This window comes from Streptomyces sp. NPDC017676, from assembly GCF_044329325.1.
GTDB lineage: Bacteria > Actinomycetota > Actinomycetes > Streptomycetales > Streptomycetaceae > Streptomyces.
In genome coordinates, this window is the sequence record NZ_JBIRJA010000001.1 from 810,229 (window position 1) to 864,576 (window position 54,348).

At 73.1% G+C, this 54,348-nt stretch carries 56 protein-coding genes, 1 other RNA gene and 2 pseudogenes (2 of these 59 cut by a window edge); 34 read left to right on the top strand and 25 right to left on the bottom strand.

Translation table 11 applies throughout. From position 1 onward, the window contains the following. On the top strand, positions 1–612 hold the 3' portion of the coding sequence (locus ACH4LD_RS03600; RefSeq protein WP_398053472.1) for an MAB_1171c family putative transporter. Its footprint begins 597 nt before the window's first position; 612 of the gene's 1,209 nt are visible here — the last part of the coding sequence; its start codon lies off the left edge, out of view; the stop codon is at positions 610–612. After that, positions 605–2,002: an FAD-dependent oxidoreductase gene (locus tag ACH4LD_RS03605; protein ID WP_398053473.1), complete on the top strand. Its 1,398-nt coding sequence runs from the start codon at positions 605–607 to the stop codon at positions 2,000–2,002. Before ACH4LD_RS03600 ends, ACH4LD_RS03605 begins: the two co-directional genes overlap by 8 nt. 181 nt (positions 2,003–2,183) lie before the next feature. Here the strand turns inward: ACH4LD_RS03605 and ACH4LD_RS03610 are convergent, their stop codons facing one another. Together ACH4LD_RS03610 and ACH4LD_RS03615 are read right to left on the bottom strand one after the other, a co-directional pair. Then, positions 2,184–2,633, bottom strand: coding sequence for a hypothetical protein (locus ACH4LD_RS03610; protein ID WP_398053474.1), 450 nt, complete (start codon positions 2,631–2,633; stop codon positions 2,184–2,186). Positions 2,634–2,643: 10 nt separating this feature from the next. Further along, on the bottom strand, positions 2,644–3,051 hold the full coding sequence (locus ACH4LD_RS03615; RefSeq protein WP_398053475.1) for a DUF4279 domain-containing protein: 408 nt from the start codon (positions 3,049–3,051) through the stop codon (positions 2,644–2,646). A gap of 169 nt (positions 3,052–3,220) precedes the next feature. On the opposite strand from ACH4LD_RS03615, the gene ACH4LD_RS03620 reads away from it, so the two are divergent. Next, a complete protein-coding gene (locus ACH4LD_RS03620) occupies positions 3,221–4,084 on the top strand; it encodes a tetratricopeptide repeat protein (protein ID WP_398053476.1) in 864 nt (287 codons plus the stop codon). A 271-nt stretch (positions 4,085–4,355) separates the two neighbouring features. Here ACH4LD_RS03620 and ACH4LD_RS03625 read toward each other — a convergent pair whose 3' ends face one another. Next, complete coding sequence (locus ACH4LD_RS03625; RefSeq protein WP_132783702.1) at positions 4,356–4,973, bottom strand: TetR family transcriptional regulator; 618 nt, start codon at positions 4,971–4,973, stop codon at positions 4,356–4,358. Positions 4,974–5,192: 219 nt separating this feature from the next. Here ACH4LD_RS03625 and ACH4LD_RS03630 point away from each other — a divergent pair, with 219 nt between their 5' ends. From ACH4LD_RS03630 to ACH4LD_RS03640, 3 genes are read left to right on the top strand one after another with little or no spacing between them, the layout of a single operon-like run. Continuing rightward, the gene (locus ACH4LD_RS03630; protein ID WP_103810960.1) at positions 5,193–6,593 is read left to right on the top strand and encodes a glycosyltransferase family 4 protein; all 1,401 of its coding nucleotides are present in this window, start codon (positions 5,193–5,195) and stop codon (positions 6,591–6,593) included. Further along, positions 6,587–7,339: a class I SAM-dependent methyltransferase gene (locus ACH4LD_RS03635; protein ID WP_398053477.1), complete on the top strand. Its 753-nt coding sequence runs from the start codon at positions 6,587–6,589 to the stop codon at positions 7,337–7,339. The genes ACH4LD_RS03630 and ACH4LD_RS03635 overlap by 7 nt, the downstream gene beginning before the upstream one ends. Continuing rightward, positions 7,336–8,406 carry a prenyltransferase/squalene oxidase repeat-containing protein gene (locus ACH4LD_RS03640; protein WP_398053478.1) on the top strand — a complete coding sequence of 357 codons (1,071 nt, stop codon included), beginning with the start codon at positions 7,336–7,338 and terminating at the stop codon, positions 8,404–8,406. The genes ACH4LD_RS03635 and ACH4LD_RS03640 overlap by 4 nt, the downstream gene beginning before the upstream one ends. A 34-nt stretch (positions 8,407–8,440) precedes the next feature. On the opposite strand, the gene ACH4LD_RS03645 is transcribed toward ACH4LD_RS03640, so the two are convergent. Beyond that, positions 8,441–8,734, bottom strand: a complete 294-nt coding sequence (locus tag ACH4LD_RS03645) for a hypothetical protein (protein ID WP_014672411.1) — start codon at positions 8,732–8,734, stop codon at positions 8,441–8,443. 174 nt (positions 8,735–8,908) lie between these two features. Between ACH4LD_RS03645 and ACH4LD_RS03650 the strand changes: the two genes are divergently transcribed. Continuing rightward, positions 8,909–9,478 carry a hypothetical protein gene (locus tag ACH4LD_RS03650; protein WP_132783706.1) on the top strand — a complete coding sequence of 190 codons (570 nt, stop codon included), beginning with the start codon at positions 8,909–8,911 and terminating at the stop codon, positions 9,476–9,478. Positions 9,479–9,600: 122 nt separating this feature from the next. Here the strand turns inward: ACH4LD_RS03650 and ACH4LD_RS03655 are convergent, their stop codons facing one another. The 4 genes from ACH4LD_RS03655 to ACH4LD_RS03670 form a co-directional block, all read right to left on the bottom strand. After that, positions 9,601–10,392: a DUF5336 domain-containing protein gene (locus ACH4LD_RS03655; RefSeq protein ID WP_398053479.1), complete on the bottom strand. Its 792-nt coding sequence runs from the start codon at positions 10,390–10,392 to the stop codon at positions 9,601–9,603. 83 nt (positions 10,393–10,475) lie between these two features. Continuing rightward, positions 10,476–11,459: an N-acetylmuramoyl-L-alanine amidase gene (locus ACH4LD_RS03660; RefSeq protein ID WP_398053480.1), complete on the bottom strand. Its 984-nt coding sequence runs from the start codon at positions 11,457–11,459 to the stop codon at positions 10,476–10,478. Between the two features lie 22 nt (positions 11,460–11,481). Then, positions 11,482–12,132 (bottom strand): class I SAM-dependent methyltransferase, encoded by a 651-nt coding sequence (locus ACH4LD_RS03665; RefSeq protein ID WP_398053481.1) that lies wholly within the window; start codon positions 12,130–12,132, stop codon positions 11,482–11,484. Positions 12,133–12,249: 117 nt separating this feature from the next. Beyond that, on the bottom strand, positions 12,250–13,992 hold the full coding sequence (locus ACH4LD_RS03670; RefSeq protein WP_398053482.1) for an MFS transporter: 1,743 nt from the start codon (positions 13,990–13,992) through the stop codon (positions 12,250–12,252). Between the two features lie 204 nt (positions 13,993–14,196). On the opposite strand from ACH4LD_RS03670, the gene ACH4LD_RS03675 reads away from it, so the two are divergent. Both ACH4LD_RS03675 and ACH4LD_RS03680 read left to right on the top strand, forming a co-directional pair. Beyond that, positions 14,197–14,736, top strand: a complete 540-nt coding sequence (locus ACH4LD_RS03675; RefSeq protein WP_132783710.1) for a SigE family RNA polymerase sigma factor — start codon at positions 14,197–14,199, stop codon at positions 14,734–14,736. After that, positions 14,733–15,557, top strand: coding sequence for a hypothetical protein (locus ACH4LD_RS03680; protein WP_398053483.1), 825 nt, complete (start codon positions 14,733–14,735; stop codon positions 15,555–15,557). The genes ACH4LD_RS03675 and ACH4LD_RS03680 overlap by 4 nt, the downstream gene beginning before the upstream one ends. A gap of 117 nt (positions 15,558–15,674) precedes the next feature. Here ACH4LD_RS03680 and ACH4LD_RS03685 read toward each other — a convergent pair whose 3' ends face one another. Next, the gene (locus tag ACH4LD_RS03685; RefSeq protein ID WP_398053610.1) at positions 15,675–16,307 is read right to left on the bottom strand and encodes a response regulator; all 633 of its coding nucleotides are present in this window, start codon (positions 16,305–16,307) and stop codon (positions 15,675–15,677) included. Between the two features lie 147 nt (positions 16,308–16,454). Between ACH4LD_RS03685 and ACH4LD_RS03690 the strand changes: the two genes are divergently transcribed. Together ACH4LD_RS03690 and ACH4LD_RS03695 are read left to right on the top strand one after the other, a co-directional pair. Continuing rightward, the gene (locus ACH4LD_RS03690) at positions 16,455–17,072 is read left to right on the top strand and encodes a TOPRIM nucleotidyl transferase/hydrolase domain-containing protein (RefSeq protein WP_398053484.1); all 618 of its coding nucleotides are present in this window, start codon (positions 16,455–16,457) and stop codon (positions 17,070–17,072) included. A gap of 276 nt (positions 17,073–17,348) precedes the next feature. Next, positions 17,349–18,920 carry an alpha-L-arabinofuranosidase B gene (locus ACH4LD_RS03695; RefSeq protein ID WP_398053485.1) on the top strand — a complete coding sequence of 524 codons (1,572 nt, stop codon included), beginning with the start codon at positions 17,349–17,351 and terminating at the stop codon, positions 18,918–18,920. Here ACH4LD_RS03695 and ACH4LD_RS03700 read toward each other — a convergent pair. Continuing rightward, positions 18,898–20,172, bottom strand: a complete 1,275-nt coding sequence (locus tag ACH4LD_RS03700) for a sensor histidine kinase (protein WP_398053486.1) — start codon at positions 20,170–20,172, stop codon at positions 18,898–18,900. The two genes, ACH4LD_RS03695 and ACH4LD_RS03700, sit on opposite strands and share 23 nt — an antisense overlap. 327 nt (positions 20,173–20,499) lie before the next feature. Between ACH4LD_RS03700 and ACH4LD_RS03705 the strand changes: the two genes are divergently transcribed. Then, positions 20,500–21,357, top strand: a complete 858-nt coding sequence (locus ACH4LD_RS03705) for a MaoC/PaaZ C-terminal domain-containing protein (RefSeq protein ID WP_398053487.1) — start codon at positions 20,500–20,502, stop codon at positions 21,355–21,357. 273 nt (positions 21,358–21,630) lie between these two features. On the opposite strand, the gene ACH4LD_RS03710 is transcribed toward ACH4LD_RS03705, so the two are convergent. Continuing rightward, positions 21,631–21,789, bottom strand: coding sequence for a hypothetical protein (locus tag ACH4LD_RS03710; protein WP_398053488.1), 159 nt, complete (start codon positions 21,787–21,789; stop codon positions 21,631–21,633). Between the two features lie 96 nt (positions 21,790–21,885). Then, the gene (locus ACH4LD_RS03715) at positions 21,886–23,136 is read right to left on the bottom strand and encodes a hypothetical protein (RefSeq protein ID WP_398053489.1); all 1,251 of its coding nucleotides are present in this window, start codon (positions 23,134–23,136) and stop codon (positions 21,886–21,888) included. Between the two features lie 187 nt (positions 23,137–23,323). On the opposite strand from ACH4LD_RS03715, the gene ACH4LD_RS03720 reads away from it, so the two are divergent. Genes ACH4LD_RS03720 through ACH4LD_RS03730 form a run of 3 tightly spaced genes read left to right on the top strand, consistent with a single transcriptional unit; the run spans position 23,324 to position 26,421 of the window. Beyond that, positions 23,324–24,226, top strand: coding sequence for a Nif3-like dinuclear metal center hexameric protein (locus tag ACH4LD_RS03720; protein ID WP_398053490.1), 903 nt, complete (start codon positions 23,324–23,326; stop codon positions 24,224–24,226). Then, the gene (locus ACH4LD_RS03725; RefSeq protein WP_132784172.1) at positions 24,223–24,966 is read left to right on the top strand and encodes a C4-type zinc ribbon domain-containing protein; all 744 of its coding nucleotides are present in this window, start codon (positions 24,223–24,225) and stop codon (positions 24,964–24,966) included. Before ACH4LD_RS03720 ends, ACH4LD_RS03725 begins: the two co-directional genes overlap by 4 nt. Before the next feature lie 12 nt (positions 24,967–24,978). Next, positions 24,979–26,421 carry a bifunctional RNase H/acid phosphatase gene (locus ACH4LD_RS03730; protein WP_398053491.1) on the top strand — a complete coding sequence of 481 codons (1,443 nt, stop codon included), beginning with the start codon at positions 24,979–24,981 and terminating at the stop codon, positions 26,419–26,421. Between the two features lie 51 nt (positions 26,422–26,472). On the opposite strand, the gene eda is transcribed toward ACH4LD_RS03730, so the two are convergent. Both eda and yaaA read right to left on the bottom strand, forming a co-directional pair. Beyond that, entirely contained in the window at positions 26,473–27,147 is a 675-nt protein-coding gene (eda, locus tag ACH4LD_RS03735; protein WP_398053492.1) for a bifunctional 4-hydroxy-2-oxoglutarate aldolase/2-dehydro-3-deoxy-phosphogluconate aldolase, read from the bottom strand. Positions 27,148–27,229: 82 nt separating this feature from the next. Then, positions 27,230–28,009 (bottom strand): peroxide stress protein YaaA, encoded by a 780-nt coding sequence (gene yaaA, locus ACH4LD_RS03740; RefSeq protein ID WP_398053611.1) that lies wholly within the window; start codon positions 28,007–28,009, stop codon positions 27,230–27,232. 74 nt (positions 28,010–28,083) lie between these two features. Between yaaA and ACH4LD_RS03745 the strand changes: the two genes are divergently transcribed. The 7 genes and pseudogenes from ACH4LD_RS03745 to ACH4LD_RS03775 all read left to right on the top strand — a co-directional run bounded on the left by ACH4LD_RS03745 (position 28,084) and on the right by ACH4LD_RS03775 (position 33,116). Beyond that, positions 28,084–29,517: an RNB domain-containing ribonuclease gene (locus ACH4LD_RS03745; RefSeq protein ID WP_398053493.1), complete on the top strand. Its 1,434-nt coding sequence runs from the start codon at positions 28,084–28,086 to the stop codon at positions 29,515–29,517. 101 nt (positions 29,518–29,618) lie between these two features. Continuing rightward, positions 29,619–30,467 carry an AraC family ligand binding domain-containing protein gene (locus ACH4LD_RS03750; RefSeq protein ID WP_398053494.1) on the top strand — a complete coding sequence of 283 codons (849 nt, stop codon included), beginning with the start codon at positions 29,619–29,621 and terminating at the stop codon, positions 30,465–30,467. Further along, positions 30,464–31,291 (top strand): annotated as a pseudogene (locus tag ACH4LD_RS03755) (DMT family transporter); the annotation flags it as partial. The gene ACH4LD_RS03750 and the pseudogene ACH4LD_RS03755, both read left to right, overlap by 4 nt. A gap of 67 nt (positions 31,292–31,358) precedes the next feature. Next, positions 31,359–31,770, top strand: an RNA gene (rnpB, locus tag ACH4LD_RS03760) — RNase P RNA component class A. Positions 31,771–31,844: 74 nt separating this feature from the next. Next, a pseudogene (locus ACH4LD_RS03765) lies at positions 31,845–32,102 on the top strand (flavin reductase); the annotation flags it as partial. A gap of 41 nt (positions 32,103–32,143) precedes the next feature. Further along, on the top strand, positions 32,144–32,416 hold the full coding sequence (locus ACH4LD_RS03770; RefSeq protein WP_398053616.1) for a hypothetical protein: 273 nt from the start codon (positions 32,144–32,146) through the stop codon (positions 32,414–32,416). A 91-nt stretch (positions 32,417–32,507) separates the two neighbouring features. Next, complete coding sequence (locus ACH4LD_RS03775; RefSeq protein ID WP_398053495.1) at positions 32,508–33,116, top strand: hypothetical protein; 609 nt, start codon at positions 32,508–32,510, stop codon at positions 33,114–33,116. Positions 33,117–33,356: 240 nt separating this feature from the next. Here ACH4LD_RS03775 and ACH4LD_RS03780 read toward each other — a convergent pair whose 3' ends face one another. After that, complete coding sequence (locus ACH4LD_RS03780) at positions 33,357–33,902, bottom strand: DoxX family membrane protein (RefSeq protein WP_132783724.1); 546 nt, start codon at positions 33,900–33,902, stop codon at positions 33,357–33,359. Positions 33,903–34,029: 127 nt separating this feature from the next. On the opposite strand from ACH4LD_RS03780, the gene ACH4LD_RS03785 reads away from it, so the two are divergent. The 3 genes from ACH4LD_RS03785 to ACH4LD_RS03795 all read left to right on the top strand — a co-directional run bounded on the left by ACH4LD_RS03785 (position 34,030) and on the right by ACH4LD_RS03795 (position 36,846). Further along, positions 34,030–34,356, top strand: coding sequence for a nuclear transport factor 2 family protein (locus ACH4LD_RS03785; protein WP_398053496.1), 327 nt, complete (start codon positions 34,030–34,032; stop codon positions 34,354–34,356). Positions 34,357–34,523: 167 nt separating this feature from the next. After that, positions 34,524–35,504 carry an aldo/keto reductase gene (locus ACH4LD_RS03790; RefSeq protein WP_398053497.1) on the top strand — a complete coding sequence of 327 codons (981 nt, stop codon included), beginning with the start codon at positions 34,524–34,526 and terminating at the stop codon, positions 35,502–35,504. Between the two features lie 118 nt (positions 35,505–35,622). After that, complete coding sequence (locus ACH4LD_RS03795) at positions 35,623–36,846, top strand: D-alanyl-D-alanine carboxypeptidase family protein (protein WP_398053498.1); 1,224 nt, start codon at positions 35,623–35,625, stop codon at positions 36,844–36,846. Positions 36,847–37,161: 315 nt separating this feature from the next. Here the strand turns inward: ACH4LD_RS03795 and ACH4LD_RS03800 are convergent, their stop codons facing one another. Both ACH4LD_RS03800 and ACH4LD_RS03805 read right to left on the bottom strand, forming a co-directional pair. Beyond that, positions 37,162–37,920, bottom strand: coding sequence for an SDR family oxidoreductase (locus ACH4LD_RS03800; RefSeq protein WP_398053499.1), 759 nt, complete (start codon positions 37,918–37,920; stop codon positions 37,162–37,164). Positions 37,921–37,976: 56 nt separating this feature from the next. Next, positions 37,977–39,008: a Gfo/Idh/MocA family protein gene (locus ACH4LD_RS03805; RefSeq protein ID WP_398053500.1), complete on the bottom strand. Its 1,032-nt coding sequence runs from the start codon at positions 39,006–39,008 to the stop codon at positions 37,977–37,979. A 101-nt stretch (positions 39,009–39,109) separates the two neighbouring features. Here ACH4LD_RS03805 and ACH4LD_RS03810 point away from each other — a divergent pair, with 101 nt between their 5' ends. The 5 genes from ACH4LD_RS03810 to ACH4LD_RS03830 all read left to right on the top strand — a co-directional run bounded on the left by ACH4LD_RS03810 (position 39,110) and on the right by ACH4LD_RS03830 (position 44,235). After that, positions 39,110–40,423, top strand: a complete 1,314-nt coding sequence (locus ACH4LD_RS03810; RefSeq protein ID WP_398053501.1) for a multidrug effflux MFS transporter — start codon at positions 39,110–39,112, stop codon at positions 40,421–40,423. Beyond that, positions 40,363–41,544: a serine hydrolase domain-containing protein gene (locus tag ACH4LD_RS03815; protein WP_398053502.1), complete on the top strand. Its 1,182-nt coding sequence runs from the start codon at positions 40,363–40,365 to the stop codon at positions 41,542–41,544. The genes ACH4LD_RS03810 and ACH4LD_RS03815 overlap by 61 nt, the downstream gene beginning before the upstream one ends. Before the next feature lie 173 nt (positions 41,545–41,717). Continuing rightward, entirely contained in the window at positions 41,718–42,695 is a 978-nt protein-coding gene (locus tag ACH4LD_RS03820; protein ID WP_398053503.1) for a small ribosomal subunit Rsm22 family protein, read from the top strand. A 57-nt stretch (positions 42,696–42,752) separates the two neighbouring features. After that, on the top strand, positions 42,753–43,367 hold the full coding sequence (locus ACH4LD_RS03825) for a TetR/AcrR family transcriptional regulator (protein WP_132783731.1): 615 nt from the start codon (positions 42,753–42,755) through the stop codon (positions 43,365–43,367). Between the two features lie 127 nt (positions 43,368–43,494). Further along, a complete protein-coding gene (locus ACH4LD_RS03830) occupies positions 43,495–44,235 on the top strand; it encodes a bifunctional DNA primase/polymerase (protein ID WP_398053504.1) in 741 nt (246 codons plus the stop codon). Between the two features lie 29 nt (positions 44,236–44,264). On the opposite strand, the gene ACH4LD_RS03835 is transcribed toward ACH4LD_RS03830, so the two are convergent. From ACH4LD_RS03835 to efeO, 4 genes are read right to left on the bottom strand one after another with little or no spacing between them, the layout of a single operon-like run. Further along, positions 44,265–45,257 (bottom strand): hypothetical protein, encoded by a 993-nt coding sequence (locus ACH4LD_RS03835; protein WP_132783733.1) that lies wholly within the window; start codon positions 45,255–45,257, stop codon positions 44,265–44,267. Continuing rightward, entirely contained in the window at positions 45,217–46,089 is an 873-nt protein-coding gene (efeU, locus tag ACH4LD_RS03840) for an iron uptake transporter permease EfeU (protein WP_132783734.1), read from the bottom strand. Before efeU ends, ACH4LD_RS03835 begins: the two co-directional genes overlap by 41 nt. Positions 46,090–46,092: 3 nt before the next feature. Beyond that, the gene (gene efeB, locus ACH4LD_RS03845) at positions 46,093–47,349 is read right to left on the bottom strand and encodes an iron uptake transporter deferrochelatase/peroxidase subunit (protein ID WP_398053505.1); all 1,257 of its coding nucleotides are present in this window, start codon (positions 47,347–47,349) and stop codon (positions 46,093–46,095) included. 17 nt (positions 47,350–47,366) lie between these two features. Next, complete coding sequence (gene efeO / locus ACH4LD_RS03850) at positions 47,367–48,503, bottom strand: iron uptake system protein EfeO (protein ID WP_398053506.1); 1,137 nt, start codon at positions 48,501–48,503, stop codon at positions 47,367–47,369. Positions 48,504–48,645: 142 nt separating this feature from the next. Here efeO and ACH4LD_RS03855 point away from each other — a divergent pair, with 142 nt between their 5' ends. Together ACH4LD_RS03855 and ACH4LD_RS03860 are read left to right on the top strand one after the other, a co-directional pair. After that, a complete protein-coding gene (locus ACH4LD_RS03855; protein WP_398053507.1) occupies positions 48,646–49,290 on the top strand; it encodes a PhzF family phenazine biosynthesis protein in 645 nt (214 codons plus the stop codon). Positions 49,291–49,417: 127 nt separating this feature from the next. Next, positions 49,418–49,615, top strand: coding sequence for a hypothetical protein (locus tag ACH4LD_RS03860; RefSeq protein ID WP_398053508.1), 198 nt, complete (start codon positions 49,418–49,420; stop codon positions 49,613–49,615). A 54-nt stretch (positions 49,616–49,669) separates the two neighbouring features. Here the strand turns inward: ACH4LD_RS03860 and ACH4LD_RS03865 are convergent, their stop codons facing one another. After that, on the bottom strand, positions 49,670–50,317 hold the full coding sequence (locus tag ACH4LD_RS03865) for a heme oxygenase (biliverdin-producing) (protein WP_398053509.1): 648 nt from the start codon (positions 50,315–50,317) through the stop codon (positions 49,670–49,672). A 96-nt stretch (positions 50,318–50,413) separates the two neighbouring features. After that, positions 50,414–51,271, bottom strand: coding sequence for a type I methionyl aminopeptidase (map, locus tag ACH4LD_RS03870; protein WP_398053510.1), 858 nt, complete (start codon positions 51,269–51,271; stop codon positions 50,414–50,416). 58 nt (positions 51,272–51,329) lie between these two features. Here map and ACH4LD_RS03875 point away from each other — a divergent pair, with 58 nt between their 5' ends. Continuing rightward, the gene (locus tag ACH4LD_RS03875) at positions 51,330–51,572 is read left to right on the top strand and encodes a hypothetical protein (protein ID WP_132783740.1); all 243 of its coding nucleotides are present in this window, start codon (positions 51,330–51,332) and stop codon (positions 51,570–51,572) included. On the opposite strand, the gene ACH4LD_RS03880 is transcribed toward ACH4LD_RS03875, so the two are convergent. Continuing rightward, complete coding sequence (locus tag ACH4LD_RS03880) at positions 51,573–52,841, bottom strand: MFS transporter (RefSeq protein ID WP_398053511.1); 1,269 nt, start codon at positions 52,839–52,841, stop codon at positions 51,573–51,575. 109 nt (positions 52,842–52,950) lie between these two features. Next, positions 52,951–53,547, bottom strand: coding sequence for a hypothetical protein (locus ACH4LD_RS03885; protein WP_398053512.1), 597 nt, complete (start codon positions 53,545–53,547; stop codon positions 52,951–52,953). 106 nt (positions 53,548–53,653) lie between these two features. On the opposite strand from ACH4LD_RS03885, the gene ACH4LD_RS03890 reads away from it, so the two are divergent. Beyond that, on the top strand, positions 53,654–54,348 hold the 5' portion of the coding sequence (locus ACH4LD_RS03890) for an exo-alpha-sialidase (protein WP_398053513.1). Its footprint extends 379 nt past the window's final position; only the first 695 of its 1,074 coding nucleotides appear in the window; its start codon is at positions 53,654–53,656; the stop codon falls past the right edge of the window.

Consider the following 54,348-nt stretch of genomic DNA (forward strand, 5'->3'; position numbering starts at 1 on the left):
TTCGACGTCGCCAAGCTCGCGGCGATCGGCGCCCGGTGGAGCGGCCGGGACTGGGACTGGCTGTCGACGTACGCCGCGCCGCCGTTCGCCATCGCCGAGGCGGTCCTGGTGGCCGTCGGCTTCATCGCCGGGCAGGCCGGGCCATGGGCGGCGGAGCACCGGCGGCTGGTGCGCACCCACCGGCGGCTGAAACCGCTGTGGCAGACCATGCTGGCCGTCACCGCCCCGGCGGCACCCGCGACCGGCCGGGTCAGCGGTGCCGCCCTCCGTCTGGAGCTGCGCCGGGCCGCCATCAACGACGGGCTGCTCAAGCTCGCCGCGCACCTGTGCGCGACGCGGCGCGAGCGGACGCGGACGGCGGCGACGGCGGCGGGCTACCCGCAGCCCGTGGCGCGCGGCATCGCGGCGGCGGTGGACATCCTGGTCGCGGCGGAGGCGCTGCACGCGCCCGACGGCGGCGCCCGCCCGCCGTCCGCCGGGCGGGCCGGGGCCGCCTTCGTCCCCGACAGCGAACTGGAGTCGGCCGCGCACGCGTTGCGGAACCACGCGGCGGCCATCGAACGGTTCCGCCGGCAGGCGGTCGCCACGGAAGGTCTCACCTCACATGCCTGACATACCCACCCGCCGCCGTACCGCGCTCGTCATCGGCGGCAGCACGGCCGGCATGCTCGCCGCGTCCGTGCTCGCCAGCCGCTTCCACGAGGTGACGATCGTGGAGGCCGACCGGCTGCCCGCGGGCCCGGAGCCGCGCAAGGGCCTGCCCCAGGCCCGGCACGCCCATCTGCTGTGGTCCGGCGGGGTGGCCGCGCTGGAGGAACTGCTGCCCGGCGTCACCGGGGAGCTGACCGCCCGGGGCGCCGGGCTCATCGGGGTGATGCGGGACCTGGTCAGCAAGGCGCCCTCCGGGCAGTGGTTCCGGCGGTTCACCGACTCCCGGCACCACATGATCGTGTGCAGCCGGGACCTGCTGGACGTGGTGATCCGCGCCGACGTCCTCGCCCGGCGCCGGATCACCCTGCGCGACGGGACCCGGGTGGCGGGCCTGACCGGCGACCGGCACCGGGTGACCGGCGTCCGCCTGGCCGCCGGCGGGACGCTGCACGCCGACCTGGTGATCGACGCCGGCGGACGCGGCTCCCACGCGGCCAACTGGCTGCGGGACCTGGGGCACGCACCGGTGGAGGAGCGGGTGGTCGACGCGGGCGTCACCTACGCCAGCCGTGTCTACGCGGCCCCCGAGGCCACCGCGACCCTGCGCTACCCGGTGGTGAACGTGCAGGCCGACCCGCGCGAGGCACCCGGCCGGGGCGGGGTCGTCGTACCGATCGAGGGCGACCGCTGGCTGGTGACGCTCTCCGGCACCCGGGGCGGCGAACCCTCCGCCGACCCGGACGCGTTCGAGCGCTTCGCCCTCACCGCCCTGAAGGACCCGGTCATCGGCCGGCTCCTCGCGCGGGCGAAGCCGCTGACCGACCCGGTGACCACCCGCAGCACGGCGAACCGCCGGCGCTTCTACGAGAAGGCCGGGACCTGGCCGGAGGGCTTCGCCGTCCTCGGGGACGCCGTCGCCGGCTACAACCCGGTCTACGGCCACGGCCTGTCCGTCGCCGCGCAGAGCGCCCTCGCCCTCGGCCGGACCCTCGACCGGTACGGCCCCACCGCGCCCGGCACCGCCCGCCGGATCCAGCGCGCGGTGGCCCGGCCGGTGGGCAACGCGTGGAACCTCGCGGTCGGCCAGGACGCCTCCTACCCCGGGGCCGCGCCGCAGCCGCCGACCCGCGTCGAGCGCCTCCTCACCGCCTACGTCGACAAGGCCGTGGCCGCCGGCTCCGAGAACCCCCGCGCCCTGCGCGGCCTGCTGGACGTCATGAGCCTGCGCACCCCGGCGGCCCGCCTGTTCGCCCCCGACATGCTGTGGACCCTCTCCTTCGGCCCCCGCAAGGGCCCCCTCCCGGGCCCGCCCCTGACCCGGGCGGAACGGGAGGCGCTCGGGCTGGACTGACCTGACGCCCTCAACGGGCAGGCGCCGCCTGGGGGTGCCGGCCCCGCCGAACGGGAGGTGCCGCCGCTCGGCGAGCTGCCAGGGGGAGAGGGGCAGCGCCGGACCCTTGCCGGGGCGTCGGTGAAGGGGTGTAGTCACCGGGGGGTCGGTGACGGTCGCGTCGTCGGGGTCGGACTTCAGGTCAGCCGAGCCAGGCGAGTGGGTCCTCCTCGTCCTCCCCGGACGCCCGGACGGTCGTAAAGGTGACAGGGACTCCCAGCTCTGCGAGACCTGCGAGGACGTCCGGCGAGAGGTGAAGCCCCGATCCGGACTCGGCAACGCCCGCCACATCGACCTTCACCGATTTTCCCGCCTCCTTCAGCGCGTCGAGCGCCGACTTGCGGGACTTGAGGAATCCGATGAGGGCCGCGGCCTGTTCGTCGGCGCATTTCGAGCGTCGCTCGTCGACGGTGAGCGTGGCCCAGCCGGGGCCGGAATAGACGCCCACGCCTTCAAGTGAGGCGAACTCTTCGCTGTCGGCCAGGTGCAACTCGATGAGCAGGGACCGGGTATCCACTTCCTGACCTGATACGACCAGGGACGTGCTCAGGTCACCCCAGGGCTTCAGTCCCGCCGCAGGTTCCATTTCCATGATTGCTCTCTCAGCGTTCGCTCATGCTGGCTGCCACCTTGAGCGGGAATCCCAGGAGTGCGATTCGCCTGATTTCTTCCGGATGAAGAGCAAGAGTGGAGTCGTTTCCGGAGAAGCCGAAGAGGTTGACGGTCACCTCATATCCTCGTTCGGCCAGCTGCCTGAGCTCGGTCCGCTTCCGTTCCGCGACGGAGAGGATACTGTCCAGCTGTTCGTGGAATTCCCAGGTCATGCGCTCGTCGCAGCTGATCCTCCACTGTCCGTCGGTCTCGCCCGGACGGTCCCATTTACCGGGGCCCGGATTGCGTACCCCAGTGGGCTCGATGGCAAGGAAGGGCGTGATCTCTTCGGGGTGCAGATCCCTTCCCTTGACGACGAGCGACACCTCCGTCAGCACCCAGTAGCGCTTTGCTGTCACATACCCGCCTGTTCGGCCTGTTCGACAGCCCATCATCACCACCGCAACCGGAGGGAACAACCCGGCGCTGTACCACCCTTGGCGCAGCCGCGGCTCGGCGGGGGACGGGCGGCGGGGTACGCTCCTGCGCTTCCGGTGGGCCGCGTCGCAGTGGGCAGGGTGGGGAAGAGTGCACGAGTCCGAGGCCAAGCAGTTGATCGACCAGGCGTACGCGGCCTGGGACGCCGAGGACTGGCTGACCGCCGCCGGGCTGTTCGAGCGGGTCCTCGCGCACTACCCGGACGAGCCGAAGAGCCCGGTGTGGTGGTACGACGCCGCGCTCGCCCACAAGTTCCTGCGCAACTGGGGGAAGGCGTACGAGCTGGGCCGCGAGGCCGCCGCCCGGGCTCCGCGGGGTGAGGGGGATCCGGCGTACTGGAACCTCGGCATCGCGGCGACCATCCAGCGCGACTGGGCGACGGCGAGGGACGCCTGGGAGGGCTTCGGTATCCAGCTCCCGCCGGGGGAGGGCGAGATCAACGGGCGGTTCGGGCCGGCGTGCGTCCGGCTGGACACGGGCGGGGAGCGGGAGGTCGTCTGGATCGACCGGCTCTGTCCGACGCGCGGCCGGGTGGTGAACGTGCCGGTGACCGGCGGACGCCACTATGGCGAGATCGTCGTCCATGACGGGGAACCGAAGGGGCGACGGGTCATCGAGGGGCGCGAGTACCCGGTCTTCGAGGAGCTTCTCCTCTTCCAGGCCTCCGACCTGCCGACGTTGACCGCGACGGTGAACGCGAGCGAGGTGGCCGACGTCGACGCCCTGATCGAGCTGTTCGACCGCCACGGCTACGGTGCCGAACCGGCGAGCGGCTTCGAGGTCCTGTGCGCCTGTTGCAGCGAGGGCACGCACGAGCAGAAGCGGAAGGTCCACGCGGGTGCCCAGCAGGTGTCCTTCGCGGCGCCCGAGGAGGAGGCCCGTCGTCTGCTCGGGCAGTGGGCGGCACAGACGCCGATCGGCCGGAGCTGGAGCGGGCTGACCCTGGTCGGCTGACCTGAAGGCGACATTGGGGAGAATTGGTCGGAAATGAGGGGTTCCGTCGCGGGGTATCCGGTCTATGCTGAAAACAGCCTACGAGGCGAGTGAGGGAGTCCGACCGGAGTAGCCGACTCAGGCGGGATGCGAAGGCATCCGCCCGGGCCGACAGCGACGGTAGGGCTGAGAGGCTGGAAGGCAGCAGTCAGGCCGGACGGCGACCCCTATGACCTGATCCGGACCATACCGGCGAAGGGAACCCGTCTCGTAGGTCTTTCCGTGCCCCGCGTCATGCGTGCCCCGCCGGCTCCGTCAGGTCGATCAGCCGGCACGCCGTCTCGATGTCGATCCTCACCTGTGCGATGGACGCGCGGCCCGACAGCCAGGTGATGAGGGCCGAGTGCCAGGTGTGCTCGATGACCCGGACCGCGGAGAGCTGCTCGGGGGTGGGGTCCGACAGGCCCATCGCGTCCAGGATGATCGCCGTCGTCTGGCGGGAGACCTGGTCGACCTCGGGGGAGACGCTGCGGTCGGCGAAGGTGAGGGCGCGGACCATCGCGTCGGCCAGTTGCGGCTCGCGCTGCAGGGCACGGAAGGCCCGCATCAGGGTCTCCGCGACCCGCTCGGCGGCCGTGTCGCCCGCCGGGGGCTTCCTGCGCAGGGTCCCGTGCAGGTGCTCCAGCTGGTCCTGCATGGTGGCGACCAGCAGATGCACCTTGGACGGGAAGTAGCGGTACAGCGTGCCCAGGGCCACCTGCGACGACTCCGCGACCTCACGCATCTGCACGGCGTCGAACCCGCCCCGGCCGGCCAGCTGCGCGCTCGCGTGCAGGATCCTGCGACGGCGGGCCTCCTGCCGCTCGGTGAGGGGCGAGGCCGGACGCGAGGTGCTGGCTTCCGCGGGCATGGATCCCCGTTCCGTGACAGTCGGTGAGGCCGTCTGTTGGGCTCGTGATCGGACAGCATGGCAGGGCGCCGCGCCGTGGCGCGAATCACCCGATCCACTGCTCACAGCGCCCCTACCTGCCGGTAGATTCAGAGCCTCTTGAACGATCAAGTCTGAAACTTGTTCTAGATTAGCGTCCCGTCGTAGTCTCGCGGGAGTGCAGGCAGAAGGGGGCACGGAGTGACCGCTGAGGCCCGGGAAGCGGGTGCCGACCAGGAACCCGCTGCCGACGGCGGACGACCGCTCGACATCGCGCTCCTCACCTACAAAGGGAACCCGTTCTGCGGGGGGCAGGGTGTCTACGTACGGCACCTCTCGCGGGAGCTGGCCCGCCTCGGCCACCGCGTGGAGGTCATCGGCTCCCAGCCGTACCCCGTCCTCGACGAGGGCTACCCCGGCCTGACCCTCACCGAGCTGCCCAGCCTCGACCTCTACCGCCAGCCCGACCCCTTCCGCACCCCGAAGCGGGAGGAGTACCGGGACTGGATCGACGCCCTGGAGGTCGGGACCATGTGGACCGGCGGCTTCCCCGAGCCGCTGACCTTCTCGCTGCGCGCCCGCCGGCACCTGCGCGCCCGGCGCGGCGAGTTCGACGTCGTCCACGACAACCAGACCCTGGGCTACGGCCTGTTGGGCGACCTCGGCGCGCCCCTGGTCACCACGGTCCACCACCCCATCACCGTGGACCGGCAGCTGGAGCTGGACGCCGCCGACACCTGGCAGCGCCGCTACTCGGTGCGCCGCTGGTACGCCTTCACCCGCATGCAGAAGCGCGTCGCCCGCCGGCTGCCCTCGATCCTCACCGTCTCCGGCAGCTCGCGCCAGGAGATCGTGGACCACCTCGGCGTCCGGGACGACCGGGTCCACGTCGTCCACATCGGCGCCGACACCGACCTGTTCGCGCCGGATCCGGCCGTCGCCGAGGTGCCGGGCCGGATCGTCACCACCTCCAGCGCCGACGTGCCGCTGAAGGGGCTGGTGTTCCTCGTGGAAGCGCTCGCCAAGGTGCGCACCGAGCACCCCGCCGCCCACCTCGTCGTCGTCGGCAAGCGCCCGCAGGAGGGCCCCGTCGCGCAGGCGATCGAGCGCTACGGCCTCGAAGGCGCCGTCGACTTCGTCAAGGGCATCTCCGACGCCGAACTGGTCGACCTGATCCGTTCCGCCCAGGTGGCCTGCGTGCCGTCCCTGTACGAGGGGTTCTCGCTGCCCGCCGCCGAGGCCATGGCCACCGGCACCCCGCTGGTCGCCACCACCGGCGGCGCGATCCCCGAGGTCGCGGGGCCGGACGGCGAGACCTGCCTGGCCGTACCGCCCGGTGACGCGGGGGCGCTGGCCGCCGGGCTGAACCGGCTGCTCGGGGACCCGGAGCTGCGGGCCCGCCTCGGCCACGCGGGCCGCGGGCGGGTGCTCGACCGCTTCACCTGGGCCCGCGCCGCCGAGGGCACCGTGGCCCACTACCGCGAGGCCATCGCCCGCTCCGCGGGCCACTCCCCGAGCCGCTCCGCGGCCCCGACCCCCGGCCGCTCCGCGGCCCCGGCAAGTGTTGCAGGCGTCTCCTCCGAAAGCAGGGCCACGTGCTGACCGTCGACTTCTCCCGGTTCCCGCTCGCCCCCGGCGACCGTGTCCTGGACCTCGGCTGCGGAGCCGGCCGGCACGCCTTCGAGTGCTACCGGCGCGGCGCCCGGGTCGTGGCCCTGGACCAGAACGGCGAGGAGATCCGCGAGGTCGCCAAGTGGTTCGCGGCGATGAAGGAAGCCGGGGAGGCACCGGAGGGCGCCACCGCCACGGCGATGGAGGGCGACGCCCTCGCCCTGCCCTTTCCCGACGAGTCCTTCGACGTCGTCATCATCTCCGAGGTGATGGAGCACATCCCCGACGACAAGGGCGTGCTCGCGGAGATGGTCCGCGTGCTCAAGCCGGGCGGGCGCATCGCGATCACCGTGCCGCGCTACGGCCCCGAGAAGGTCTGCTGGGCGCTGTCCGACGCCTACCACGAGGTCGAGGGCGGCCACATCCGTATCTACAAGGCCGACGAACTGGTCGCCAAGGTCCGCGAGGCCGGGCTGAAGCCGTACGGCAGCCACCACGCGCACGCGCTGCACTCGCCGTACTGGTGGCTGAAGTGCGCGTTCGGCGTCGACAACGACAAGGCGCTGCCGGTGCGGGCGTACCACAAGCTGCTGGTCTGGGACATCATGAAGAAGCCGCTCGCCACCCGGCTCGCCGAGCAGGCGCTCAACCCGCTCATCGGCAAGAGCTTCGTGGTCTACGCGACCAAGCCGCACCTGCCCCGGCTCGCCGAGACCGACGGGGTGGCCGCCAAGTGACCACCCCCCGGACAGAACACCTCGTCCTGCCCGGGGTCCTCACCGCCGAGCAGGCCGCCGCGACCGTCGCCGGCATCCTGGCCGCGCAGCGGGAGGACGGCGCGATCCCGTGGTTCCGCGGGCACCACCTCGACCCGTGGGACCACACCGAGGCCGCGATGGCCCTGGACGCGGCCGGTGAGCACGACGCCGCCGAGCGGGCGTACGACTGGCTCGCCCGGCACCAGAACGAGGACGGGTCCTGGTACGCCGCCTACGCCGACGGCGCCCACGACGAGATCACCGACCGCGCCCGCGAGTCCAACTTCGTCGCCTACATAGCCGTCGGCGTCTGGCACCACTACCTGTCCACGGGCGACGACACGTTCCTGGACCGCATGTGGCCGACCGTGTACGCGGCCGTCGAATGGGTGCTGCGGCTCCAGCAGCCCGGCGGCCAGATCGGCTGGCGCCGGGAGGACGACGGCACTGCGACGACGGACGCGCTGCTGACGGGCAGCTCCTCCGTCCACCATGCCCTGCGGTGCGCGCTCGCCATCGCCGAGGAACGCGAGGAGCCGCAGCCGGACTGGGAGTTGGCCGCCGGGTCCCTGCGCCACGCGATCCGCCGCCACCCGGAGCGCTTCCTGGACAAGGACCGCTACTCGATGGACTGGTACTACCCGGTCCTCGGCGGCGCGCTCACCGGAGCGGAGGCCAAGGCCCGCATCGAGGCGGACTGGGACCGGTTCGTCGTCCCCGGCCTCGGGGTGCGCTGCGTGGTCCCGAACCCCTGGGTGACCGGCGGCGAGTCCAGCGAACTCGCCCTGGCGCTGTGGGCGATGGGCGAGTCCGACCGGGCCCTGGAGATCCTCCAGTCCATCCAGCACCTGCGGGACGCCGACAGCGGCCTGTACTGGACGGGCTACGTCTTCGACGACGGCGTCATCTGGCCCCGCGAGCTGACCACCTGGACGGCCGGCTCCCTGCTGCTGGCCGTGGCCGCACTGGGCGGCCACGACGCCACGTGCGCGGTGTTCGGCGGGGAACACCTGCCGGCCGGACTGGACCCGGACTGCTGCGGCTGACCCCGCGAGGGTCCGGCCCGGCCGTCCGGCGGGGTCAGTGCCGGTGCATCCGGTTGGCTATGGCATGGCCCACGAACAGGTAGACCACCGCGGCGAGTCCGTATCCGGCGACCACCCGGGCCCAGGCCTCGTCGAAGGTGAAGAGGTCGTGGGACCAGCCGGCCAGCCAGGAGGCCGCGTCATGGACGAACTGGACCAGGCTGTTCGCCCGGTTCGCGTCCAACAGGTACATCAGGATCCACAGGCCGAGGATCAACGCCATGATGTCGGCGACGACCGCGATGACCGTCCCGGCCTGGTTCGCGCCGTTGCGATATCGAGGGGACATACTCTCCGGATTGCCGGGCGATGTGCCGTGAAACCCCCCAGGGAGCCCGGAGCCGACCCGGACCCGGCCCGGACACCACCCGGACGGCGTCCCCCGGGTGGCGCACCCGGCCGCCCCGGACGAGGCTGCCGGAGGAAGCAGACCGCTCGGGGAGGACACGTCCGGAGGACTCTCGTGCCCGTACCGATACGGCGCCTCGTCCTGGCGCTCACCTTGTGCTGCGCCCTGGTGGCGGGTGCCACCGCCTGTGGAGGCAGCGAGAAGAACAGCACGAAGGACACCGCGGCGGCACAGGCCGTCCCGGCCGTCGACAGTCCCAGCCCGACCACGTCCGAGGAGAAGCGCAGGTTCGCCAAGACCCGCTTCGTGGTGGACGCGGGCCTGGCCGCCGGCGCGACCTACCACTGGATCGTCAAGCCCTGGAAGGAAGGCAAGTTCAAGAAGGGCGCCAAGGGTCGCAAGACCGCCCTGATCAAGGCCGGCCTCGCCGGCGCCTTCGCCTACAACCGGCTGAAGGCGGCCCAGAAGAACGCCAAGGCCGACCCGACCCTCTCCAAGGCCCTCGAACCCCTCAGCAGCGGCATCGAGGCCCTGAAGAACCTGCCGTCCAAGCTCCGCAAGGGCGACGAGAACGCGGTGAACTCGTTCAACGACGTCATCGGCGATGTCAAGGACGCGGGCAAGAGCGCCGGTGCCCCGGTCAAGGACCAGGTGCCCTCGGCCTCCCAGCTGACCAAGGGCTAGGAGTTCAGCCGGCCGTCTCTGATCCCGGATCATCTGACGGCACGTCAGTTACCAGTGTGGGGGCGGCTGCACGACAACGGCCCCCCGCCCGGAAGGGCGAGGGGCCGGTGCGGTGGTGCGGCTCAGCCGCGCTGGATGCCCGAGGTGTCCTGGAGCACGCCACGGCGGCCGTCCTGGGTCTGCGCGACCAGCGCGGCACCGCGCTGCTCGACGGCCAGGTACCAGGTGCCCGGCGCCAGTTCGGCGATCTGGTTCGGCGAACCGTCCTCCGAGAACAGCGGGCGGGGCACCGGCACGGCGAACCAGAACGGCGAGAAGTCCGCGGCGACCGGCTGCGGCGCCGGGGCGGTGCCCTGCGCGGTCGGCGGCTGCTGCCCGAACGGCTGACCCGGCTGCGGCTGCGCACCGTAGGGCTGCTGCGGCTGGGCGCCCGGGTAGCCGTAACCACCGGGCGGCTGGGCGCCGTAGGGCTGCGGGGCGACCGGCTTGGGGGCCGGGACCAGGGCGGCCTGGAGGGCGGGCACCAGCGGGGTGGCGATGGCGGCGGCAGCCATGACGAGAGCTGCGATGAACCCGAGGACGAGACCGGCGCCGGCGTCCACGTTGTCGAGGTCGATCAGCGTCCACAGCAGCGTCCAGGCCGCCAGGATCGCGAAGGCGGTGCCGACCGCGGCCAGGTCGAGCCCGGCCACCTTGCGCGGCTGCGGCAGACAGCGGTTGACGACGATGAGAACGGCACCGATCACCGCGCCCATGTAGATGCCCAGGCCCATGCCCAGGTTGTCCCACGCGCTCCGGCTGTACGTGTCGCCGAAGCCGGAGATGCTGTAGAAGTCGAGGAACGACGCGATGAACAGCACCACCGCTGCTCCGATCACCACGCCGTCGCCTCTAGTGAGGGAGCGGATATTCACTTCAGGTCCTTCGTAGGTCGTCTCGTCGTCGGTAGACACTATCGCCCGCAAGATCCGGCTGTCCGGCCGGTTCCGCCCGCCGGTCACGAATCGCGCAGGAAACTCACGATTCCCTCAGAGATCCCTTGCGCGGCCCGCTGGCGCCAGGTGCCGCTGGTCAGCAGTGCCGCGTCCTTGCTATCGCGCATGTTGCCGCACTCGATGAACACCTTGGGAACCGTTGACAGATTGAGACCACCCAGGTCCGTACGCGTGACGAGACCGGTACCGTCGCCGAGGTAGTTGGAGGGCGGCTCCCCCGTCTCGCGGAGGAACTTGCCCGCGATGCGCACCCCGAGATCGTGGGACGGGCCGACGATGGCACGGGTGTCGGCGGCACCCGCGTGCACGGAGCCCGGCAGGATGACGTGGAAGCCGCGGTTGCCGGGGGCGGAGCCGTCGGCATGGATGGAGATCGCCGCGTCCGCGCGCGCGGTGTTGCCGATCCGGGCCCGCTCGTCCACGCACGGACCCCACGCCGGACTGTCGCCGCCGCGCGTGAGCTTCACCGTGGCGCCCTGCCGCTCCAGCAGCTCCCGCAGCCGCTGCGCCATGTCGAACGTGAACCGCGCCTCGGTGTAACCGTCGTTGGTGGACGTACCGGTGGTGTCGCACTCCTTGCGGTTCGTCCCGATGTCCACCGGGCGGTTGATCTCCGCCGTGTGCCGGAAGTTGCCCGGGTTGTGCCCCGGGTCGACGACGACGACCTTCCCCTTGAGCGGACCGGAACCGCCCGGCCGGGCCGAGGGCGAGCCGGACACCTTGCCGTCGTCACCGCCGCCGCTGCCACCGTTGTCGCTCTTGCCGCTCTTGCCGCTCGGGGAGGGGGCCGGGGCGGAGGACACCGCGGAGCTGCGCGGGGCCGGCGCGGGGGAGGCCGTACGGTCCGCACCGCCACCGCTGGCCCCCTCGTACACCACCCAGCCGAGCAGCGCCCCGGGCACCAGGGCGGCGAGCGCCACGGTCAGCGGGCGGCGCCGGGGCCGGCGGGGCTGCGGGGGATCGAAGTCCGGACCAACGTACGACACGTCTGCGACTCTAACCGGGGCCTCAGATCCCCGCTCCCGTTCGCCGCAGGACGCGTAGCGAGCCGGTCGCCGAGACCTCCTCGAACGCCCCGGAACCAAGGGCCCGCACGTACACCCGGTACGGCGCCTGGCCGGTGAACTCGTCCTCCGGGTGGGGGAAGACGTCGTGGATGACCAGCAGGCCGCCCTCGGCCACGTGCGGCGCCCAGCCGTCGTAGTCGGCCGTGGCGTGCTCGTCCGTGTGGCCGCCGTCGACGAACACGAACCCGAGCGGGGAGTTCCAGATCGCCGCGATCTGCGGGGAGCGGCCGACGAGGGCGACCACGTGCTCCTCCAGCCCCGCCCTGAACAGCGTGCGCCGGAAGGTCGGCAGCGTGTCCATCAGGCCGACCTCGGGGTCGACCGTCTCCGGGTCGTGGTACTCCCAGCCGGGCTGCTGCTCCTCGCTGCCCCGGTGATGGTCGACGGTCAGCGCCGTGACCCCGGCCGCGCGCGCGGCGTCGGCCAGCAGGACGGTGGAGCGCCCGCAGTACGTGCCGACCTCCAGCAGCGGCAGCCCGAGCCGGCCGGCGGTGACGGCGGCGTCGTAGAGGGCGAGCCCCTCGTCGAGGGGCATGAAGCCCTTCGCCGCCTCGAACGCGGCCAGGATCTCGGGCTTGGGAGCGGCGGGCATGGGGCGCCTTTCGGTCGTACGTCGGTCCGGGCGCCCATGCTGCCGCACCCCCGGTCACGCGTGGACAGGGGGTGCGGTGCGAGGGCGTGGAGCCGGACGGCGGAACGAGGTGTCCCGTCAGGCGCTCACGGTCTCCCCGGGCAGCGAGAGATCCAGGTCGACGGCCCGCTCCGCACCGGGATGCGTCGCCGAAGAAGCCAGCGGCCCATGGCCGGAGGCCCGCGCGGCCAGCACGTACGCCCCCTCGGCCGGGACGGCGAGCGCGTAGCTGCCGTCCTCGGCGGAGACGGTCGCACCCGCCTGCCGCCCCCGGCGGTCGATCAGGGTGACCTTGGCCCGGGCCACGGGCGCGCCGCCGGCGTCCAGGACCCGCCCCCGGAACCCGCGCAGCGCCTCCTCGGCCCGCTCCAGGTTGGCTTCCTCCTCACTGCTGGCCCGCAGCTGGGTGTGCTGCGCCGGGCGGGCCGCCTTCGGCAGGAAGACCGCCAGCAGCAGGCCCACCGCGACGGCGGCGGTGGCGATCAGGAAGGACACCCGGAACCCGTGCATGGTCGGGATCGCGACGCCGTTCACGTTGTTCGCGGTGTTGGCCAGCACCATGCCGATGACGGCGCTCGACACCGACGTGCCGATGGACCGCATCAGGGTGTTCAGGCCGTTGGCCGCGCCGGTCTCGGAGGCCGGGACCGCGCCGACGATGAGCGCGGGGAGCGAGGAGTAGGCGAGGCCGATGCCCGCGCCGAGGACGACGGACGTGATGATCGTCTGCCAGGCCGCGTCCATCAGGCCGAGGCCGCCGCCGTAGCCGATCGCGATGACGACCAGGCCGGTGATCAGAGTGACCTTGGGGCCGTAGCGGGCGGACAGACGGGCGTACACCGGAGCGGTGAACATCATCGTCAGGCCCAGCGGGGCCACGCACAGGCCCGCGACGACCATGGACTGGCCGAGGCCGTAGCCGGTCGCGGTGGGCAGCTGGAGGAGCTGGGGCAGGACGAGCGAGACGACGTAGAAGCTGACGCCGACCATGATCGAGGCCAGGTTGGTGAGCAGCACCTCGCGGCGGGCGGTGGTGCGCAGGTCGACCAGCGGCGCCTGGACCCGCAGCTCGTACACGCCCCACAGCAGCAGGACGACGACGGCCGCGGCGAACAGACCGAGCGTCGTGCCCGAGGACCAGCCCCAGTCGCTGCCCTTGGTGATCGGCAGCAGGAGCAGCACCAGACCGGCCGACAGGCCGAGCGCGCCGAGCAGGTCGAAGGAGCCCTCGGCGCGCATCGGGGACTCGGGGACGACGAGGAGGGTGAGCAGGATGGCGAGCGCGCCGAGGCCGGCGGCGCCGTAGAACAGGGCGTGCCAGTCGGTGTGCTGCGCGACCAGGGCCGCGGCGGGCAGCGCGAGGCCGCCGCCGACGCCGATCGAGGAGCTCATCAGGGCCATGGCCGAGCCCAGCTTCTCGCGGGGCAGCATGTCGCGCATCAGGCCGATGCCGAGCGGGATCGCGCCCATGGCGAAGCCCTGGAGGGTACGGCCGACGATCATCGTGAGCAGCTGGTCGGTGAAGGCGCTGACCAGGGCGCCGACCACCATCACGGCGAGGCTGAGGACCAGCATGCGGCGCTTGCCGTAGAGGTCGCCGAGCCGGCCCATGATCGGGGTGGCGACGGCGCCCGACAGGAGGGTCGAGGTGAGGACCCAGGTGGCGTTGCTGGGGGCGGTGTCCAGAAGCTGCGGCAGATCCTTGATGACCGGCACGAGCAGCGTCTGCATCACCGCGACCACGATGCCCGCGAAGGCGAGCACGGGGACCACGGCGCCGCCCGCTCTCCGGGTGGGCTGGTCGGTCGTCGTCTCTGGCATGGGGTGAGGCCTTCCGCGTGTCATAAGTGCTGGGTAAACCTCGTATGCACAGGCAACTATTCCGTTGCTTCGGGCCTCTAACGAATTCTTGACCGTTCCATGGGTTACTGACGCGGTGTCATGACGGGAGGAGAAAATTCTGGTGCGGACCGGGGCAACGGTCCGGGCGGCCCATGGACTCCTTCAGACATCTAGGAGGTGCCCATGGGGGACGGGAAGCAGACTCGGAACGAGGAGTTCCAGAGCTTCGTGGTCGGCCGCTGGCCGCGGTTGATGCGTACGGCATTTCTCCTCACGGGGGAGCAGCACGCCGCCGAGGACCTGGTCCAGTCGACGCTCGAACAGGTCTATGTGGCCTGGCGCCGGGTCGGCGGCGCCGACGACCCGGAGGCGTACGTACGGCGCGTGATGATCAACGCGCACGCGCGCAGACACCGACGGAGGCTCAGGGAGTTCCTGGCGCCGAAGGACGACTCCGGCCTGGTGCGCGAGGTGGCCGACACCGGCGACCGGATCGCCCAGGCCGACGACCGCAGCGCCCTGCTCAAGGCACTCGCGCAACTGCCCGTCCGGCAGCGGGAGGCGGTCGTGCTGCGCTACTGGGAGGACCTGACGGAGACACAGACGGCGGAGGCGATGGGCTGCTCGGTCGGCACGGTGAAGAGCAACGCGGCCAAGGGGATCGCGAAGCTCCGCGCCATACCGGGACTGGCCGACATGGTGACGCACGGAGGGCGGAAGTGATGAGCGCGGACCGGGAGAACCACGACATGACGCAGACGGACATCGCCCTCCTGCTCGCGGACGCGGCGGACGAGGTCGAGATCGGCATAGCCCCCGTCCAGGCCGTCATCCGCGGCGGCCGGCGCCGCAGAGCGCGGCGCTGGGCCGTGGCGGCGGCCACCGCCCTGGTGCTGGCGGGCTCGACGGGGGCCACGCTGGCCTTCGCCGGGCTGCCCGGGGAGCGCGCCGGCCGGGGGACGCCGATGGCGCCCGGCCCGGCGACCGCCGAGGAGAGACATGTGTACGACCCCCAGCGGACGGAGCTGGCGCGGGGCACCGAGCACGGCAAGCAGTGGCGGGTCTGGGTCGAGGTGTGGGGCGCGCCACGTGACGCGCGGGAGGCGGACCGGCAGTTCGACGCCATGGGGCGGATGGGCCTGCGGCCGGCCGTGGACAAGGCCGCCGACCTGGTCGGGAAGACGTCGTACTTCTCCATGCGGTCCTACGGCGGCGGCCGTTCCCTGGTGGTCATGTTCGACACGCACCAGAGGATCGACCGCCTCTCGGGCACCGACCTCATGGCCGCCGCCGTCAGCCTGGACAAGGTCGGCCCCACGGTCCCGGAACGGCTGGTGGTCGGTCATGTGGCGAAGACCGCCCGGGAGGTCACCTGCCACTGGAAGGACGGCAGTTCCACGGTGGCCCGGCCGGCGGGCTCCACGACGGCCGCCCCTGACGGCACCGCGCTGATCCGCCCGGTCGCGGGCTACCCGGGAGGCAACTGGTTCGTGTGCCTCGCCCCGGAGGGGACGGCCTACGAGGACGCGGACGTGACGGAGTGACCCCGGGTGCGGGCGCGGGTGCACTGTGCCGGCGATTTCAGCGACGGTCGGCCCGGAGGGGGTGGCCTACGACGTCGCGGATGTGACGGAGGGACCAGGGGTGCGGGAGGGCCCTGCTCAGAGCCAGCCCTGCTGCCGGGCTTCCCGTACCGCTTCGGCCCGGTTGCGGGTGCGGGTCTTGCCGATGGCGGAGGAGAGGTAGTTGCGGACGGTCGACTCGGACAGGTGCAGCCTGCCGGCGATGTCCGCGACGGTCGCCCCGTCCACCGACGCCGTCAGCACCTCCCGCTCACGGGGCGTCAGCGGATTCGGCCCGGCGCTGAGCGCGGCGGCCGCCAGCGCCGGATCGACCACGGTCTCCCCGGTGAGCACACGCCGGATCGCCGCGGCCAGCTCCTCCACGGGCCCGTCCTTGACGAGGAAGCCGGCCGCTCCGGCCTCCATGGCCCGGCGCAGATATCCCGGCCGGCCGAAGGTGGTGAGGATCAGCACCCGGCAGTCGGGAGCCTGGTCCCGCAGCTCGGCCGCCGCGTCCAGCCCGCTCATGCCCGGCAGCTCGATGTCCAGCAGGGCCACGTCCGGCCGGTGCGTGAGCACGGCGTCCACGATGCCGTCGCCCGAGCCCAGCTGGGCCACGACCTCGATGTCCTCCTCCATGCCGAGGAGCAGGGCGAGAGCGCCACGCATCATGCCCTGGTCCTCGGCCAGCAGCACCCGGATGCGTGTGCCGGGCCGGTGGTCCCGGGGCATCTCGTCGTCCATCGCCACAGGTTACGCCGGGCGGCCCGAGCAGCCCCGCGTGAGGCCGGTGTGGCGGTCGGCCGTTGACCGTGGGGGTCGGTGCGCGCTCGCGGAAATTGCCTACCGTGGCCGTCGGAAAGGGCGGAGACTCGGCTCATGGCTGACATGGGGGCGTTCCAGGAGGCGGTCACCGCGTGGGCGGCCGGTGGGCCGGGAGGCCCCGCGCGGGAGCTGGCCGCGCGGCTGCCCGTCCGGGCGGCCGTCCTGCTCGAAGGGCCGAGCGACGCCGCGGCGGTCGGCGCGCTGGCCGTGGGCCGCGGCCGGGACCTGGCGGCCGAAGGGGTCTGCGTCCTGCCGATGGGCGGGGCGATGAACGTCGGGCGGTTCGCCGGCCTCCTCGGGCCGGCCGGACTGGGCCTGCGCCTCACCGGGCTGTGCGACGAGCGGGAGCGCCCGTACTACGCCCGCGGCTGGGAGCGGGCCGGTGCGGCACAGCACGGCTTCTTCGTCTGCGCGGCGGATCTGGAGGACGAGTTGATCCGCGCGCTGGGCGTGGCCCGGGTGACGGAACTGGTCCGGGTGGAGGGCGACCTGCGCGCGCTGCAGACCTTCCTGCGTCAGCCCGCCCAACGCGGCCGCACGGCACAGCAGCAGTTGCGGCGCTTCCTCGGCACGAAGAAGGGGCGGAAGATCCATTACGGCCGTGTCCTGGTCGAGGCCCTCGAACCCGATCACGCACCCGCCCCGCTCGACGGTCTGCTCACCAGCCTCTGAGCGGATCCCTTGACCCGAGCCGCTGACCCGAGCCTCTGACCGGAGCCCTTGCGCCCGTAAAGACTCGGCATGGTCCGGTGCGGCGGGGGTTGACGCGTCTTGACGGTGCACAAACAATCGCCCCTGCTATCACCCGTTGCAATCGCCCGCGTTGTGCTCGTGCATTTCCAGAAATCCACAGCAATTCCGTAGGTGAACGAGTTCGGTATTTCGATCGAACGACGTTCGGGATGTCGGACGACAAGCCCTCGCCCCACGACGAACCCGAGGTGCACCGTGCTGTCGAGAACCCCCCGCGCCCCCGGCGCCCAACGCGCCCCCCGCGCCCTCCTCGCACTCCTCGCCGTCTGCGCCACCCTCGCCGCGCTGTTCCTCGGCGCCGGCGCGCCCCCGGCCGCCGCCGCGAGTTCGCTGCCCTGTGACCTCTACGCCGCCGCCGGCACCCCCTGCGTCGCCGCGCACAGCCTGGCCCGGGCGCTGTACGCGTCGTACAACGGACCGCTGTACCAGGTGCAGCGCGCCAAGGACGGGGCGAAGACGAACATCGGTCTGCTGTCCCCCGGCGGGTACGCCGACGCCGCCGCCCAGGACTCCTTCTGCTCCGGCACGACCTGCGTCATCACCGAGATCTACGACCAGTCCCCGCGCCACAACGACCTCACGATCGAGGGCGCGGGCGGAGCCGGGGCCGCCGACGTGGGCGCGCCCGCGGACGCCCTGCCGGTGACCGCCGGCGGCCACCAGGTCTACGGCCTGGAGATCTCCGCCGGCATGGGCTACCGGGACAACTCCACCTCGGGCGTGGCCGTGAACGGGCAGGCCGAGGGGATGTACATGGTGACCTCGGGCACGCACGTCAACAACCGCTGCTGCTTCGACTACGGCAACGCCGAGACCAACAACATGGACACCGGCAACGGCCACATGGACGCCATCAACTTCGGCACCGAGTGCTGGTTCTCGCCCTGCTACGGGCCGGGCCCCTGGGTGCAGGCAGACCTGGAGAACGGGCTGTTCCAGTCCGACGCCGGCTACAGCAGGAACACCTCCAACACCGGGACGGGCCCGCTGCCGTTCGTGACCGCGCTGCTGAAGAACAACGGCCAGAACCATTTCGCGCTGAAATACGGAAACGCCCGATCGGGCGGGCTGACGACCACCTATTCCGGGGGTGAGCCGACCGCGGGCGGATACTCCCCCATGCACCAGGAGGGCGCGATCGTCCTCGGCACCGGCGGTGACAACAGCAACGGCTCGATCGGGTCCTTCTTCGAGGGCGTGATGACCGCCGGCATCCCGACCGACGCCGCCGACAACGCGGTCCAGGCCAACATCGTCTCCGTCGGCTACGGCGGCCCGACCGGCAGTACCGGCACACTGAGCCCCGGCTCCGAGATCTCCGTGCGGGCCACGACCTCCTGCTGCACCGGCGACTACGTCCGCCACCAGAACGACGCGGCCGTCATCTCCCCGCTGACGTCGAGCAGTTCGTCCCTCGACAAGAACGACGCCACCTGGATCGTCCGCCGCGGACTGGCCGACAGCTCCTGTGTCTCCTTCGAGTCGCGGAACTACCCCGGTGACTTCCTGCGGCACTTCGACTACCGGGTCCACCGGCAGCCGATGGACGGCACCGCCCAGTTCCGGGCCGACGCCACCTTCTGCCCGCAGACCGGCAGGAGCGGCACCGGCACCTCGTTCGCCTCGTACAACTACCCGACGCGCTACCTGCGCCACTACGACCACAGTCTCTACATAGCGAGCAACGGCGGAACCAACGCCTTCGACAGCGCCACGTCCTGGACGGCGGACGTCAGCTGGGCGGTCACAGGGCCCTGGGCGCCGTAGCCGCCGCCGGCACCGGTTCGTCACCGCCCACCGGAAGGTCGGCGGTGACCGTGAAGCCGCCGCGTGGCGCCGGGCCGGCCGTGAGGGAGCCGCCCGCCGCCGCGAGGCGTTCGGTCAGCCCCTTCAGTCCCGTACCGCCCGCGCTCGCGCCGACGGGAGTCCCGGCGCCCGTGCCGTTGTCCGTGACCGTCAGCCGGACCCGTTCGGCGGCTCCCTCGACGGTGATCTCGCAGCGGTCGGCACGGCTGTGCCGGACGACGTTGGTGACCGCCTCGCGCACCACCCAGCCGAGCAGCGCCTCGGTCTGCGGGGCCAGCGGCGCCCCGGACTGGCGGACCACCGGCTCCACGCTCGCCGCGGAGAGCGCCGACCGGGCCCGGGTCAGCTCGGTGGCCAGGCTGCCCTCGCGGTAGCCGGTCACCGCCTCCCGGATCTCGGTGAGCGCCTGCCGGCCCACCGACTCGATGTCCGAGATCTGTGCCAGCGCCGCGTCGAGGTCGCGTGGCGCCAGCCGGCGGGCCGCCTCCGACTTCACCACGACCACCGACAGGGTGTGCCCGAGCAGGTCGTGCAGATCGCGGGAGAAGCGCAGCCGCTCCTCCGCCACCGCCCGCCGGGCCAGCTCCTCCCGGGCGGCCCGCAGTTCCCGCACGGCCTCGGACAGGCTGAGGATCGCGGCGGTGACCATGCTGGACAGGAAGGTGGCGTAGGCGATGCCGGACGCGTCGTCCCAGCCGTCCCGCAGCCAGGTGGCGGCTCCCGCGTAGAGCGTGAGCAGCAGGCCCACGCGGCCCAGCCAGGGCCCGCGCAGGGTGGCGCCCGTGGCGAGGCCCAGCAGCGGGAAGAACATCAGCCAGTTGCCGCCGTATCCGAGGGCGAGGCCCGTCGTGACCAGGCCGAGCAGGCCCAGCGCCACCCGGGTGGACGTCGACTCGCGCCTGGCCCGGTCGAATGCGCGGAAGGTGACGTAGACGTAGAGGGAGTTGAAGGCGAGCAGGCCCAGACCACCGATCCACGGGTTCGGGGTCTCGCCCTGGATGACGTTGGAGAAGGAGCCCATGCCCAGCAGCAGCCAGGGCAGCAGGGTGAAGCCGGTGGGCGGCGGGCCCGGACGCTCGGCGGCCGAGAGGTCCCCGCCCTCGCGCCGGGCGGCCCGCCGTGCGGCCCGGAAGCGCCGCACGTCCGCCCGCCACACCAGCCGTTCCCGCTGCCAGGCCGCCATCTGGCAGCTCAGGCTCCGCCACCACGTCATCTCCGATTCCCCCGTCTCAGTCGTTCGAACGACCCCTCCCGCGTGAGAGCGGGAGGGCGGCACAACGTACGGATCGAACGGTACGGAACCGGGCCCGGCCCCGGGCAGACACGTGTGTACCGAATCGGGCAGGACAAATGTCACGGCCGACCGGTCTGACGCGGAGTCAGGAGCTTTCGCAATCGCGTGGGCTCGGCTATACAGCGGTGGCTCGGCTATACAGGGGGCGCCGGGCTGGAACGCGTTCTAGGTCCGCACGTGGACGACCTCGGTGCGGCCGGCGGTGCGGACGTCGGAACCGAGGTCTTGAGACCCGTCAGGAGCCCCATGCCCATCGACGCCGCCAAAGCACTCGCCGCCGAGCCCCGGTCGGGAGAGATCTCCTGGACGTGCAAGGACGTCCTGCTCTACCACCTCGGCATCGGCGCGGGCGTCCCCGCCACCGACCCCGACGAACTGCGCTACACCCTGGAGTCCCGGCTGCACGTCCTGCCCAGCTTCGCCACCGTCGCGGGCGCCGGCTCACCGGGTGTGATCAGCGGGCTGTCCATGCCCGGCGTCGACGTCGACCTCTCCCGCGTCCTGCACGGCGGCCAGACACTCACCCTGCACCGCCCCGTCCCGGCCGAGGGCACCGCCACCGCCACCGGCCGCATCGCCGCCGTGTACGACAAGGGCACGGCGGCCGTCCTCGTCATGCGTACCGAGGTCGCCGACGCCGAGGGCCCGCTGTGGACCGACGACGCGCGGATCTTCGTACGGGGAGAGGGCGGCTGGGGCGGCGACCGGGGACCGTCCGCCCGGCCCGAACCGCCCGCCGGGGAGCCGGACCGGGTCGTCGAGCGGCGCCTGCGCGAGGACCAGGCACTGCTCTACCGCCTGTCCGGCGACTGGAACCCCCTGCACGCCGACCCCGAGTTCGCCGAGGTCGCCGGCTTCGAACGGCCCGTCCTGCACGGCTTGTGCACCTACGGCGTCACGCTCAAGGCGGTCGTCGACACCCTGCTCGGCGGGGACGTGAGCCGGGTGCGGTCGTACGCCACGCGGTTCGCCGGGGTCGTGTACCCGGGGGAGACCCTGCGGATCCGCATGTGGGCCTCGGAAGCCTCCGTGCGGGCCGCCGTGAGCGCCGTCGAACGGGACGACGCGCCCGTCCTCGTCGACACCATCGTTCAGCACTCCTGACGGGCCGCGAGTGAGAGACCGCGAGTGACAGACCGCGAGGGGAGCCGCACCATGCGCGCAGCCGTACTGCACGAGATGGGCCAGGAAAAGCTTCCGGCGCTGTGGTGGCGGCCGCCGGGGGGAGACCTTCGCGGCGGCCGAGGTGCTGGGGCTCAGGCGAGAATGAGGCGAAGGGAGGCGGGGATGAGGCGAAGGGGAAGACGGGGATGAGGGCGGCCGGGGCAAGGCGAAGGGGGCGCCCGCCGAGCGGGAGCCCCCTCTTCTTCACTGCCGTCAGGCAGCCACCTCCGCCGTCTCCTGGGCCGGCTTGCGATGCCGGCCGTGCGGAGTCGACTCGCTCTCCTGGGCCGCGATCGGGCCCCGGTGCCGGCCGTGGCCGGCGTTCTGGGAAGAGCCGGCAGACAGCTGCTCAGTGGTGCTGGTGTCGCTCATCGGACGTATTCACCCCGTCAAACTGATCTTTCGTACAGCCGGGCGAGTGTAACCGGCGCACCACGGGCCGAATCCAGGCGCACACGCCAACCGGCACTAGTTCGTTACAAGACGCCCCAAGGGTGCCTGCTGCAACGGCACGGGCCGGGCCGGCGCCGGCACCGGAGGACCCGGTTCCGCCCCCGCCGGAACCCCCCGCTCCAGGGCCCCGGCAGCGCCGCCGCCCCGGTCCGGACCCTGGATGGCCCCCGCCCCTTCCGAGGCCGCGCCCTCCGCGACCGCACCCTCCGGGACTGCACCCTCCCTGACCGCGGTCGCGTACCCGCCCGGTGCCGGCACGTCCGACACGCCGCACGGAGTCGCCACCGTGGAGTACGGCAGGCGCAGCACCCCGTCGCGTGTACACAGCCCGGTGCCCGCCAGCCAGCCCTCGGGCGCCGGGAGGTGCCGGACCTCCCGGTCGGCCGGGCGCCACACGCCCACCCAGGTGCCGAGGGCCCCGTCGAGCCGCAGGCCCACCGCGCAGTTCTCCGGCATCAGCACCTGCCCGGGCTGGATCGCGAACGGCGTCACCACGCAGTCCGGCACCCGCAGGCACTCCGGGAACCGCACCGGCAGGGTGCTGCCGAGGACACCCCAGCCCAGGCGTTCCCGCCCGGGCGAGGGCGCGTCCGAGGAGATCAGCAGCAGGCCGCTGTCCGGATCGGCGAGCAGCAGCCGGTCGTCGCTGTCCTCCGCGATCTGGAGCAGCGGCGAGACCTCGCCTGCGCGCTCCAGGTCCACCACGACCGTCTTGGTGCGTCCGTCCAGCTCCCGGTCCAGCGCCAGCATCCGCCCGGAGCCGTCCAGCCAGACCCCGCCCGAGCAGCGCCCCGGCACCTCGGCGCAGCGCTCCGGGCCGAACGCCCCGCCCGCCACCAGCCACACCACGCTGGAGCGCGGTCCGACCGCGAGGGCGTACGCCCGGGCGCCCCCCGGTGCCGGTGGGAGCAGGGTGAGCCGGGTGCCGGGCCCGGCGCACTCCACCGCGCCCAGCGGCAGCTCACCGGTGCCGGGCCCGGTCGGGTACAGCAGCGAGAAGGCGTGCCGCCCGGCCACCAGGCGGTGGATCAGCACCCGCCCGTCGCCCATGGGCTGCACCTCGGTCCCGGGCTCCTCGGGCTGGTTGCCGGGCAGGGGCACCGCGTACGGCTCCGGGCCGTCCAGGGTCCAGCGCTCGGGGAACCAGGAGTCACCGTCCCGGGCGAGCCGGGCGGCGTACGCGCCGTCCGCCGTGATGGCGCATCCCGCCCGCGGCACGCCGCCGGTCCCGTCCGTGGAGGGGGGTTCGATCGCACAGGCCGTCATCGTTCGGTCACCTCCGGCGACGAAGCTAGTTTTCGCACGCGCAGGCGGGGGACCGGCCCTCCCCGGCTTCACACGTACGGGTGGTGCAGAAGCGATTCACCTGAGGAAACCGGGGCGTCCGTGCTGAGCGGGGTCAGACCGGACGCATGCGGTACAGCCCCGCCGAACAGCCAGGTAGCCTTGGGCCGTGCCCCGTCTGTCTGAAGTCATCGCCGCGCTGGAGAACCTGTGGCCGGCCGAGCGGGCCGAGTCCTGGGACGCGGTCGGCACGGTCGTGGGCGACCCCGCCCAGGAGGTCACCCGGGTCCTGTTCGCCGTCGACCCCGTCCAGGAGATCGTGGACGAGGCCGTGAAGCTCGGCGCCGACCTGCTGGTCACCCACCACCCGCTGTATCTGCGCGGCACGACCACGGTCGCGGCCACGCACTTCAAGGGCCGGGTCGTGCACACGCTGATCAAGAACGACATCGCTCTGCACGTCGCCCACACCAACGCCGACACCGCCGACCCGGGAGTCTCCGACGCCCTCGCCGGGGCCCTCGACCTCCGCGTCGTACGCCCCCTCGTGCCGGATCCCACCGACCCCGAGGGCCGCCGGGGCCTGGGCCGCGTCTGCGAACTCGACCACCCCCTCACCGTCCGTGAGCTGGCCGCCCGCGCCGCCGAGCGGCTGCCCGCCACCGCGCAGGGCATCCGGGTGGCCGGCGACCCCGAGTCCGTCGTCCGCACCATCGCCGTCAGCGGCGGCTCCGGCGACAGCCTCTTCGACCAGGTCCGCGCAGCCGGCGTCGACGCCTTCCTCACCGCTGACCTGCGCCACCACCCGGCCTCCGAGGCAGTGGCCCACAGTCCCCTCGCGCTGCTCGACGCGGCGCACTGGGCCACCGAGTGGCCCTGGTGCGAGCTGGCCGCGAGCCAGCTCGACGAGATCTCCGACCGTCACGGCTGGGACCTCCGCGTCCACGTCTCCAAGACGGTCACCGACCCCTGGACCGCCCACGCGGCGTCCACCGCCCACCCGTCGCCCACCACCACCCTTCCAACGAGCGCTTCGCGCGCCCCTTCCGATACCACGGGAGCCCCCAACTGAACGCCGCGCCCGCCGACCAGATCCGACTTCTCGACGTCCAGGCACTCGACGTCCGCCTGCAGCAGCTCGCGCACAAGCGGAGGTCCCTGCCCGAGCACGCCGAGATCGAGTCGCTGACGAAGGACCTCACGCAGCTGCGCGACCTGCTCGTGGCCGCGCAGACCGAGGAGAGCGACTGCGCCCGCGAGCAGACCAAGGCCGAGCAGGACGTCGACCAGGTGCGCCAGCGCGCCGCCCGCGACCAGCAACGCCTGGACTCCGGGGCGGTCACCTCGCCGAAGGACCTCTCCAACCTCCAGCACGAGATCGCCTCTCTCGCCAAGCGGCAGGGCGACCTGGAGGACGTCGTCCTGGAGGTCATGGAGCGCCGTGAGGCCGCGCAGGAGCGGGTGAACGAGCTGACCGGGCGGGTCGCCTCCGTGCAGTCGAAGATCGACGACGCGACCGGCCGCCGGGACGCGGCGTTCGAGGAGATCGACGGCGAGACCGCCTCGGTGACCAAGGAGCGCGAGGTCGTGGCGGCCTCCGTCCCCGCGGACCTGCTGAAGCTCTACGACAAGCTGCGCGAGCAGCAGGGCGGCATCGGCGCGGCCAAGCTGTACGCCCGCACCTGCCAGGGGTGCCGGCAGGAGCTGGCCATCACCGAGCTGAACGAGATCCGCGCGGCGGCGCCGGACACGGTGGTCCGCTGCGAGAACTGCCGCCGCATCCTGGTGCGTACGGCCGAGTCGGGTCTGTAGGGGGCTTCAGGGGTGCGGGAGTTCATCGTCGAGGCCGACGGCGGGTCGCGGGGCAACCCCGGGCCCGCGGGCTACGGGGCGGTCGTGCTCGACGGGGCCACGGGTGAGGCCCTGACCGAGGCCGCGGAGTACATCGGCGTCGCCACGAACAACGTCGCCGAGTACCGCGGCCTCCTGGCCGGCCTCCGTGCCGCGCACGCCCTCGACCCGTCGGCCCGGGTCCACGTCCGCATGGACTCCAAGCTCGTCATCGAGCAGATGTCGGGCCGCTGGAAGATCAAGCACCCCGACATGAAGCCACTGGCGACACAGGCGAGGTCCGTCTACCCCCCGGACCAGGTCACCTACGAGTGGATCCCCCGCGAGCGGAACAAACACGCGGACCGCTTGGCGAACGAGGCGATGGACGCGGGCGCGAAGGGCGAGCAGTGGTCACCGTCACGCTCCCGCGCGGCCCTCGACACCCCGCCCGCCACCCCCGAGCCGTCGGGCCCGCCCGGAGACGCGGCGGCGGGCGCGGCAAGGGCCCGCGCGGCCCTGGCGGAGGGCCGGGCCGCCGGTGCGGCTCCTGAACCCGCCGCCGCTGCGGGCAGTCGTGCCGCCGGTGCGGCACGGGTGGGCGATGGGGGTGCCCCCGCGCGAGCGACGCGGAGCGTGGGGGAGGCACCTCCCGGCGAGCAGCGCCCTACGACTCCCAGCGCCGGGCACGCTCTCGCCGAGGAGGGCCCTGCGCCGGCCGGCGAGGAGCGCCCGTCCAGCTCCGGCGCGGAGACCGTGCACGAGCAGCGCGTCACCAGTGCCCCCGGCTGGAGTGCCGCCCCCGACCTGGGCGCGCCCGCCACCCTGGTCCTCCTCCGGCACGGCGAAACCCCCCTGACCCCCCAGAAGCGCTTCTCCGGCAGCGGCGGCACCGACCCCTCCCTCTCCGCCGTGGGCCGGGAGCAGGCGCACCACGTCGCCGAGGCCCTGGCGCGGCGCGGCACCATACAGGCCGTCGTCGCCTCCCCCCTCGCCCGCACCCGGGAGACCGCCGGGATCGTCGCCGCCCGTCTGAACCTGGACGTCACGCTCGAAGACGGCCTGCGCGAGACGGACTTCGGCGCCTGGGAGGGCCTGACCTTCGGCGAGGTCCGCGAGCGCCACCCGGACGACCTCGACGCCTGGCTCGCCGACCCGGAGGCCCACCCCACCGGCGGCGGCGAGAGCTTCGCCGAGACGGCCGTCCGGATCGCCGCGACCCGCGACAAGCTGATCGCGGCCCACGCGGGCCGTACGGTCCTGCTGGTCACGCACGTCACCCCGATCAAGACCTTCGTCCGCCTCGCGCTCGGCGCCCCGCCCGAGTCGCTGTTCCGGATGGAGCTCTCGGCGGCCTCCCTGTCGGCGGTGGCGTACTACGCGGACGGCAACGCGAGCGTGCGGCTGTTCAACGACACCTCTCACCTGCGCCCCTGAGTCACCCGGGCGGCTGCGCCCCTGAGTCACCCGGGCGGCGACGCCCTTGAGTCACCTGGCCGGTTGCGCCCCCGAGCCGCCCGGGGGCCTCAACCCGGCCGCCGTACGCGCCAGTTCCTCGATCCGCCCCCAGTCCCGGGCGGCCACCGCCTCCTCCGGAACCATCCAGCTCCCGCCCACGCAGCCGACGTTGGGGAGGGCCAGGTACGCCGGCGCGGTCTCCGGCCCGATCCCGCCCGTGGGACAGAACCGGGCCTGCGGCAACGGCCCGGCCAGCGACCGCAGGTACGCCGTACCGCCCGCCGCCTGTGCCGGGAAGAACTTCATCTCCCGCACCCCGCGCTCCAGCAGCGCGACGACCTCCGAGGTGGTCGACACCCCGGGCAGGAACGGCAGCCCGGACCCGCGCATCGCCTCCAGCAGCGCCTCCGTCCACCCGGGACTGACCAGGAACCGCGCCCCGTCCGCCGTACAGGCGTCCACCTGCTCCGGCGTGATCACCGTACCCGCCCCGACCACGGCCTCCGGGACCTCGGCGGCGATGGCCCGGAGCGCGGCGGGCGCGGCCGGGGTGCGCAGGGTCACCTCGATCGCGGGCAGCCCGCCCGCGACCAGCGCCCGCGCCAGCGGTACGGCGTCGGCGGCGTCGGAGAGCACCACCACGGGCACGACGGGGGCGAGATCCAGCACGGAGGCAGCCGGGAACGGGGGCAGCGGCGAGGTCATGCGCTCATCGTGCCCAGGGACTGCAATCTCCGCAATGAGCGTTGCGTATGCTGCAACGCCTCACGGTGTCGTCACGGTGTCCTCAGTGGACCTCGTCCACCAGCACATCCAGCGCCCACGCCTTGCCCGTCTTCCCGGGCGCCTCCGCCTCCACGACGTAACCCAGCTCCCGCAGCACCCCCACCAGCTCCGCCGGATCCTTCGGCGCGACCCCGGAGGTCAACAGGCTGCGGACGATCCGGCCCTTCGTCGCCTTGTTGAAGTGGCTGACGACCTTGCGGGTCGGCGCGTGCAGCACCCGTACCGTCGCCGTGTGCCCGGCCACCTCGCCCTTCGGGCGCCAGGCCGCCGCGTACGCCGAGGACCGCAGGTCGAGGACCAGGCCGTCGGCCGCCGCCGGCAGCACCTCGGCCATCGGCGCCCGCCAGTGCCCGGCCAGCGCGCCCAGCCCCGGCAGCTTCACCCCCATCGAGCAGCGGTAGGAGGGAATCCGGTCCGTCACCCGAACCGCACCCCACAGCCCGGAGAAGACCAGCAGCGACTCCGCCGCACGGCGCCGCGCCGCCGCGTCCAGCGTGGCCAGGCCGAGGGCGTCGTACAGGACACCGGTGTAGACCTCCCCGGCCGGGCGGGCGCCTGCCGTGTGCAGCCCGGCGTTCTTCGCGACCTCGCCGCGCAGCCCCTCGCTCAGCCCCAGCACCTCGCGCGCCTTGACCTCGTCACCGGAGCACAGCTCGACCAGCTCCCCGAGCACGGCCTCCCGCGCGGCGGTCAGCCCCGGCAGGGACAGCGACTCCAGCTGAAGCGGGGCACCCTCGCCCGCGTTCGCCTTGCCTTCCGAGGGCGGCAGCAGGACCAGCAACACGTACTCCTCACGTAGACCTCCGCGCCAGGGTACGGCGTGACTCCCGTGCCACCTCGGCCTACGCTCGCTCCATGCCCCGCCGCAAGATCCGCGTCACCGGCGCCCCCGAAGCCCCCCTCCGCGCCGCGCTCGCCGCGCTCCGCTCCGAGCTCGGCATCCCGGAGGCCTTCCCGCCGGAGGTCCAGGCGGCGGCCGAGCAGGCGGCCAAGGACCCGGCCCTGCCGCTGTACGACGGCACCGACATCCCCTTCTTCACCCTGGACCCGCCCACTTCCACCGACCTCGACCAGGCCGCCCACCTGTCCCGGCGGGGCACCGGCTACCGCGTCCGGTACGCCATCGCCGACGTCGCCGCCTTCGTCGCACCCGGCGGAGCCCTGGACGCGGAGGCGCACCGGCGGGTGACCACCCTGTACTTCCCGGACGAGAGGGTCCCGCTGCACCCCACCGTGCTCAGCGAGGGCGCGGCCAGCCTGCTGCCCGGCCGGACCCGGCCCGCCGCGCTGTGGACGATCGACCTGGACGCGGAGGGCCGCACCCTCGCCGTCGACGTGCGCCGGGCCCTGGTCCGCAGCCGGGCCAAGCTCGACTACGCCCACGTACAGCGGGACATCGACGCGGGAACGGCCGAGGAACCCGTCGCGCTGCTCAGGGAGATCGGCGAGGCACGGGAACGCCTGGAGGCCGAGCGCGGCGGGATCTCCCTGCACGTGCCCGAACAGGAGATCGTCGAGCAGGACCACACCTACGCGCTGCGCTACCGCGCCCCGCTGCCCGCCGACCGCTGGAACGCCCAGCTCTCCCTGCTCACCGGCATGGCCGCCGCCGATCTCATGCTCGCCCACGGCACCGGCATCCTGCGCACCCTCCCCACCGCCCCCGACGGCGCCGTCGGGCGGCTGCGCCGTACCGCCACCGCCCTGCACATCGACTGGCCGCACCACGTGTCGTACGCGGCCCTGCTGCGCACCCTGGACCCGCACGACCCGCACCACGCGGCCTTCCTCCAGGAGTGCACCACCCTGCTGCGCGGGGCCGGCTACACCGTCTTCCGGGACGGCGAGCTGCCCGCGCTCACCACGCACGCGGCCGTCGCCGCCGCCTACGCGCACTGCACCGCCCCGCTGCGCCGCCTCGCCGACCGGTACGCCTCGGAGATCTGCCTCGCCGCCGTCGCCGGCCACGAGACGCCCGACTGGGTGCTCGCGGTGCTGGACGCGCTGCCCCGGCGGATGGCCGACGGCTCCCGGCGCGCGGGCACGGTCGAGCGCGAGTGCGTCGACATCGTGGAGGCGGCCCTGCTCAAGGACCGGGTCGGGGACGTCTTCGACGGCTGTGTCGTGGACGTGGACGAGCGCCGGCCGACCGTGGGCACCGTCCAGGTGATGTCCCCGGCGGTCATCGGACGCGTCGAGGGCACGGACCTGCCGCTCGGCGAACGCCTGCGCGTCCGGCTCACCAGCGCCGACCCGGGCACGTCGAAGATCCTCTTCGCCGTGGCGTGAGCGCCTGCACGAGCGCGGCATGGAATGGCGGCTTCCGGCGCTGTAGCCGGTGACTGGGGCGCGACGGGCGCCGGCGGCGGGAGTCGTGAGGGGACGGTCCGATGGGGGAACAGGCACGGTGGACACGGGCCCGGCTGGGCCGCTGCGGGCCCCCGCTCGACCTGCTCACCGCGAGCTTCCGCCGGCACGTCTACGCCCCGCACGCCCATGACGAGTACACGATCGGCGTCTGCGTCGGCGGCTCCGAGATCATCGACTACCGGGGCGGCCACATCCGCACCGGCCCCGGCACGATCGTCGTCCTCGAACCCGGCGAGATGCACACCGGCGGCCCCGGCAACCCCACCGACGGCTACGCCTACCGCGCCCTGTACGCCGAGCCGTCCCTGCTGGCAGACGGCACCCTCTGCGGCCTGCCGCACTTCCGCGAGCCCCTCATCGACGACCCGGCGCTCGCCCGGGCCCTGCGCACCGCCCACACGCGACTCAGCGCCTGCCCCGACCCGCTGGAGGCCGAATCCGTTCTGCCCTGGGTGCTCACGGCCCTCGCCCGCCGGCACTCCACGGCACGCCCGCTCCCCGACCGCGTGCCCGGCGCCGACGCCATAGCCCGCACGGTCCGCGACCGCCTCGCCGACGAACTCACCGACCCGCCCTCCCTGGCCCTGCTCGCCACCGACCTCGGCCTGTCCCGCTACCAGCTCCTGCGCGCCTTCCGTACGACGATGGGCATACCCCCCTACGCCTGGCTCGCCCAGCACCGGGTCACCAAGGCGCGCGTCCTGCTGGAGAGCGGCCTGCGCCCCGCCGAGGTGGCCACCCTCGTCGGCTTCGCCGACCAGGCCCACCTGACCCGCTGGTTCCGCCGGGTGCTCGGGGTGACCCCGGCGGCCTACCGCAACAGCGTTCAAGACAGGCCCGGACCGGGAGGCCGACACTCGGCCGTATGACTGCACGCGGCTGGTTCCTGTTCTCCCTGATGGGAGTGGTCTGGGGCATCCCCTATCTGATGATCAAGGTGGCGGTGGACGCGGTGTCCCCGCCCGTGGTGGTGTTCACGCGCTGTGCGCTCGGCGCGGCCCTGCTGCTCCCGTTCGCCCTCCGCCAGGGCGGCTTCGGGGACGCGATACGACGTCACTGGCGTCCCATGCTGGCCTTCGCGGTCCTGGAGATCATGATCCCCTGGTTCACCCTGACCGACGCCGAACGGCACCTGTCCAGCTCGACGGCGGGCCTGCTGATCGCGGGCGTGCCGATCGTCGGCGTGGTCCTGGCCCGGCTCCTGGGCGACACGGAACACCTCGGCGTCCGCCGGGTCTCGGGCCTGACCCTGGGGCTGGCCGGGGTGGCGGTCCTCACCCTCCCGCACCTCACCGGTGGCGACGCCCGCTCCCTGGCGGAGGTCCTGGTGACGGTCCTGGGCTACGCCACGGCCCCTCTGATCGCCGCCCGCCGCCTCAAGGAGGTCCCGTCCCTCCATCTGACGGCCGCCTGCCTCACCCTGGCCGCCCTGGTCTACGCCCCCGCGGCAGCCCTCACCCGCCCGGACGCCCTGCCCTCTCCCACCGTCCTGGCCGCGCTGGCCGGCCTGGGCGTGATCTGCACGGCGGTGGCGTTCGTGGCGTTCCTGGAGCTGATCAAGGAGGCCGGTCCCACCCGGGCCACGGTGATCACCTACGTCAACCCGGCGGTGGCGGTGGCGGCCGGCGCCCTCTTCCTTGACGAAGCGCTGACCCTCCCCGTGCTGGCCGCCTTCGCCCTCATCCTGGCCGGCTCGGTCCTCGCGACGGCCGCGGGTCCGCGACGGGGCACGCGCCCGGTACCATGGTCGACACGGCAGACGAGCCGGGCGGACGGCCGCGTGGAGTCCCCTTAGGGGCTTCCCGAGGAACGTCCGGGCTCCACAGGGCAGGGTGGTGGCTAACGGCCACCCGGGGTGACCCGCGGGACAGTGCCACAGAAAGCAGACCGCCGGGGGCCTCGGCCCTCGGTAAGGGTGAAACGGTGGTGTAAGAGACCACCAGTGCCCAGGGTGACCTGGGCAGCTAGGTAAACCCCACCCGGAGCAAGGTCAAGAGGGGCCGCCTTTCGCGAGAGGGGCGTCCCTGCGCGGACGATCGAGGGCGGCCCGCCCGAGTCCGCGGGTAGACCGCACGAGGCCGGCGGCAACGCCGGCCCTAGATGGATGGCCGTCGCCCCGGCGTCCGCGAGGACACCGGGGAACAGAACCCGGCGTACAGCCCGACTCGTCTGCCTTTCGTTGCCCCACCAGCCTTGCCGCTGTGAGCCGCCGCCCGCATGCGGCGACCTCCCGACCTCTCTTGCCGGTGCGAGCGCCTGAGACCCTGCGCGCCGTGCGCGCGTCCGGCGTCTTCGCGGTGAACCTGCTGCACGACGGCGGCCGGCGGGTGGCGCAGGTGTCCGCCCGGCCGGGACAGGACCGGTTCGGGCAGGTCGACTGGCGGGCCTCGCCCGGCGCTGGGCTGCCCTGGCCGGCCGAGGACGCCTTCGCCGTGGCCGAACACCGGGTTCCGAATCTTTGCGAAATGCCTGATCATACTGTCGTCATCGGTGAGGTGACCGGTGTCGTCCAGGAGCCGGGTCTCCCCCTGTTCCGCGGGGCGCGGTGGTTCGCCGCCTGGCCGGGCGGCACGGTTCCGCGGCCGCTCGCGACGTCCGAGGGGGTGGCGTCGTCACAGGCCCGCACGCGGACCCACTGGCCCGCTTCCTGCTCGCCGTCGCCCGGGTGGTGCTGCTCAGCCACCTGTTCGGCCTGCTGGTGGGCCGGCTCGGACAGGCGCCGGTGATCGGGGAGATCCCCGGCGAACTGCTGCTCGGACCGTCCGCCCCCGGCACCGCACGGACTACCGGAGCCGCCACGGCGGCAGACGCGTCCTGATCCGCGCCTCCCGGGGGCGGCCATCGGGCCGGCCCATGTCGCGGCGTTCGTCCCAGGCTTCAGGACCGTCCCAGAGAGGAAAGAACCCATCGTGTCCAACGCCACCCGATCCGGTCCGCGCAACCGGCCGCCCCGCACCGCGTCCCCTTCCGTGCCGTGGGGCCTGTTCACCCTTCCGTTCCGCGGTCACACCTGGCGGCGCCTGCTGTACGCCCTGGTGGTGCCGCTCGTCGCCGGGCTCGTCCTCGTGCTCCAGTTCGTCATGAAGGCCGCCCAGGACGGTGGACACCCGGGAGTGGGGCCGCTGGTGCTGTTCGGGGCGCTGCTGGTCGCGGCCGTGGTGGGCCCCGCCTTCGAGCGCATGCGTCTGCGGTTCTTCTTCGGTGAGCGCCTCGGGCCGCGTGACGGCGGCCGTTTCGCGGGCACCGTCGCGTTCTTCTTCGTCAACACGCTGCTGACCACGCTGTCGTTCGCGGCCACCGTCGGCTGGATCGTCGTCTCCGCGCGCAATCTGACCTACCCGATCTGGGGCTGGGCGCCCTATCCCGACCCCGCGTGGGGCGGGCCGAGCCCGGTCGGCGCGGTCACGCTGCACTTCGCGGCCGGCGTGGTGGCCTTCTTCGCGCTGCCGTGGGTGGTCGTCCGGGTCACCGAATGGCAGCGCGCAGCCGTACGCCGGTTCGCGGCGGGGGAGCGCTGACCGCGGCCCTGTCCCGGGCTCGGTCGTACCCGGGCAGGCCATCCGGGTGCGCGGGGCGGGGGAGAGCCTCCTGTGCCCGGCGGGCAGCGAGACCGGCTCCGCCGGGGTCCGGGTGAGCGGCGGCGGTGCCGGGGTGGCCGGGTCCTCGGCGGACAGCAGCACCGACAGCTCCGGGATGATCTCCCGGTGCCGGTCCAGCGTCAGCTGTACGGCGGCGGCGCTCCCGGCGCAGCCGTCGGCTCACTCCTCGAACAGCGTCTCCTGTTCGCCCTCCGCCCGTTGCCGTACCCGGCGGTTGCGGGCGCCCACCATCAGGGCCGTCGCCGCCGCGGTCACGCCGAGGGCGACCGGGACCATCCAGCCGCGGTCGAAGACGTGGCCGAGGGCGTGGTCGAGGGAGAGGCGGCCCGGGCCGGCGACGGCGAGGCCGGCCGCGGCCAGGCCGAGGGTCGCCGCGTACTCGTATCCGCCCTCCTGCGCGAAGAAGCCGTGGGGCATGTGCACCGCCGCCGCCCCCGCCATCCCGCCGGCCGCCGCCGCGCCCGCCGCCGGGGTCGCGAGGCCCAGGGCCAGCAGGGTGCCGCCGCCCGCCTCCGCCAGGCCCGACGCCGTCGCGCTCAGCTTGCCGGGCGCGTAGCCGATGGACTCCATGTACTGGCCGGTGCCCTCCAGCCCGTGCCCGCCGAACCAGCCGAACAGCTTCTGCGCGCCGTGCGCCGCCAGTACCCCGCCGGTGCTCAGCCGGAGCAGCAGCAGGCCCAGATCACGTCGGTCGTAACAGGTCACGGTGACTCCCCAGCGACAGGCGGACACGTCCCCTCCCGCGTCCCACCCTCGCACCGCCGACGCCGCCCGGCCCCTCCTCGCTGCCGTTCGGGTGGCGGGACCGCCGGCGCGGTGTGAGCCTGACGCCATGACGATTCAGCCGGCCAAGCTCAGCGACCCCGCGGTCCGGGCCTTCGTCCACGCCGTCAACGCCCACGACCGCGAGGGCTTCATGGCCCTGCTCACGCCGGGGGCGACCATGGCCGACGACGGCTCCGACCGGGACCTCGCCGACTGGATCGACCGGGAGATCTTCGCCTCCCACGGCCATATGGAGGTCGACAACGAGTCCGACGGCGGCCGGACCCTGCTCGCCCGCTACCGCAACGACACCTGGGGCGAGATGCGCACCCGGTGGAGCTTCACCGTCGAGGACGACGGGCGGATCTCGCGGTTCGAGACCGGGCAGGCGTAACAGGGCCCGGGCGTAAGAGGGCCCATGCGTAAGAGGGCCCATGCGTAAGAGGGCCCAGGTGCAAGAGGCCCCAGGTGTAAGAGGCCCCAGGCTCAAGAGAGTCCAGACCTCGGGAAAGCCTCCCGACGCTTGTGTTCGCGTGCACTCCAAGCCCTAGCGTCCCCTCCATGACGACACGGACGCTGGGACGCAGTGGCATCGAGGTGAGCGCGCTCGGATTCGGGTGCTGGGCCATCGGGGGCGAGCACCAGACCGCCGACGGGCAGCCCGTCGGCTGGGGGAAGGTGGACGACGAGGAGTCCGTACGGGCCGTGCGCCGGGCGCTGGACCTCGGCGTCACCTTCTTCGACACCGCCGACTCCTACGGCACCGGGCACAGCGAGGAGATCCTCGGCAAGGCCCTCGGCAAGCGGCGGGACGACGTCGTCCTCGCCACCAAGTGGGGCAACGTCTTCGACGCGGACACCCGCACCCTCACCGGCACCGACGCCACCCCCGAGTACGCCCGTCGGGCCCTCACCGCCTCCCTGCGCCGCCTCGGCACCGACCGCGTCGACCTGTACCAGCTCCACATCTCCGACGCCGACCCGGCACGGGCCGCCGAACTCCGCGACGCCTGCGAGGAGTTCGTCGCCGAAGGGCTCGTCCGTGCCTACGGCTGGAGCACCGACGACCCGGCGCGGGCCGCCGTCTTCGCCGAGGGCCCGCACTGCACGGCGGTCCAGCACGCGCTCAACGTCCTCCAGGACGCACCGGAACTCGTGGCCCTGTGCGAGCGGCTGGAGCTGGCGAGCGTCAACCGCAGCCCGCTGGCCATGGGGTTGCTCGCCGGGCGGCGCGGCGGTCCGCTGGAGGCCGGGGACATCCGGAGCCGGCCGCCCGCCTGGCTCCCGGGGTACGCGGACGACGGCTCCGGCGCCGATCCCGAGTGGCTGGCCCGGATCGACGCGGTCCGCTCCGTCCTCACCAGCGACGGCCGCAGCCTCGCTCAGGGCGCCCTCGCCTGGCTGTGGGCCCGCAGCCCGCGCACGGTGCCCATCCCCGGCTTCCGGACCGTCGCCCAGGCCGAGGAGAACGCCGGGGCGCTCGCGAAGGGGCCGCTCACCGCGGCACAGTCGGCCGAGATCGACCGTCTGCTCGGCAGGTGAGCGGCCCGGGGACCGTACGGGAGGGGCCGGCACGGCGGGTGCCGCGGGATGACGCCGGCACGCGGACCATCGGATTTTCATAAGGCGGCAAATTCCGTACCGTCTCGGCCATCAGTTCGTGAAGTCCCTGCTCGACGCGGTGTACGGTCCCCGGGTGCGTGAATGTTCCCGGCTCAGCCGGCGTGCCGTCCTCGGGCTGACGGCCGCCGCCCTTCCTCTGTCCACGGCCACCTCCGCCGCCGCGGCGACCGTCGTCGGCGGCGAGCGGCTGGCCCGCACCGGCGTCCAGGTGCGCGGCGCCGGCGGGCTGCCGAAGAAGCTCACCGCCCGCTCGTGGCTGGTCGCCGACTGCGAGAGCGGTGAGGTGCTCGCCGCGTTCGACGCGCACCGGCGGCTCGCGCCCGCGTCCACGCTGAAGATGCTGTTCGCGGACACCGTGCTGAAGAAGTTCGACCGCGCCGAGCGGTACAAGGTGACCGACGCCGACCTCGCCGACATCCCGGCCGGATCCAGCCTCGTCGGCATCAAGCCGGGCATCACCTACACCGTCGAGCAACTGTGGCAGGGCGTGTTCCTGCGCTCGGGCAACGACGCCGTGCACGTGCTGTCCCACATGAACGGCGGCATCGCGAAGACCGTCGCCGAGATGCAGGCCAAGGCCGCGGACCTCCAGGCCCTGGACACCCATGTGGTCAGCCCCGACGGCTTCGACCACAAGGGACAGCTCTCCTCGGCGTACGACCTCACGCTCTTCGCCCGTCACGGCCTGAAGGACCCCGACTTCCGCGCCTACTGCGGCACGCGGACCGCCGACTTCCCGGCGGGCGGGAAGAAGACCTTCCAGATCCAGAACACCGACCGTCTGCTGACCGGGGCGTGGGGTCTGAAGACCTACGACGGCCTGATCGGTGTCAAGAACGGTTACACCAGCCATGCCGGGAACACCTTCACCGGCGCGGCCACCCGGGGCGGGCGCACCCTGCTGGTCAGCGTGATGCACCCCGACGAGGGCGGCAACGCCGTCTACGAGCACACCGCCGCGCTGCTCGACTGGGGCTTCACCCACGGGCGTTCGGCCCGGCCGGTGGGCCTGCTGGTCGAACCGCTCAGCGCGGGCGGGGCGAGCGCGAGCCCGGTGCCCGCGCCGAAGGCGGTGCAGGCGGCGGCGGCCGGCGCACCCGGCTCGGCGTCCGGCGGCTCGGCGTGGCGGATCGCGGAGGGCGCCGCCGGGGCGCTCGCGCTGCTGGGAGCGGGAGCCTGGACCCTGCGCAGGCGCCGGGCACGGACGGCGGGGGCACCGGCGGACGACGGAGCGGAGACGGGAGGCGGGCGCCGGCGCTGACCGGGGCGCCGGCGCGGGTGGTCGTACCGTACCGGCGCTGAGCGGTCGTACCGCCCGCCCCGCCGCCGAGGCGGCCGTACGGCGGTATGTGGCGGCGGTCGTTCCACCGGCCGGTGTGTACCCCGCGGCGCGCCGCGAGGTCCACCCCCAACTCCCGTCCGGTGGAACGGCCGCCGCCTCCCCCCTCGCAGTGGCCGCGGAACCTTTGTGCTCCAACTGTGAAGCTCTCGTGGAGAAGAGTTGAGCACACGTCACGTACCGGCCGCAATAGCGCGGATGTTCAAATTCCGTTTGCGGGGGCGGGCGGAGCCCGCCTCAGCCCCGCCCGATGTACGGCATCGCCGTCGCCACTACCGTCGCGAACTGCACGTTCGCCTCCAGCGGCAGCTCCGCCATGTGCCGCACCGTGCGCGCCACATCGGCCACGTCCATCACCGGCTCCGGGACCACCTCCCCGTTCGCCTGGAGCGCGCCCGTCCCCATCCGGGCCGTCATGTCCGTCGCCGCGTTGCCGATGTCGATCTGCCCGACCGCGATGCGGTACGGCCGGCCGTCCAGCGAGAGCGACTTGGTCAGGCCGGTCAGCGCGTGCTTGGTCGCGGTGTAGGCGACCGAGTGCGGGCGGGGCGTGTGGGCCGAGATGGAGCCGTTGTTGATGATCCGGCCGCCCTGGGGGTCCTGCTCCTTCATCCGCCGGTAGGCCGCCTGGGCGCACAGGAACGCGCCGTTGAGGTTGGTGTCCACCACGTGCCGCCAGGCGTCGTAGGGCAGTTCCTCGACCGGGACCCCGCCGGGCCCGAAGGTCCCCGCGTTGTTGAACAGCAGGTCCACCCGGCCGAACCGCTCCACGGTCGCCGCGAACAGCGCCTCGACGTCCTCGGGCCGCGACACGTCGGCGGGCACGGCGAGCGAGGCCGCTTCCGGCACCAGCGCCGCCGTCCCGGCCAACGGCTCCGCGCGCCGGCCGGCCAGTGCCACCGACCAGCCGGCGCGCAGCAGTTCCACGGCGACGGCCCGCCCGATGCCGGAGCCGGCCCCGGTCACCACCGCGATGTTCGATTGCCTGTCAGTCATGGTTCCGCAGCGTAGGCGGGAAGTCCGCCATGCGGAATCCACTGTCCGCCATACGGTTACCCGGTGAGGACGGCAACCTCGTCACCCGTCGTCTCCTCACCGGGGTAGCGCACCCCGATCCGCTCCCGCACCGCGTCCAGCGTGCGCATCACCGCGAGCGTGCCCTCCAACGGCACCAGCGGCGACTCCTTCTCGCCCGCGCGCAGCGCCCGCATCACCTCCGCCGCCTCGTGCCGCAGGCTGGTGCGCGGCCCGTCCGCCGGGTCGGCGACGAACTCCTCGGGGTCACGGCCGTCCCGGTGCAGCACGAACCGGTCCGGATGGAAGAAACCGGACGGGATGTCGATCCGGCCCCGCGAACCGGTGACCGACGCGGTGACCGCCGTACCCCCGACGATCGAGCAGTGCAGCGAGGCCAGCGCGCCGCTCTCCCAGGACAGCACCGCGCCCGTCTGGAGATCGACGCCCTCGGACGACAGCACCGCGCTCGCGGCGACCCCGTCCGGCTCGCCCAGCAGCAACTGCGCGAACGACACCGGGTACACGCCCAGGTCCAGCAGCGCCCCGCCGCCCAGCGCCCGATCCCGCAGCCGGTGCGCCGCCGGGAAGGGACCGGCCAGGCCGAAGTCGGCGTGCACGGTCCGCACCTCGCCGATCGCCCCGTCCTCCACCAGCGCCTTCAGCCGCCGGACCAGCGGGTTGCAGTACATCCACATCGCCTCCATCAGGAAGCGGCCCCGCTCCCGCGCCAGCGCGACGAGTTCCTCGGCCTCACGCAGGTTCAGCGTGAACGGCTTCTCGCACAGCACGTTCCGGCCCGCCTCCAGGCACAGCCCGGCCGCCGCCCGGTGCGCCGCGTGCGGAGTGGCGACGTACACGACGTCGACGTCCGGGTCCGCCGCCAGCGACTCCCAGTCGCCGTACGCCCGCTCCACCCCGAACCGCTCGGCGAACGCCTCCGCCGACTCCCGCCGGCGCGAGGCCACCGCCACGATCTCCGCGCCCGGCAGATCGACCAGATCCGCCGCGAACGCCGCCGCGATCCCGCCCGTCGCCAGGATCCCCCACCGCACGCTCTCTCCCGCCATCCCCGCCCTCGCTCATCCGTTCCTCGGCAGTGTGTACGAGCTGAGAGCATAGGTGCCGGTCGTGTCAGCGACACCGATGTCACACAAGCAGGGAGGAGCACATGCCGGACCACGCGGCGGCAGCGACACCGGAACAGGACCAGCGGCCCACCTCCGCCTCCGCACCGTCATCGACCCGCGCAGCACGCCCCACCGGCGCCCTCGTCACCTTCCTCCTTGGCGGCCTCACCGCGACCACCCCGCTCGCCATGGACATGTACCTGCCGTCGCTGCCGGAGGTCACCCGCTCCCTGGACGCCCCCGCCGTCACCGTCCAGCTCACCCTCACCGCCTGCATGGCCGGGCTCGCGCTCGGCCAGCTGGTCGTCGGCCCCCTCAGCGACCGCTGGGGCCGGCGCCGCCCGCTGCTCGCCGGACTCGCCGTCTACCTGGCCGCCACCGCGCTGTGCGCCCTCGCGCCCACCGTCGAGACGCTGATCGCCTTCCGGCTGGTGCAGGGCCTCGCCGGCGCGGCCGGGGTGGTCATCGCCCGGGCCGTCGTCCGCGACCTGTACGACGGCGTCGCCATGGCCCGCTTCTTCTCCACCCTCATGCTGATCTCCGGGGCCGCCCCCATCGTCGCGCCGCTCGTCGGCGGGCAGATCCTCCGGGTGACGGACTGGCGGGGCGTGTTCCTGGTGCTCACGGTGGTCGGTGCCGCGCTCACCGCGCTGGTCTGGGTACGGCTGCCGGAGACCCTCCCGCCGGGCGAACGGCACAGCGGCGGAACCGGCGAGGCCCTGCGGGCGATGCGCGGCCTCCTCGCCGACCTGCCCTTCACCGGCTACATGCTCGCCGGCGGCTTCGCCTTCGCCGCGCTGTTCGCCTACGTGAGCGCGTCCCCCTTCGTCGTCCAGGAGATCTACGGCGCCTCCCCGCAGACCTTCAGCCTGCTGTTCGGCCTCAACTCCGTCGGCCTGGTGGCCGCCGGCCAGTTCAACGGCAAGGTGCTGGTCGGCCGGGTCAGCCTGGACAAGGTGCTCGCCGGCGGCCTGGCGGTGATCGTGCTCGCCGCGACCGCCCTGCTGCTGATGGCCACCGGCGTCTTCGGCGACACCGGTCTCGTCCCCGTCGCCGCCGCCCTATTCGTCCTGATGTCCGCCATGGGCGTCACCCTGCCCAACGCCCAGACCCTCGCCCTCCTGCGCACCCGGCACGCCGCCGGCTCCGCCTCCGCGCTGCTCGGCACCTCCTCCTTCCTCGTCGGCGCGGTCGCCTCCCCCCTCGTCGGCGTCGCCGGGGAGCACACCGCCGTCCCGATGGCCGTCGTCCAGCTGGCCGGAGCACTGGTCGCGGTGGCCTGCTTCGTGGGAATGTGCCGTCCCTGGGCGACACGGGCGACCACCCGTGCCGGGTCGGAGGGAGACGAGAGCTGAGCGCACCGAGACTGCGCGCCGGCACGGCGGAACGGGCCGGACTCGACCCCGTCGAACTCGGTCACCTGGTCGACGAGGCGCACGCCCTCACCGCCGGCGAGCACCCCTGGGCGTCCGGCGCCGTCGTCCTGGCCGGCCGCGGACCCGTGATCGCCGTGGCCGAGGCCGCGGGCTGGGCCGTCCGCTACGCCGCCCACGACCCCGACACCGGCGCCGGCGTGGAACTGCCGCCGGCCGCCCGGGTCCCGGCCACGGTCGGCACCCCCTTCGACCTGGCGTCCCTCACCAAACTGTTCACGTCCGTCGCCGCCGTGCAGCAGATCGAACACGGCACCCTCGGCATGGACGCCCGCGTCGGCGACTACCTGCCCGACTTCCACGCCGCCGCCGCACACGGCATCACGGTCCGGCAACTGCTCACCCACACCTCCGGCCTGCGCCCCGAACTGCCCCTGTACGACTGCCCCGACGACGCCACCCGGCTCGACCTGCTGCGCGCCGAGGCCCCGTCCGGCGAGGTGGGCCGCTACGTGTACTCGGACCTGAACATGCTCCTGCTCCAGTTCCTCCTGGAACGCGTCACCGGGCGGACCCTCGACGTCCTCGTGCGGGACTGCATCTCCCGGCCGCTCGGCATGACCGCCACCACGTTCGGGCCCTGCCCCGGCGCCGCGGCCACCGAGGACCAGCGGCGGCCGTGGGCGAAGGCCGACCGGGGGATGCTGCGGGGCGTGGTCCACGACGAGAACGCCTGGGCGCTCGGCGGGGTCGCCGGCCACGCGGGTCTCTTCTCCACCGCGCCCGACCTGGCCATCTTCTGCCGCGCCCTGCTCGCCGGCGGCTCCTACGGTCCCGCGCGCATCCTCGGCCCCGACTTCGTGGAGCTGCTGTTCACCCCGCCCGGACTGGGCTTCCACCTGGACCAGCCGTGGTTCATGGGCGAACTGGCGGGCCGCGGCGCGGCGGGCCACACGGGCTTCACCGGCACGGCCCTGATCCTGGACCGGGCGACGGACACCTTCCTCGTCCTCCTGGCCAACACGGTCCACCCGAAACGCCGCCCCCCGGACAACGGCCCACGAGCGAGACTGGCGACACACTTGGCGAGAGCGGTCGTCTGAGAACCACCCGAGCCGAGTGCCATGACGGTGCCTTCTCGGCCGACCGAGCCGGACCCCGTGGCTGTGCCTTCCCAGCCGACCGAGTCGGGTGGTGGGTGGGCATAGGCGCCGGGGGTCTGGGGGCGGAGCCCCCAGCGGGCTCGCACCGGCGCCGGGCGCCATAGAATCGCCAGGTGAACGACCCCCTCCGCACAGCCCTGGCCGAGCTGCTCGACGGCCTGCCCCCCACGGAGGTCACCGCCGCCGTGGACCGGCTGATCGCCAACTACCGCGGCGACACCCCGACCCACGCGCCGATCCTCCGCGACCGCGCCGACGTGGCCGCGTACGCCGCCTACCGCATGCCCGCCACCTTCGAGGCCGTCCACTCCGCGCTGGAGGCGTTCGCGGCGACCGTCCCCGGCTGGGCCCCCGGCAGCCATGTCGACGTGGGCGGCGGCACCGGCGCCGCGACCTGGGCCGTCGCCGCCACCTGGCCCGGCGAGCGCGGCGTCACCGTGCTGGACTGGGCCGAACCCGCCCTCGCCCTCGGCCGGGAGATCGCCGCCGCCAACCCGGCCCTGAAGGACGCCCGCTGGCAGCGCGCCCGGATCGGCAAGGACCTCAGCCTGGACGCCACCGACCTGGTCACGGTGTCGTACGTCCTCAACGAACTCGCCGAGACCGACCGCGCCGCCCTCGTCGACGCCGCCGCCGGCGCCGCGGGGACCGTCGTGATCGTCGAGGCCGGCACCCCGGCCGGCTACGCGCGCGTCATCGAGGCCCGCGACCGGCTGGTCCGGGCCGGCTTCCGCATCGCCGCCCCCTGCCCGCACAGCGCCGCCTGCCCCATCGCGCCCGGCACGGACTGGTGCCACTTCTCCGCCCGCGTCGGCCGCTCCTCCCTGCACCGCCAGGTCAAGGGCGGCTCACTGGCGTACGAGGACGAGAAGTTCTCCTACGTCGCCGCCACCCGGCTGCCCGCCGCGCCCGCCCCCGCCCGCGTGGTCCGGCGCCCGCAGATCCGCAAGGGCCAGGTGCTGCTCGACCTGTGCGAGACCGAGGAGCGGCTGCGCCGGACGACGGTCACCAAGCGCCACGGCGACCTGTACAAGGCGGCCCGGGACGCGGACTGGGGCGACGCCTGGCCGCCGTACGACTCCGCGCCCTGAACCCCGCGCCCCGACGAGTGTCGTAGCCCGCCCCCGCCGCTTGTTACTTTCGACCCCATGGTCAGCAAGCCCGCACCCGACGCCACCCGCCGCAGCGAGAAGTCCCGCCGGGCCATCTACGCCGCCGCCCTCGCCCTGGTCGGGGAGGTCGGGTACCCGAGGACCACCGTCGAGGCCATCGCCGCCCGGGCCGGGGTCGGCAAGCAAACCATCTACCGCTGGTGGTCGTCCAAGGCGGACGTCCTGCTGGAGGCCTTCCTGGACCTCGCCGAGCAGGCGGCGCGGGCGGCGGGGCAGGAGGTGGACGCCATCCCCGACACCGGTGACCTGGCCGCCGACCTCAAGGCGGTGCTGCGGGCCACGGTGGACGAGCTGTTCGACCCGCGCTTCGAGGCCCCGGCGCGGGCGCTGGCCGCGGAGGGGGTCGTCAACGAGCAGCTCGGCCGCGAGGTCGTCGCCAAGCTGCTGGAACCGCAGCTCCAGCTGTACGTCGCCCGGTTGCGCTCGGCCCAGGACGCGGGCGCCGTACGAGCCGACGTCGACCCCCGGATCGCGCTGGAGCTGTTCGTCTCCCCGCTCGCGCAACGCTGGCTGCAACGGAGCGGGCCGGTCTCGTACGCGTACACGGACACCCTCGTCGAGTACGCCCTGCACGGAATCGCCCCGCGTTGAACCGTCCGCCCGCCCAAGGGTGACTGTCGGCCACTCGCCTGCGGCGACCCCCCGAAGCACGCGAAGATGGGACGATAAGGCATGCTGTCCGCACACCAGCGAGGCGACCACCAGACCGAGGGGATAGATGAGCGCGACGTTCGGCGGCCGGAGCGGCCGGCAGGGCAAACTCTCCCAGTGGCTGCTCGGACGCCGCCCGAAGGAGACCGCCGCGGACGACGGCGGCCGTGAGACCCTGCTGCTCGCAGCCGCCGCGGCGGGCCTGCCCCTCGCCCCCGCCGCGCACCCCTCCGACGGCTACCGCTGCTCCTGCGACCGCGTGGGCTGTCCCACCCCGGCCCGGCACCCGGTGTCGTTCGCCTGGCAGACGCAGTCCACCACGGACCGCGCCCAGATCGAGCGCTGGGCCCGGCACCAGCCGGCGGCGAACTTCATCACCGCCACCGGCATGGTGCACGACGTGCTGGACGTGCCCCTGGAGGCCGGCCGCGAGGCGCTGGACCGGCTGCTCGGCTCCGGTGTCGAGGTCGGCCCGGTCGCCGAGAGCGACGACGGCCGCATGCTGTTCTTCACCCTCACCCGCGGCACCCCCGAGGACGAGGACGAGTGGTGGCCCTGCGAGCTGGACTGCCACCCCGAGACGATGGACGAGCATCCCGGGCTGCGCTGGCACTGCCGGGGCTCCTACGTCCTCGTACCGCCCGCCCGGCTGCCCGGCGACGCCGACCAGCGGGTGCGCTGGGTGCGCGGCCCGGAGCATCCGCTGCCGGACCCGCTGACCCTGCTGGAGGCGCTCACCGACGCCTGTGCCCGGCACCCGGGCACCGAGCCCGGCCACCACGGCACGGCCTGGCCCCTGCACCACTGACGGGCCGGCGGCCCCCGCTTCAGCTCGCCCTACTCGCCCTGCGCGGACGTCAGCCCCTGCACCCGCCCCAGCATCCGCACCGGGCCGCTGCCGGCCGGGTCGAGCACGGCCTGGTTGGCGATCGACTCCAGCGTCAGGGACTGCTTCACCTCGCCCTTGATCAGGGCCTGCACGTCCTTGTTCGGGACCGGCACGGTGGCGCCCGTGTAGGCGGTCTGCTTCTCGTAGTGGTGCGTGGTGAAGAACACCAGCGCCCCGCCGTCCGCCGTGCGCAGCGCGAGCGGCGCGTAGTCGCCGTGGGTGAGCGGTTCGTCGATGAACTGCCGGACCAGGCCGGGCTTCTTGGCCTCCTTGGCGCGGTCCGCGCGCAGCCCGCTGGTGTCGCGACCGTCCGCGAAGGAGTTCCCGCCGTTCTTCAGGTAGTCGGCGTACGCCTTGCTCAACTCGTCCGGGCGGACGGCCAGTCCGCCGGTGCCGGCCGGTACGGCCTCGGCCCAGCCGTCCTCGTCCGTCTTGAACGCGGGGACGGTGCCGGGGGCCATGAGCGTCAGATAGCTCACCTGCCAGCGCTCGCCGAGGTCGCCCCGGGTGAAGACCAGCACCCAGCGGTAGTTCCCGCCCTTGTTGCCCCGGGCGTCGGCGACGAACCAGCGCGGCCAGCCGGCCTTCTCCGGGATCGTGATCTTCACGTCGGTCAGCGTCAGCGGGGTGTGGTTCGCGTTCCCCGACGGGCTGTTGACGTGCCCGGCCCGCAGCCGGGCGGAGTCGATGTCGGAGAGGGCGCCGGTGACGTAGGGCGCGTCCAGGGAGCTGTCGTAGGCCTTGTCGGCCTTGTTGTACGCGTCCGTGAACGCGGTGAGCGCCTTGGCGGCCTCGGCGCGGGTGGTCGCGGGAAGCACCACCCGCTCCCCGTGCACCACCACGCATCCGCTCGCGGTCAGCGACAAAGCGGTCAGCGAGGCCGCTATGAGTGCGTTCCGGTCACGCCTGCGAAGCCGCGGACGGCTGCGTTCCCTGGTCATCGGGCTCCTTCACCTTCCCCTTCCCGGAGGCGAACCCTACCGGGGAGAGGAACAGCGCGAGCACCGGGACCAGGTACAGCGCCCACACCGTGATCTGAAGGACCGTCGGGTCAGGCTGGAAGTTGAACACGCCCTTCAACAGGGTGCCGTACCAGCTGTCCGGCGGGATGGCGCCGCTGATGTCGAAGGCCAGGTCATTGAGGCCCGGGATCCAGTCGGCCTCCTGGAGGTCGTGGAAGCCGTACGCCAGCACGCCCGCCGCGACCACGACCAGCATCCCGCCGGTCCAGGTGAAGAACTTGGCCAGGTTGATCTTCAGGGCGCCCCGGTAGAACAGCCAGCCGAGGAGGACGGCCGTGGCGAGGCCGAGGGCGACGCCGATCAGCGGGCGCGGGGTGCCGTCGCTCGCCGCGTGCACCGACGCCCACACGAACAGCGCGGTCTCCAGGCCCTCCCGGCCGACCGCGAGGAACGCGGTGGCGACCAGCGCGCCCGTGCCGAGGGCGAGGGCGGCGTCCAGCTTGCCGTGCAGCTCCGACTTCAGGTGCCGCGCGGTGCGCCGCATCCAGAACACCATCCAGGTCACCAGGCCCACGGCGACGATCGACAGGGAGCCGCCGAGGGCCTCCTGCGCCTGGAACGTCAGCTCCTGGGAGCCGAACTCCAGGGCGCAGCCGAAGCCCATGGCGATGGCGATCGCGATGCCGATGCCGATCCAGATGGGCCTCAGGGCGTCCTTGCGGCCGGTCTTGACCAGGTAGGCGATCAGGATGCAGACGACGAGCGACGCCTCCAGACCCTCGCGCAGGCCGATCAGGTAGTTGGAGAACATGGGCTATGCCCCCTTCGAGAACAGCGTGCGGCCCCACCAGTCGCCGGAGTCCCGGACGCCGGGCGGCACCGCGAAGACCGCCGAACCCACGTGCTGGATGTACTCGTTGAGCGCGTCGTGCGCGGCGAGGTTGCGCTGGAGCGGGATGAACCCCTTGCGCACGTCCCGCTGGTAGGCGAGGAAGAACAGGCCCGCGTCCAGGCGGCCGAGGCCGTCGGTGCCGTCGGTGAAGGAGTAGCCCCGGCGCAGGATGGTGATCCCGTTGTTGGAGTCGGGGTGCGCGAGCCGCACGTGCGCGTCGGGCTTCATCGCCTTCAGGAACGGCTCGTCGTGCTCCTTGGCCTTGCCGACCGGGGCGCCCTCGCGCTTGTCCCGGCCGAACACGTCCTCCTGCTCCTGGAGCGAGGCGCGGTCCCAGGTCTCGATGTTCATCCGGATGCGCCGGGCGACCAGGTACGACCCGCCGGTCATCCAGTCCGGCCCGTCCTCCTCGCCGACCCACACGAACTTCCTCAGCCGGTCGGTCTCGGTGCCCGCGATGTTGCGGGTGCCGTCCTTGAAGCCCATCAGGTTGCGCGGGGTCTGCGCGTCCGGGGTGGTCGAGGAGGTCTTGCCGAAGCCGAGCTGGGACCAGCGGATGGCGACCTTGCCGAAGCCGATCCGGGCGAGGTTGCGGATGGCGTGCACGGCGACCTGCGGGTCGTCGGAGCAGGCCTGCACGCACAGGTCGCCGCCGGTGCGGGACCTGTCCAGGTTGTCGCCGGGGAACTTGGGCAGGTCGACCAGGGCCTCGGGCCGCTGGTCCTTCAGCCCGAACCTGTCGAAGAGCGACGGACCGAACCCGATGGTGAGCGTCAGCCGGGACGGCTGGAGCCCGAGCGCCTCACCGGTGTCGTCCGGCGGGGCCTCGGCGAGTCCGCCGTAGGCGCCCTCGCCGACGGCCTTGCCCGCGGTCATCCGGCGGGCCGCCGCCGTCCAGTCCTTGAGCATCTGGACGAACTCTTCGCGGTCGTCGGTCTTCACGTCGAACGCGGCGAAGTGCAGCCGGTCCTGCACCGGGGTGGCGATGCCGGCCTGGTGGGCGCCGTGGAACTCCACCGCGCCGCCGGTCTCGGCGGCGGCCGGGTCCATGTCGTCGCCCGTCCTGGCCATGGCCACGGCCCCGCCGGCCACGGCGGCCCCGAGCGCGAGCCCGGCACCGCCCCAGCCGATCAGCGCGCGGCGCGACGGATTGGACTGGGTCTCCTGGGTCTCGGTCATCGCCTCTGCCCCCTCGCTTACTTCACGACCGCGGCGGCGAGCTTGGACAGCGGCTCGGCGAGCGCGTTCACCGCGTCCGACAGCTCCTTGCGCTGGTCCTTGGTGACCTTGTCGTAGGAGACGAAGTCGTAGGACGTCTTGTCCGTCCGGTACTTGTCGAGCAGCGTGTCCAGCGCCGCGAACTGCTTGTCGAGTTCCTTGGTGAGCGCCGGGTCGTTCTTCGTGGCGACCGGCTTCAGCAGCTCGTAGGCCTTCTGGGCGCCCTCGACGTTGCCCTTGAAGTCGACCAGGTCGGTGTGGGCGTAGCGGTCCTCCTCGCCGGTGACCTTGCCGGTGGCGACCTCGTCCAGCAGCTCCTTGGCGCCGTTGGCCATGGAGGTCGGGGTGATCTCGGCCTTGCCGACCCGGCCCTGCCAGTCCTTGAGGTCCGTCAGCAGCTGGTCGGCGAGGGTCTTCTCCTCGGCGCCGATCTTCTTGTCCTGCCAGAGGGCCTTCTCCAGCCGGTGCCAGCCGGTCCACTTCTGGCCGGGTTCCAGGCCGTCCTCGCGGACGTCGACCTTCGGGTCGATGTCGCCGAAGGACTCGGCGACCGGCTCGGTGCGCTCCCAGCCGAGGCGGGAGAGGCCGTAGGACTTCTTCGCGGCCTCCAGGTCGCCGTCCTTGACCGCCTTCACGAAGGCCTCGGCCTTCGGCAGCGTCTCGTCGGCCTGGTCCTGCGCGTACTGGCGGTACTCGGCGACGGCCGAGTCCAGCTTCGGGTCACGCTTGGCGGTGCTGCTGCCGCCGGTCACGGTCAGCTTCTGCCGCACGCCGTGGCCCTTCATGCCGGGCCGGCAGGCGATCTCGTACGAGCCGGCCTTCACCTCGGCGGTGAGCGTGTACTTGGTGCCCGGACCGATGTTCTCCTTCTCGGAGACGATCCGGTCGTCCGGGAACAGGATCTCGACCTCGGTCGCCTTCGAGCCCGTGTTCTCGATCTTCAGCGTGACCTGGCCGGCCGGCACCGACGTGCTGGAGGTCTCGCACTTGGAGTCGGCGGCCGTGACCTGGATGGCGTCACCGTCCTTGGCATCGCTTTTCGCGGTGCAGGCCGAGAGGGCGGTCAGAGCCGCCGCGGTGGCGGCGGCGGTGACGGTCAGTCGGACGGCGCGCATGCAGGCTCCAAGCGGATCTGGTCTGGTGAGGCTGCCCTAACTTACATGAGGCTATCCTCACCCATACCCCTCCCTCCCGTGATTCAGCTCTCATGGAAAGATCACGAAGCGGTCGCCCCGGCCGCGATGCTTCAATTCCCCGGTGACTGACTACGACGTACTCCGCGTCTTCTGCGGGCCGGACGGCGGCTACGGCAACGAACTGGGCGTCGTCCGCGACGGCTCGGTGCTGCCCGAGCGGAGCGACCGGCAGGCGCTGGCGGCCAAACTCGGCTTCAGCGAGACCGTGTTCGTGGACGACCCCGAGCGCGGAGTGATCGACATCTACACCCCCACCCTGCGCCTGCCCTTCGCCGGCCACCCCTGCGTGGGCACGGCCTGGCTGCTCGACGTGCCGGAACTGGTCACCCCCGCCGGGGTCGTCGGGACCCGCCTGGACGGCGAGTTCACCTGGATCGAGGCCCGCGCGGAGTGGGCGCCCCCGCGCACCCTGCGCCGCTACGCGAGCGCCGCCGAGGTCGACGCCCTCGACGTGCCGCCGCCGGGGGAGTGGGTCTACGCCTGGGCCTGGGAGGACGAGGCGGCCGGGCGGGTGCGGGCCCGCGCCTTTCCGGGGCGCGACGACGGCATCGAGGAGGACGAGGCCACCGGGGCGGCGGCGCTGCTCCTCACCGACCGGCTGGGCCGGGCGCTGAACATCACCCAGGGCAAGGGCTCGCAGCTCCTGACCGCCCCCCAGCCGCACGGGTGGATCGAGGTCGGCGGACGGGTCCACCTGGAGCGCTGACGCGTACGCGCGTCCGGGTGATCGTTCGAGTCCCCGTTCGGGTGGATCCGCGTGTGCGCGCGCAGGCCGACGGGGACGAACGGGGACCTGTGGGCGTGACCACTGACCCCTCCCCGAGAGGAGCACCATGCGCATCAGATCAGTCCTGGCCGCGACGGCCCTCGCCGCCGCGCTCGCCGCGTCCGGCGCGACGACGGCCAGTGCCGCCCACCACGAGACCAAGACCGACGACGAGGCCGTCTGCAGCCCGTACGCCGGCACCCTCACCTCGCTGGAGAACCACCTGACGTGGTCGGGCGCCCACTGCGTCGGCCACCTGCGCTGATCCGGCCCGGGTCCCCTCCCGCGCGCGGCGGGGGGCCCGGTCGCACCGGGGCTCTCAGGCGGAGCGCGGGAACTCCTCGCCCAGGGCCCGGAAGACGGCCGCGTTGAGCGTGAACGCCCGCTCGCACTCGGCCACGACCCGCTGCCTCTCCAGGTCGTCGACCCGGATCCCGTCCAGCAGTTCGCGGTAACCCCGCTTGAACGCGGCCGGGCCGGCGATCCGCTCGAAGACGTAGAAGCGGACCCCGTCGCCCTTCCTCGCGAAGCCCCACGTCCGCTCCGCCGTGTCCCGGACGACCTGCCCGCCCGAGAGGTCGCCCAGGTACCGGGTGTAGTGGTGGGCGACGTAACCGCCCGGCCAGCGCTCGGCGCACTCCCGCACCCGGTCCGCGTACGCCCTGGTCGCGGGCAGCGCGCTCAGGCCCGCCCGCCAGCCCGGACCGCGCAGATGGGCCAGGTCCCGCTCCAGCGCGGGCAGCCGGAAGAGTTCGGGCCGGATGAAGGGGCCCGCCACCGGATCCGCCGTCAGCCGTCCGGCCTTGGTCTCCAACGCCTCGTAGAGGAACCAGAGTTGTTCGGTGTAGCGCGCGTAGGCCGCCACCCCGAGCCGGCCGCCGAGGAGGTCGCTCATGAACGGCGAGGTCCGCACCGCCGCGTGCCGGCCGCGGGAGGCGGTGCGGATGAGGGACGAGAAGGAGTCCATGGGCACGCCCTCCTTGCCGACAGCCTGTCGGTAAAATCGTACAAGAGAAAGCCCGCCCCGGCAGGGAGCGGGCTCACCGCGCGGGTCGAGCGGCGCTCAGGGGAGGGTCAGGATGTCCGCGCCGGTCTCCGTCACCACCAGCGTGTGCTCGAACTGGGCGGTCCGCTTGCGGTCCTTCGTCACGACCGTCCAGCCGTCGTCCCACATGTCGTACTCGTGCGTGCCCAGCGTGAGCATCGGCTCGATCGTGAACGTCATCCCCGGCCGCATCACGGTCGTCGCGTGCGGGCTGTCGTAGTGCGGGACGATCAGCCCGGAGTGGAACGACGTGTTGATGCCGTGCCCGGTGAAGTCCCGCACCACGCCGTAGCCGAACCGCTTGGCGTACGACTCGATGACCCGGCCGATGACATTGATCTGCCGGCCGGGCCTGACGGCCTTGATCGCCCGGTTCAGCGCCTCGCGGGTGCGCTCCACCAGCAGCCGCGACTCCTCGTCCACCTCACCGACCAGGTAGGTGGCGTTGTTGTCGCCGTGCACCCCGCCGATGTACGCCGTCACGTCCAGGTTGACGATGTCGCCGTCCCTCAGGACCGTCGAGTCGGGGATGCCGTGGCAGATGACCTCGTTGACCGAGGTGCACAGCGACTTCGGGAAACCCCGGTAGCCGAGCGTGGACGGGTAGGCGCCGTGGTCGCACATGTACTCGTGGGCGACCTTGTCCAGCTCGTCCGTGGTGACCCCCGGCGCGACGAGCTTCGCGGCCTCCGCCATCGCCTGTGCGGCGATACGGCCGGCGGTCCGCATCGCCTCGATGGTCTCGGGGGTCTGCACCTCCGGCCCGGTGTACGGCGCCGGCGCGGGCTTGCCGACGTACTCGGGGCGGCGGATGTTTCCGGGAACCGAACGGGTGGGGGACAGCTCCCCTGGTACGAGCAGCGACTGGCCAGACATGCAAGCGAGTCTAACCAGCGGACATGGGGGAACATGTCGGTGGCGAGAGGAGCTGTCCATGGCCCTGTTCAAGAAGCGCACCGTCGGCAAGCCGGGCGAGTGGTACTACTGCCTGGAACACAAGAAGGTCGAGGAGGGCCCGGACTGTCCGGGCAAGGACCGCTTCGGGCCGTACGCCTCCCCGGAGGAGGCCCGGCGCGCGATGGAGACCGCCGCCGAGCGCAACCTCCAGTGGGAGAACGACCCGCGCTGGCACGACGCGCCCGCGGGGGGCGGCACCGGCGGCACCGACGAGGACTGATCACGCCGACACGGCCGCGCGCCGCTCGCGCATCCGTACCGCGTGCTCGTTCGTCCGGGCGTCGTACGTCATCAGCCCCGGAAGGCACAGCGCCAGCAGACCCACCGCGCCCGCGCACGCCAGGCCACCGGACCAGACCGAGGCCCGTACGCCCGCCCACGCGGCCATGCCGCCCGCCCGGACCTGACCGAGCTGCGGGCCGACCGAGTACGACAGCAGTTCGATCCCGGCGAGCCTGCCGCGCAGCTCGTCCGGGATCGTCTGGTTCCACATGGCCGCCCGGAAGATCCCGCTGACCATGTCGAAGCCGCCGCCGACGGCGAGGAACAGCAGCACCAGCCAGACGTTCCCGCAGACCCCGGCCGCCGCCACCGCCAGGCCCCACCCGGCGGCCGACAGCACCACCAGCAGCCCGTGCCGGTGCACCCGCGAGGCCCAGCCGCTGGTCAGGCTCACCAGCAGCGCCCCCGCCGGGATCGTCGCGTACATCAGCCCGAGCGCCCACGGGGCGTGCAGGTCGTCGGCGAGGAACGGCAGCACGGCCAGCGGCATGGCCAGGAACATCGCCGCGAGGTCCACGGCGTAGGTGCCGAGGAGCTCCTTACGGCTCCACGCGTAGCGGGCGCCCGCCGCGACGGCCCTCAGATCCGGCTTCGCGGCCTCCTCGGCGGCGGGGGAGGGGGCGATCCGCGCGATGTACGCCAGCGAGACGGCGAAGGTCAGCAGATCGGCCGCGTAGGCCCAGCCGAGGCCCGCGTAGGCCACGACCACGCCCGCGACCGCCGGGCCCGCGACTCCACCGACGGTCCAGCGCAACGAGTTCAGGGAGGCCGCCGCCGGCATGTCGTCGTGGGCGACGATCCGGGGCCACAGGGAGTCCAGGGCCGGGCGCTGCACGGAGACCAGCGCGGAGGAGAGGGCGGCGACGGCGTACAGCGGCCAGACCGCGGGGCGCGGGAGCAGGGCGTTCAGCAGCAGGGCGGCGCTGAGCAGGCCCTGGCCGGCCTCCGTCCACACGATGAGCTTCCGCTTGTCCAGGGCGTCGGCGAGGGCGCCGCCGTAGAGGCCGCACACGATGAGCGGCAGCAGCTCGACGGCGCCGATCGCGCCGACCGCTGCCGCGGACCCCGTCAGGTCCTTGAGCTGGACCGGCAGCGCGACGAAGGTCAGGAAGCTGCCGAAGTTGCTGATCAGACCGGACTTCCACAGGCGCCTGAAGTCGGCGGAGGCTTTCCAGGGGGCGAGGTCGGGGAGGAGGGCTCGGCTCACTGAGGCATGCTCGACGGCCCGGCACGCCGGGGCAACCGTATTTCCCGCCCTTCCCACGGGCCGGTGACTCCCCTCTCGGCGGGTGAGTCGGCTGGGAGGGTGGGCCGTGTCACCAAGGAGCCGGCGGCGGAGCCGTCAGTGCTTCTGTGAGGCGTGACAGGCGGTCCCGGAACCCCCGCCGCCTCCTCGGAGAGCCCCCGTTCTCGCCCGCCGCCGCGCTGACCAGGTGCTGCACGCTGTCCAGGTCCAGCTCCGCCCCCGGAGGCACGGCCAGCGTGTCGTGGGCCATCGCGGCCAGCTCGCCCCCGCCCGCGCCGAGCGCCAGCACCGTCACCCCGGCCCGCCGGGCGTCGTGCACCCGCTCCAGCAGCGGCGCGGGCTCCTCGGGCGCCACGACCAGCAGGGTCTCCCCGCGCCGCGCCGCCGCGATCCGCCCCGGCCCCACCGCCAGATGCGCGGGATCGGAGGGGCGCGCGTGATGCCGTACCAGCGTCGGCGCCAGCTCGGGCGTGCCTGACCACGCGGCCTCGTCCACCAGGTGCGCGGCCAGGTGCCACGGCTCGTACTCCGGCGTGCCCACCAGCAGCAGCCCGCCGCCGTGCGCCACCACCGACCCGCGCAGCACCCCCGCGAACCTCCGGGTGGCCCCCAGCCACTCGGTCCCGGCGAGCACTTCCCGCAGCAACGCGACCCGTACGGCGTCCATGCGACCGCATACTGCCGCAACCGTCCACTCGTGACCCGGAGTTCACCCCGAATTCGCCCGACCCGGGGAGGGGTGACGGACCACCACAGGCCCGAGGAGCCGCCCGATGACCGACGTGACCGTCCCCTTCCGCGCGGGCCACGAGGGATACGCGAGCTTCCGCATACCGGCCGTCGTCGCCACCGGGTCCGGCACCCTGCTCGCCTTCTGCGAGGGCCGCGTCGACTCCGCCGCCGACCACGGGCACATCGACATCGTGCTCAAGCGGTCCACGGACGGCGGGCGCACCTGGGGCCCGCTCCAGGTCGCCGCGGACAACGGGGCGAACCTCGCCGGCAACCCCGCCCCCGTCGTCCTCGACACCGGCCGCGTCCTGCTCGTGCACGTACGCGCCGCCGCCTCCGCCACCGAGGCCGCCATCCTGCGCGGCCAGGTCGCGGACGCCGACGGGCGGCGCGTGTGGGTCCAGCACAGCGACGACGACGGGGTGACCTGGTCCAAGCCCAGGGAGATCACCAAGCAGGTGAAGAAGCCCGGCTGGCGCTGGTACGCCACCACTCCCGGCCACGCCCTCCAGCTCAGCTCCGGCCGCGTCCTGGTCCCGGCCAACCACACGCTGCCGCCCACCGGCACCGACACCGGCGCCGAGGCCAGGTACAACAGCGGCCACTGCCTGCTCAGCGACGACCGCGGCCAGACCTGGTACCTGGGCTACCTGGACGAGAACACCGACGGCTACGTCAACGTCAACGAGACCACCGCCGCCGAACTCCCCGACGGCCGCGTCTACCTCAACACCCG

Excerpts from the sequence above, each read along its gene's own strand:
- efeU (WP_132783734.1), bottom strand. The coding sequence starts at position 46,089 with ATGTTCTCCAACTACCTGATCGGCCTGCGCGAGGGTCTGGAGGCGTCG.
- ACH4LD_RS03685 (WP_398053610.1), bottom strand. The coding sequence starts at position 16,307 with ATGCCCCGGGACCACCGGCCCGGCACACGCATCCGGGTGCTGCTGGCC.
- ACH4LD_RS03745 (WP_398053493.1), top strand. The coding sequence starts at position 28,084 with ATGCCCCGCCGCAAGATCCGCGTCACCGGCGCCCCCGAAGCCCCCCTC.
- eda (WP_398053492.1), bottom strand. The coding sequence starts at position 27,147 with ATGACCTCGCCGCTGCCCCCGTTCCCGGCTGCCTCCGTGCTGGATCTC.
- ACH4LD_RS03700 (WP_398053486.1), bottom strand. The coding sequence starts at position 20,172 with ATGACGTGGTGGCGGAGCCTGAGCTGCCAGATGGCGGCCTGGCAGCGG.
- ACH4LD_RS03670 (WP_398053482.1), bottom strand. The coding sequence starts at position 13,992 with ATGCCAGAGACGACGACCGACCAGCCCACCCGGAGAGCGGGCGGCGCC.
- ACH4LD_RS03665 (WP_398053481.1), bottom strand. The coding sequence starts at position 12,132 with ATGCCCGCCGCTCCCAAGCCCGAGATCCTGGCCGCGTTCGAGGCGGCG.
- ACH4LD_RS03830 (WP_398053504.1), top strand. The coding sequence starts at position 43,495 with ATGAGCGCGACGTTCGGCGGCCGGAGCGGCCGGCAGGGCAAACTCTCC.
- ACH4LD_RS03610 (WP_398053474.1), bottom strand. The coding sequence starts at position 2,633 with ATGGAAATGGAACCTGCGGCGGGACTGAAGCCCTGGGGTGACCTGAGC.
- ACH4LD_RS03690 (WP_398053484.1), top strand. The coding sequence starts at position 16,455 with ATGGCTGACATGGGGGCGTTCCAGGAGGCGGTCACCGCGTGGGCGGCC.
- ACH4LD_RS03790 (WP_398053497.1), top strand. The coding sequence starts at position 34,524 with ATGACGACACGGACGCTGGGACGCAGTGGCATCGAGGTGAGCGCGCTC.
- ACH4LD_RS03800 (WP_398053499.1), bottom strand. The coding sequence starts at position 37,920 with ATGACTGACAGGCAATCGAACATCGCGGTGGTGACCGGGGCCGGCTCC.
- map (WP_398053510.1), bottom strand. The coding sequence starts at position 51,271 with ATGTCTGGCCAGTCGCTGCTCGTACCAGGGGAGCTGTCCCCCACCCGT.
- ACH4LD_RS03625 (WP_132783702.1), bottom strand. The coding sequence starts at position 4,973 with ATGCCCGCGGAAGCCAGCACCTCGCGTCCGGCCTCGCCCCTCACCGAG.
- ACH4LD_RS03885 (WP_398053512.1), bottom strand. The coding sequence starts at position 53,547 with ATGGACGCCGTACGGGTCGCGTTGCTGCGGGAAGTGCTCGCCGGGACC.
- ACH4LD_RS03805 (WP_398053500.1), bottom strand. The coding sequence starts at position 39,008 with ATGGCGGGAGAGAGCGTGCGGTGGGGGATCCTGGCGACGGGCGGGATC.
- ACH4LD_RS03710 (WP_398053488.1), bottom strand. The coding sequence starts at position 21,789 with ATGAGCGACACCAGCACCACTGAGCAGCTGTCTGCCGGCTCTTCCCAG.
- efeB (WP_398053505.1), bottom strand. The coding sequence starts at position 47,349 with ATGACCGAGACCCAGGAGACCCAGTCCAATCCGTCGCGCCGCGCGCTG.
- efeO (WP_398053506.1), bottom strand. The coding sequence starts at position 48,503 with ATGCGCGCCGTCCGACTGACCGTCACCGCCGCCGCCACCGCGGCGGCT.
- ACH4LD_RS03605 (WP_398053473.1), top strand. The coding sequence starts at position 605 with ATGCCTGACATACCCACCCGCCGCCGTACCGCGCTCGTCATCGGCGGC.
- ACH4LD_RS03715 (WP_398053489.1), bottom strand. The coding sequence starts at position 23,136 with ATGACGGCCTGTGCGATCGAACCCCCCTCCACGGACGGGACCGGCGGC.
- ACH4LD_RS03825 (WP_132783731.1), top strand. The coding sequence starts at position 42,753 with ATGGTCAGCAAGCCCGCACCCGACGCCACCCGCCGCAGCGAGAAGTCC.
- ACH4LD_RS03645 (WP_014672411.1), bottom strand. The coding sequence starts at position 8,734 with ATGTCCCCTCGATATCGCAACGGCGCGAACCAGGCCGGGACGGTCATC.
- ACH4LD_RS03705 (WP_398053487.1), top strand. The coding sequence starts at position 20,500 with ATGCCCATCGACGCCGCCAAAGCACTCGCCGCCGAGCCCCGGTCGGGA.
- ACH4LD_RS03875 (WP_132783740.1), top strand. The coding sequence starts at position 51,330 with ATGGCCCTGTTCAAGAAGCGCACCGTCGGCAAGCCGGGCGAGTGGTAC.
- ACH4LD_RS03750 (WP_398053494.1), top strand. The coding sequence starts at position 29,619 with ATGGGGGAACAGGCACGGTGGACACGGGCCCGGCTGGGCCGCTGCGGG.
- ACH4LD_RS03860 (WP_398053508.1), top strand. The coding sequence starts at position 49,418 with ATGCGCATCAGATCAGTCCTGGCCGCGACGGCCCTCGCCGCCGCGCTC.
- ACH4LD_RS03835 (WP_132783733.1), bottom strand. The coding sequence starts at position 45,257 with ATGACCAGGGAACGCAGCCGTCCGCGGCTTCGCAGGCGTGACCGGAAC.
- ACH4LD_RS03810 (WP_398053501.1), top strand. The coding sequence starts at position 39,110 with ATGCCGGACCACGCGGCGGCAGCGACACCGGAACAGGACCAGCGGCCC.
- ACH4LD_RS03865 (WP_398053509.1), bottom strand. The coding sequence starts at position 50,317 with ATGGACTCCTTCTCGTCCCTCATCCGCACCGCCTCCCGCGGCCGGCAC.
- ACH4LD_RS03675 (WP_132783710.1), top strand. The coding sequence starts at position 14,197 with ATGGGGGACGGGAAGCAGACTCGGAACGAGGAGTTCCAGAGCTTCGTG.
- ACH4LD_RS03785 (WP_398053496.1), top strand. The coding sequence starts at position 34,030 with ATGACGATTCAGCCGGCCAAGCTCAGCGACCCCGCGGTCCGGGCCTTC.